Consider the following 57,671-nt stretch of genomic DNA (forward strand, 5'->3'; position numbering starts at 1 on the left):
TGTAGGAAATGGAATGATTGTGAAACACTGGCGGCAAGATTGGTTGTTTGAAAATACCAATTGGTACGAATACAATGGATTTAACGACTGGAAATTAAAAGTGGTATCTAAAGATGAAGTACAAGGACAGTGGACACAACGAGTTTTTGAGGTGGACGATAAACCGCGATACGGGGGAAGTGCTACATGGATTCATGCCGATGACCGCCACTACTGGCAAAATACAACCAATGCCCCGTTGCCAAGGCGGGAATACACTCAACGAAACGACTATAATATTACCCGAAGAACAAATTTACATGAAATTGTAAAAGATGGATGGATACATGACCAAGATAACGACAAAATAATCAGAGATGAAAAAGGTAATAACTATGTTTTGGCACAAGAAAAAGGGTATAATACATATACGAGAGTTGATGACTCGAAGTGTAAACCTGCTCGAGATTGGTGGAAAAAAAACAAAGATTTTTGGAAAAAAGTACGCACAAAATGGGAAGCTGAATATGCGAAAAACAAAGACTTGAAACTTAAGGCAGATATAGACGGACAACCACTTTACATGGTTTTACAAGCATTGAAAACTAATGCCAGCCAAGAAGAAATTAATAGAGTTATTGACAGTTTTATAATTTCCGGACAATGACATTAATAAAAAATGTAACAAGGCTATACTTTTTTGGTTTAATTGTTTGTTATGCTCAGTTTTTAAATGCTCAATTTGCCCCCACTGATTCGATTAAAGAATATCAACTTCGTGAGATAGTTGTTACTGGAACAAGAACGGAAAGAAGCATTACAACCCTACCTCTATCAACACAAATAATAACAAAAGAAAGTATTCAAAAATCAGGTGTAAGTCGTTTAAATGAAATTATTAGGGAACAAACTGGTTTGATAGTAGTTCCAGATTTTAGCGGCGACGAGGGTATTCAACTGCAAGGCTTAGATGCTGACTATGTTATAATATTGATAGACGGCGCACCTTTGTTTGGCCGAAGTGCTGGAACTATAGACCTGACAAGGATTTCGGTTAACAATATTGATAGAATTGAGATTGTAAAGGGTGCGTCCTCGAGTTTATATGGCTCGGAGGCATTAGCAGGCGTTGTAAATATTATAACAAAAAAAACCGAAATAAGCGCAAAACCAAAGATAAACCTCAATTATAAATTTGCATCGTTTAATACACACGACCTGTCAACAACGCTTGAATATGGCAAAAAAAAGGTAGGCGTTGACCTATCCGGAAATTATTATAAAACCAACGGCTATAACCTATCTGAAAGCACTTTTTGGCAAACAGTAGAACCGTATTATAATTTCACAATTCAGCCTAAAATAAAAATTAATATTTCGGAAAAAATTAACTTAGGTATCAACGCGAGGGTTTTCAGCCAAACCCAAGATTACAAATTAGAAATTGCCCCGGACAGATATATTGGTGAGACGACCATTAAAGAATGGAATAATTCGATTTTGTTAAATCAAACTGTTTCAGACAAGGTGAAGTTAATTTACGACTTATACGCAACAAATTATAAAGCAAACGAATACTTAAATGACAAAGATAAAATACTATTTTCAGAGAGTAATTACGACCAAGTGTTTTATCGCCCCGAAATTCGCTCGCACTATAAATTCGGAAGAAATATAATAACAGCTGCCGTTGGCTTAAATTATGAGTCTTTAGATAGAACCTATTTTGAAAAAAAAGCAACCCTAAACTCGGAGTACACTTTTGGCCAGTTTGAATGGTTTATAAAAGAAAAATGGAATATTTTAGCTGGTTTCCGATACGACAATCACCATCAATATCAATCGCAACTTAGCCCCAAAATTGCTGTCAACTATAAATGGAATAGTAATTTCTCTTTAAAAATGAGCATTGGGTATGGCTACAAAGCCCCCGATTTGAGGCAGCTATATTTCGATTTTACTAACCTGGCAGTTGGTTATACTGTTTTGGGCTATAATGTGGCACTAGAAAAATTAGCTTTGTTACAAAGCCAAGGGCAAATTTTATTTACAAACGATGTTGACCTTTCAAACCCATTAAAACCCGAGAGTTCGGCCAATTTTAATTTTGGTGGGTACTATAAAAAAAATAAACTCCTGATTGACTATAATATATTTTACAACCGAATTAATAATTTAATTGATACAAAAGCCATTGCACAAAAAACAAATGGACAAAACGTTTTCTCGTATATTAATGTAAACAAAATATATACTACCGGCTTAGAAACAAATGCAACCTATGAACTAAGCTCAGACTTTTCAATTTCGATGGGCTACCAGTACCTTGTTGCCAAAGACCAAGCTGTTATTGATAAAATAAAGAAGGATGAGCTATTTGCCCGCGACCCAGTTACCTTAGTCTCTTTTAAACTAAAACGAAGCGACTATTTTGGCTTGTACAACCGTTCAAAACACATTGCAAATATTAAAATTAACTATTTAATTCCTCTAATTAAAACATCGCTAAGTGCCAGGTTTTTTTACCGCAGCCAATACGGCTTGTTTGATTCAAATAATAATGCGGCATTTGATAGGTACGACAATTTTGTTAAAGGATATTTTTTAACCAATATTACCTTAAATAAAGATTTTAAAGGTCAAATTTCCGGACAAATTGGCGTGAACAACCTCTTAGATTATAAAGATGAAAATAATATTTCTAATCTGCCCGGAAGGCAATTTTTTGCTAAAATTCAATATTATTATTAGAACTAAAATAATTCAATATGTTTAATTTGCCATAAAATGAAACAATGTTTTAGAAATCCTAAATATTGTTTTGCCCTTAGTTTTTAATTGCTCATTTGTATAGCATGGCCTCAATAAGCTTAAAGGAGATTCTAAGTCGAACAAGCCAAAATCAGACCTTAAAAAAGTTGCCCTAACATTAATAATATAGCCCCCCTGAATATTAAGAGCCTGTCTAAATTTTATTTTCTAATTCTATTAAGCATCAATTTTATCATGGCAAGTTGGATCATTGTCTGGCTCGTTTCGGTTTGGAACTCAAAGTCTTTACTCAATCTTCGATAGCTTTCGAGCCATGCAAAAGTTCTTTCAACAATCCATCTTTTTGGCAATACTTCGAATTTCGAGGCTGTATTCGATCTACTTACAACCTCAACCACCCACCCAAACGTTTTGCGGGTATTTTCAATTAACTCGCCTCTATACCCGCCATCAGCTACTATCTTTACCAATCTGCAAAACCTGCCTCTGAGGTCAGCTATAACCATTGGGGCTGATTTACTGTCATGCTCATTTGCCGCATGAACCACAACCGCTAAAAGTAGTCCCATTGTATCTACAATAATATGCCGCTTTCTGCCTTTAACTTTTTACCCCCGTCAATCCCTCTGCACAAGCCTCCGACGCTTGTTGTCTTTACGCTCTGGCTATCAATTATACCAACACTTGGCGATGAAGCCCTGCCTGCTTGCTTTCGAGTCTTATCCCTGAGTATTTCATGGATGAGTTCTATCGTCCCATCCTTCTTCCACTTGGTAAAATAGTAGTAAACAAGCTTCCATGACGGAAAATGGAACGGCAGCATGCGCCATTGACAGCCAGTTTTAAGCAAATAGAACAGCGCATTAAAAATTTCTCTTAAACTGTGTTTTCGTTTCCGTTTGTCGTCTAAAATGCCTAATATTGCACTCCATTGACTATCGGTGAGACTGCTTGGGTAGGTTTTCATTTTACTTTATGTGTTTGATTTTCATAAAGCTATGAATTATTATTTAAACGTCAAACTGATAGTCTTTTATTCACATCTCTTTTAATAACTTTTTTCCTATCAATTTTTAGGACTGGCATGCCAATTTTTAATTTTTAGACAGTCTCTAAAAATTACATTTTTGGCATCAATCAAACAAAGTATTTTTGACCGTTTTGAGTGAGGCATAAACAGTATTTGAACTTCTAATGCTAAACCAAATATTTTGGTTTGCAAATAGACCTATTCAGTAGTTCATAATTTTTTTCGCTCTTAATCTTTTTGACCCAATCATTTTTTGCTTTTGCTTGTAAATGTTTGGTTATTTATAGAATCCAAAATCGAAATCCACAAATAAATATATCAATTTTATAAGTTAATAAATTTTACAATTATGTTAAAATCAACACTAACCAAATCGGTTTTCTTATTTTTAGTAATTTGCCTGGCTGCTGCGTGCAAAAAAGAAGAAACGCTTGTGCCAGTATTAGAAACAAAAACATTTTCAAACTTATATGCTCCACAAACAGGTGGTCAGGGGCAACCAGTAGGAGGTGACTTTATAAAGTTTAGCTTTTTGCATGGAACAACCGTAACAGACGACTCATGGGATGTTGCCTTTCGTGGCGCTACGATTTTAGTAAACGGAGGCACTCTAATCGGCATTGCCGATGAGCCAATCCGTACCGGAATCGGTGCTATAAGTATTGTAACAAACTCTTTGGATGCTGTTAAAGAGGTACCCGAATCATCTACTTTTAAACAAGATGGCGCAAATACATACGCAATTCCAACCGGAAGCGACAACGGCTGGTATAATTATAATAGTACCACTAATTTAATTACACCTCTCGCCGGAAAAGTATTTGTAGTAAAAACGCACGATGGCAAATATGCTAAATTTGAAATTATTAGCTACTATAAAGATGCCCCAACAAGCCCCGATGCAACCTCATTATCAAGATATTATACATTCAGATATGTATATCAGCCCGATGGCACTGCATTTTAGTAGCTAACTATTATTGTCTTAAAATCTTAAGGCTCAAAAACGTAGTGACAAGAAAATTAAAAAAGAAAAACTTAATTGGAATTGTTCAGGTGGGTTATCTAGAAAAGCTAATTTAAGTACTTGTCAAATTGTACTTATGTCAATTGACACTTAACGATTGAATTCGCCAAAACTTAAATTTCTCACCTGTGCAAAACCATAAATTCTAAAAAGCCATGCTGCCCCGCCTCCTATAAGCAGGCTAAAAATACTAAAAAAAGAAAACAAAAAATATACTACCAATTAGTAAAAAGCGTACCTTTGCCCTCTAAATCTATTTATTAGCTAATTTTATCCGGAATCATACCATCGTTATGAGTAAGCGTTATTTGAGCACCGAACAAAAAAAAGAATATTTTAAAACTTATGGCGGCAGCGAAACCAATACCGGTTCATCGCATGCCCAGGTGGCTTTGTTAACTGCCCGTGTCAATCATTTATCAGGGCATTTAAAAAGTAATCCAAAAGACCATTCAACCCGCGCCTCCTTGTTAAAAATGGTAGGTCAGCGCAAAAGGTTACTTCAGTTTATTGCTGCACACGATATTTTAGAGTATCGTAAACTTATTGAAAAACTTGGAATTCGCAAATAAAGCTGCTAAGATTGTATTACTGAACAACAATTAGCTGCTGATTAGTTTTGCTTTAACTTGTACTTCAATTTGGTTTAGCCTACTATTAAAATAAGTCAGTTTAAAGTTTTATCCTAAACGAAAAGTTAGATTTGTTTATTTTGTGGTTTTTGCCACATTTTAAGCAGATCTAATTTTTTTTATATACGCCTTGCACCATGCTCATTTTTTCGATTTTGCCTTGGTTTATTAAAGCGGATTACATCATTTATATAGGCTGTAGTAATTTGAATTTTTAAACTGTGCAGAGAAATCAAACTTAGTTATTTAACTACTTTTGTCGGGTACAACCATTAATTGGGCAAATTTAAGCATCATGCGTTTTTCGCCGTGGTGTTGAAAATCGATATGGGCAATACGTTTGTCAAACTCGCCTTCAAGGGCTGTAACTTTGCCGTAGCCAAATCGTTGATGCGCAACCTTTACGCCCAAAATAATAGCATTCGCTGGGCTGGGTTTAAAGTTTTCAATTTGCGGTAGGTTAGTTAAATTTCCCTTGTTTACATTAGTGCCGGCTACACTATTTTTTTGCTGCTGTTGCTTTTGCGCCAACCGTATATTGCTCGATATACTATTTTGAAAGCCATCGTAAGCCGGATTGGTCGTTACAAACGAAGGCTTTCTTATTCCACCACCTATTATATCTAAGCTTTCGGGTGGTATTTCGCTTAAAAATCGGCTTGGCTGGCAATCCTGTAGTTGACCAAATCTATAACGGTTAGCCGCATTACACAAATACAATTTTTTTTGGGCGCGGGTAACGGCAACATAAAACAAGCGGCGTTCCTCTTCGAGTTGGCTGGGCTGCTCGCTCGATTGCCTCGAAGGAAATAACTGCTCTTCTAATCCGGCTATAAAAACACATTCAAATTCTAAGCCCTTTGCCGTATGCACTGTCATTAATTTTACTTTGTCCTGTTCGTCGTTCTCATTGTCTAAATCTGTATATAAGCTTACCTCTTGTAAATAAGCCCCTAACGAGCTGTCAACGGTTTCGCTGGCTTCGTTTATAACGCCTGCTTTTCGGTTGTCAACAAATTCTTTGATGGAGTTAAACAGTTCTTGCAGGTTTTCGTATCGGCTAAGACCCTCAACGGTTTTGTCTTGATGCAGTTCGCGTATTAACCCCGATTTTTCTCCGGCCTTTACTGCTAATTCATACGCATCTACCGTAGGGCTAAGTAACTGTAAATAACGCACCATATCAATAAATTGAGCAATGGCGTTTTGGGCTTTAGCGGTAATGCTTGTAATGCGGGTAATTTGGGTGGCGGCATCCCAAACCGATATTTTAAGTTGCGCCGCAGTTTCCCAAAGTTTATCTAAAGTGGTGGTGCCAATGCCGCGAAGTGGGTAGTTAATTACGCGGCGCAGTGCTTCTTCATCGTGTTGGTTGGCCACAAGGCGCAAATAGGCCATCATGTCTTTTATTTCTTTGCGCTGAAAAAACGATAATCCACCGTAAATACGGTAAGGAATGCCTTTTCGGCGCAGTGCTTCTTCAAGCGTGCGCGATTGGGCGTTGGTGCGGTATAAAATTGCAATTTGCTCGTTTTTATAATGGTTGCGCAGTCGTTCTTCTGCAATAGAGTCGGCAATTAGGCGACCTTCGTCGTTGTCGCTGGCGGCATTAATTACACGGGGTTTGCTGCCAATGTCGTTGTCTGTCCAAACGGTTTTGGCTAATTGGTTGGCGTTGCGTGCTATTATATCGTTCGAAATTTGAACAATATGTTTTGTTGAGCGGTAGTTTTGCTCTAATTTAAACAGTTTTCTTTCCGGATAATCTTTTTCAAAGTGCAAAATATTATCAATTGTTGCTCCTCTAAAGGCATAAATACTTTGTGCATCGTCTCCTACAATACATAAATTGCGGTGCTGGGCTGCCAACATGCGTAAAATTGTATATTGCACATAATTTGTATCCTGAAATTCATCAACCATGATATGGGAAAATTTTTGCTGATACTTGGCTAAAATTTCCGGATTTGTTTGAAACAGCACGAACATATTCACCAAAAGATCGTCAAAATCCATGGCACCAGCTTGTTTGCATCTTTTTACATAGAGGTCGTAAACCAAGCCTAAATGAGGGCGTTTGGTAGCATTATCGTACTGTTGTAGCTGGGTGTTTTTGTTGTAATCGGTGGGTAATATTAGTTTGTTTTTGGCAAACGAAATTCGGTGATAAATGCTGTTTGCGTTATATTGTTCCTTGTCGTCAAGTTTTAGCTCTTTTACAATGGCTGTAATTAGGCTTTTGGCATCTTCGGGGTCATAAATTGTAAAATTTGCAGGATAGCCTAAAGCTTCGGCCTCTATGCGTAGTAGTCGGGCAAAAATACTATGGAAAGTACCCATATTTAGCTGTCGGCTGGCCTCGTTATTGGTTAGGCTGGCTATTCGGCGTTTCATTTCGCGGGCAGCCTTATTGGTAAAGGTCAGCGATAAAATATTCCAGGGTGCTATTTGGCTGTTAATTAAGTGCACCATTCGATAGGTTAGTACGCGAGTTTTGCCCGAGCCTGGCCCGGCAATAATCATTACCGGACCTTTTAGGGTGGTAACTGCAGCCCGTTGTACTTCGTTTAGTTCGGCTAAGTAATTGGTGTTTTGAATGGGGGCAAAAAGAGGTTTTTGCGTAGTGGGTTGCTTTGCAGCAGGCGGCGATAGTTGTTCTGCTTCCGGATTATTGGCTTTTTTAGCGGGTGCTCTTTTGTGGGTTGTTGACTGTTTGTTTTTAGCTAAAATATCGGGCTCTTGTTGCTCGTTATTCTCGTTGTTACTATCGTTTAAAGGGGGTTGGTTGAAGAGGTCGTGAAACATAATACTGCAAAGTTACAATCTTATGCGAAAAGTGGAAGTGTAAATGGGTTTTCCGGATAAAAAAATACCCAACTGTTTTGTCTATAACTGCTTACCAATTCCATCTTTCAAAAAAAAATAAAAAACAGGTAAAGCAAAACTCACTTTACCTGTTTTTTTTAGGATTAGCTAAAACAAACAAATATTTATTTGTTCTTTGTTTCAACTTGTTGTTTCTGGGGTAAAACACTTTTACCCTGCATAGCAGTAATTAAACGTTTACAATATTCTTCTTCTTTGTACGAGCGTTTGGCCATGGCAATTTTTTTAGCTTGGGTAAGTATTTTTATTGCTTTTTTGGGTGATTTGTACTTTTTGTACAATAAAATTCCGTAGGTTATTTTGTAATCTGCTACATCGGGGTTAAGCTTAACAACATTTTTTGTCCATTCTAATATGCCGTCAAAAATGTCGGGGCTTTGGGTATATTTTAAGTTAATTCCAACATTATAAGCAATATCCATCAATTTGGCAGGTTTGGTTATTCGATTTTGTTGCACGTAATTAAACATGGCATTTGCGTAGCCAACCCAGTTGCCGGTATATGAATAAAATTCCGAGTTCATGCTTGCCGTAAATTCACGTTCGTTGGCAAGATGGCATTTCTCTATAAGCTTAATGTGTTTGTTGAAGGTTTCTTCGTCAGATTGGGCTGTTGCGGTTACTATTTTATTTTCAATAGCATCCCTCAATTTGGCATCAACGGTAGCGCGGGTATAAAGGTCAATAAACAGTTGTTTGTTTTCAATTAGTTGCTTAAAGGCTTCAGAGTCGGTATTTGTTGCAAAATCAAATACAAAATTAATATGGTCGTGGTTGTTAACTAAAAACTGCTTTTTAGTAGAAGCAAAATATTCATCTACTATCAAGTCAGTTGTATAACCATAATTAAAAGTTTTAAGGTTGCGGGCGTATGCCATCAAAAGATCGGGGTCACGATTGCCCAAGTCGTATTGGGTTTCGGTATCAAAGAGGTCGTTATACCCTTTGCGTTCTTGATTATCGTCATTTGTAGATTTAAATATGCTTAACGATTGTTCGCAAAGTTCAAGCAAATCAGTTTTGGTAAACTCACCCTTTAAAATTGCACGCTTGTCTAATGGCTCACCATTAGAATTAAGAATAGCAAAAGTAGGATATACTGAACTACCGAGTTTTTCCATCATAGTAAAACCTATTTTGTTGTCGGTGCTGTACATGTTTACCGGATGAAAGATAATGTTCTCCGAAGTAAGCACTGCTTTAATGTCAGGGTCTGATAAAACCTCGCGGGCAGTAAGCTGGCATTGCTTGTCGTTTCTGTATATATAAATAGCAATTGGGTTCGTGCTTATATTGGCATAGTCCAACACCACATCAAAAGATGCGTCAAAATAGTCTATACCGCCTTCTAAGTTGACTGCATCGGCCGCTTCGGTATTGCGTGGGCCTTGTGCAAAAGCAACAAAAGTATTTACAGATACAAAAAAAGCCGCAAAAAATGTAAGTAATGAGTACAATTTTTTTAGCATAGATTGGGGTAGTTATGTTTGGGGTAATTATCGAAAATAGCTAAATGATTATCAGACGTAGGATTTTATTTTAGTAACAAAAAATTAATGAACGTAGGGCAAAAAACATACCAAAAAGTTAATTTTTTCTTATGTGTTGAAAAGGTTAACTCAATTTTAAAAAAGGAAAAAACTTTCTCTACTATGCAGGTTACAATTAACGCAACTAAACTTAGTGCAATGATAAGTATAAAATTATTTATCTCAAAATTTTTTTACCTCAAGTTTTTTAATCTTGAATAAATCAAATTTCATCACAAATAAAAATCACCAAGTAAAAACACCTATTGTTATTGCCTTAAAAAGCAAAAAGCCCATCACTTTTTATAAGTAATGGGCTTTGCGGTCTGGACGGGACTCGAACCCGCGACCCCATGCGTGACAGGCATGTATTCTAACCAACTGAACTACCAAACCATAAAAATAAAGAACTGCCTATTGCTTAGGCGGTGCAAAGATACAGTATATTTTTTCAATTATACAAATATTATAGCTATTTTTTGGGTCTAAATTTTAAAGTTTTTCATTTTTAGGGTATAAAACTATACTTAGAGACTGTCTAAAAATTAAAAATTGGCATGCCAGTCCTAAAAATTGATAGGAAAAAAGTTATTAAAAGAGATGTGAATAAAAGACTATCAGTTTGACGTTTAAATAATAATTCATAGCTTTATGAAAATCAAACACATAAAGTAAAATGAAAACCTACCCAAGCAGTCTCACCGATAGTCAATGGAGTGCAATATTAGGCATTTTAGACGACAAACGGAAACGAAAACACAGTTTAAGAGAAATTTTTAATGCGCTGTTCTATTTGCTTAAAACTGGCTGTCAATGGCGCATGCTGCCGTTCCATTTTCCGTCATGGAAGCTTGTTTACTACTATTTTACCAAGTGGAAGAAGGATGGGACGATAGAACTCATCCATGAAATACTCAGGGATAAGACTCGAAAGCAAGCAGGCAGGGCTTCATCGCCAAGTGTTGGTATAATTGATAGCCAGAGCGTAAAGACAACAAGCGTCGGAGGCTTGTGCAGAGGGATTGACGGGGGTAAAAAGTTAAAGGCAGAAAGCGGCATATTATTGTAGATACAATGGGACTACTTTTAGCGGTTGTGGTTCATGCGGCAAATGAGCATGACAGTAAATCAGCCCCAATGGTTATAGCTGACCTCAGAGGCAGGTTTTGCAGATTGGTAAAGATAGTAGCTGATGGCGGGTATAGAGGCGAGTTAATTGAAAATACCCGCAAAACGTTTGGGTGGGTGGTTGAGGTTGTAAGTAGATCGAATACAGCCTCGAAATTCGAAGTATTGCCAAAAAGATGGATTGTTGAAAGAACTTTTGCATGGCTCGAAAGCTATCGAAGATTGAGTAAAGACTTTGAGTTCCAAACCGAAACGAGCCAGACAATGATCCAACTTGCCATGATAAAATTGATGCTTAATAGAATTAGAAAATAAAATTTAGACAGGCTCTAAGTGATTAAAGCCTTTTACGTCTGTATCAAGTAAAGCGCACAGTTTTTGGGCTTGGGTAAAGGCGGTGTTGATTTTTTTTGATACAATTTGAGCGACTTTGTCTTGATGTTTTCCAAAATCAATATCTTTTGAAAATAAAATTACTTGATCAATATTTTGATTAGATAAAACTTTTGTAATGACATCTTCGCTCCAAATATTTTTTCTGAAAGGAAAAATTGACTGAATGTTTTTCTTCGTTGAAATATATCCTTCACGGTCTTCGTCTCCACGAATACCTACATAGGATACAACATCATCTGTTCCCACATATTTTTCAAATGGTTCAAGTTTTAATTTTTTTGTACACCACCGAACACTAGAGGACGGCAAATAACCTCCGTACATTTTTAAAAAATGATCAAACGGAACTTCCGAACTATTTTCTGCTGCTCTCAAAAGATTTATTTTTATACCAAGATAAACTTCAAGATTTTGGATAAGCTGATAGGTTTCGTCTAACTCTTTACCTGTATCACAAGAATAAAATTCCAAATCCAATGACGGGTATCTGGTTTTGATATAAATAGCTAAAGCAGCACTATCTTTGCCGCCTGAAATGCCTAAAACATGTCTTATTTTACTCATTGCAATAATTCTTTTAAAAGATTCAACACTGCTGCTATGTTTAATGTTTTATCGCTTCCCAATTTGTTCTTCAAAGTTGATTTTAATTGTTCAACTTCTACCGATTTGCTTTTCGGAAAACGCACAACTTTCGGATTGATTGCACTAAAAAAAGTGTCAATTTTTACTCCTATTACTTCTTCGTTTATTTCATCTATATTGACTTTAGAAATGTTTGTCAGGCTATCCAATTCTAATATCAACGCTTTGAATTTTTCGTACAACAAGATTTCATCTTCATCACTGAAATTTTCAAGCGTTTTGCCGACTACGGCTTGTGCAATAGAATTTAACCAAGCCTTTTTATCATCTAAGCTCGAATCAATTCGTTGTAAAAACGTTTTTTGATTTGCCAAAAGCAAATGTTTTTTTAACATAGAAAAACGCTCACGCAAATGTTCTTTATAATCTTCAAATTCGACTGTTTGTCCAACATATTCGTTGCAGATAAACTCTTCGAAGCGTTTGATAAGTTCGTAGTAAGAAGTACGCAACTCGCGAACTGCATTTTGCAAGTTTGTTGTAAAGGCTTGTAGTTTTGATTTGTCTTTTTGCAAGTCACTAAGCGAAATCCCTAACGCATTTGGAAATGAATCAAAGAAAGTGTCTTCTGGGTTTATGCTCTTTGCTATAGCAGTACGAATTTTTAAAGCCGAAGTCGAAAGACGTTTCGTTTGCTTAGAATATTCAGGCAACTGCTTGTAAAAAACAATGAATGGTTTTATCGTTTCAATGAATGAATTGTTGTCAAACTTTGATTCGGTTGAAATATTTAAGAAAGTACGATAGCTGTTGAAGATGTCCAACTTCACTCCTTCAATGTCAAAAGTTTTGATTGAATAATCTTCGGGATTTTTCGCAATCAATTCAAGGTTGTCGTCCGTCAGACTTGGTAAATAGCCGTCATTGTTGAACATTGCGAAATCATCTCTACGCAAAAACAGAAAAGTAGAAATCCAAAAATCAATAAACCCTTGTTTTAGTTTCAATGGTCGTTTGCTCAAAACAGAAACAAACTCGTCAATGCTTCTTTGTTCAGATTTCGCACTTTCAATGAATTTTTCTGATGCCTTCCAAAGTTCATTGAAACTTGATTTTTTGTCAATGGTTGGAACAGAAAACGAATTTTCACGAATTGGCGAAATACCGTTTTCTTTCAGAAGCGATAAGAAAATTGTTTTTTCAGGCGGAAATTTCGCATCTTCAAAACCTAAGTTTTCTTTATCCCAATTATTCGCAAGTGCTTTAAAGTAGTTACGTTTAGCGGTGTGAATTGAAGGCGAAATTTTGTGTTTGTTTACTAATTCGTTTTTGAAAACAGGCGTTGCTTTGTAAACAAGACTGCAAACTTGCGAAAGCAATTTTTGAAAATCTTTTTTGTCTTCAATTTTCTTTTCTTCGCCTTTGAAGTACCATTTCACGTCTTTACTTCCTGAATAAATGCTGTCTGTGATATAGTGATTTAGTAAGCGTTTTTGAGAGTCTGAAATGTTTTCTAGTTCTCGTTTTGCAACTTTATCGTCTTTGTTCTCCTCAATTACTTGTTGGATTTTTTCAATCTCAAACAATAAGTTTTTTATCTCGGTTGAGTTTTTGAAAAAGCAATAAATAATTGCTTCTTTTTGAGTTCTTGATGTTTCTTGAATTTCAGCAATTTTAATTTTGCTATTGAATATAAGATTGATGAAGCCGTCAATTTCTCCTGCTGGAATGTCTTTGAGAATTGGATATTCAGAAATTTTAAACTCAAAGAAACGTTGTGTTCCTGTTTCGTAAGAATACAGTTTTGCAAAGACAGGTGAGAATTGGAAATACTTATTCAGTAAAGCCGTGACATCGTTTACTTCCGAAATTTTATTTCCTGCTTCAATTAAGGCAGTTTGAATGTCTAAATCTGTTCCTTCAAAAAGAATATAGCGTTTGCTGTGGGCACGGAAATGAATTATTTTTTTACTTTCAAGATTTTTGATGATTGTTCTTGCATTAGCAACGCCACAAGCAGTTTCAAGGTAACTGCTCAAAAAATTTTCATCTAAAATAGCTCCGCTTGCCAAAAAAATATTCAGCAAACCAATTGTTTTGATTGCTTTAGAGTAATCGTTTATTCTTTCGTCAAATGCACGTTCAACTTCTTCCAACGAAGAACGGATTGAACTCCAAGCCGAAAAATCGGGATTGTATTTTGAAGTGAGAAACGAATAAAAATTGAAATTGAGATAATCATAAACACAACTCAAATTGTAAAACGGATTCTCTCGTTTATTGAATTTCGTTAGCCCTGTATGATCGGTTGATTCAAGAAATGAAAACAAAGAACGTTCGTTTTGTCCATAGCGTTGCAACGAAAGCGTAAGAATGTTTGCTGAAAGAATATCAAGCGGAAAAAGTTTCGTAGAAATTTCGTTCAAGAAATCTTTGTTGAAATTGAACGCTTTTGAAGCTGCAGACAATTTCAAACATTTATCAATTTGTTCTTTTGGTGCTTTGCCTTCAACATTTATAGCAATATGTTCCGAAGCCAAATACAAAAGTTGTTCAACAGGTTGTTGAATGTAATTTCACGGAAACGTCCTTTAACCTTTGTCCACTCTTGTTTTTGTGTGCTTGTTAATGCGTAGGCATACGATTCAAAACTTTGGTGAACCGTAGAAATCAAAACAATGTTGTATTTCGGATTGTTGCAAAATTCCGCTAATTGCTGAATGAAATACAATTCGTTTTCGGGATTGTGTTTGCTTGCGTATTCCAAAAATTTCCCGAACTCATCTAACAACAAAAACAAAATGCCGTTGTTTTTGCTAACCGAATGGTAGCGGTTGAAAATTTCGGATAAAATATTTTCGTGTTTGTTTTTGTTTGTTGTTACTTCAAATGTGTCTGCGAACTGTTCTACGATTGAAGTATAAGAACCAACAATTTTCACAAAATCAACTTTGGGATTTGTAAGAAAGTTTGTTTCAAAGTAACATTCCTTACCTTTTACACTTTGTTCAAGAGCCAAAAGGAACGAAGATTTCCCTGTGCCATAAGTTCCAATTATGTTGAATGAACGAATCCCTTTTTTGAAGTCGTTCACAATTTGACCTACTGTCTGTTTGGCATTTGGTGTCGGGATATAGTGAAAATCCCTTTCCGTATCACGAAGGATATTGACCGACGTTGTGAAATTAGTTGCCATAGTATGAATCTAAAATTGAGTATACGTTTGGTTTGCTACCTTTAAATTGCAGCTCTTTAATTCCTGCATGGTCGGTAAATGTGATACTTTTGTTGTTATTAACGATTTCAGAAATTTTGTTTGTTAAGCCTGAGCGGTTCAATGCAAAAATTGAACACGGACTGTTATAATCGTATTCCAACGAATTTAAGCTAATTGATTGTCCGTAGTTTGGATTGTCCAAAATGGAAAAAAGCAAAACAGCATCTTCCAAATTATCTCTGTCGCTGTTTTCAATCTGATACTGCGTGTCTTTGCCTTTGCCGATTGTTTTAAGCAAATCTATTTCGGAAAGAATACCCGAAAAACTGTCTTCAATATCTTTTGCAGATTCACTACTTTGGTACATTTTTACAAACACGTCAAAGTCGTCTGCAACTGTGTTGTCATTGAATTGAAGTGAAGGTTCTGCTTCGCGTTTACGCTTTAAATAGTTTACAAAAACTTCCTTATTGAAGAAAATCTTTTCCTTTCTAAACTCGTTGAAAATGATGCTGTATGTTGAAGCCAAGCCTGTTTTTACAAGTTGGTAGTGCAGCAGCCACAAACTCGCGTCGTCTTCCAAAAACGGGTCGTAGCCGTTTTCTGTGTCAAAAAGTTTTGTGCCAAATTCCGTTGTTTTGTCTTTATTGTCAATGATGTTAAATGCTTTCATCCAATAACGGATTGCCGAAACCATATTTTTACCAACGCCAAGTTTTACAACAGCATCTTCGCTGTTGAATGACTGCCCTTCCTGAACAAAGTCAAATCCTTTTTTGAGCCAAAGTTGTCGGCAATGAAAGGAATAGTGTCCTGAAAATGTATATTTTATTGTCAATAGTTCATTCATTATTTTCTGTTTGGGTTAGCCCCATTTTACCACTTACAAAATAAGATAATTTTCGTTTTAGATATAAGCTAGATGACCTGCTTTTATTGCCATAGTTATTAACGACTTCTAAAAATCTACTATATTTCAAATGACCGTCATTTGTGCGTTGGCAAAAAACGGCTCTTTTGGTTTTGCGAAGCGTTGGCTTGTGTGTAGGGCAAAACCAAATGTGCCATTTGTGGGCTGGCTAAAATTATTTTTAAAATTTGATTACAGGTTTTGATAACTGTTCAAGCAATAGTTTTACCTTTGCCGTCAACGAAACTACCTCCTGACGAGGTTGCACATTCTCGGCGCGTAACCTTTTTGCTTCTTGCTTTGTCATAGCCGACAAGTTAGGTACTTTTGTCCAATTATTTCTTTTTTTTCACCACCGGAATAGTTTATTTCTTTTTATCATCATCTTCCGTATCTTCAAAATAGTTTGATGATGTATCTTCGTTAGAGCGAATCTTTCTGCTATAATTTGCTCTTGAGTTTTGTTCTTTCATGAACATTTTTCTAATGCCAGCTTCATTCTTTTCAAAAAGCATAGTATTGTTGATTGAAAGTGAAATGGCAATTTTTTCAACATCGTGGTCTGTACCAATGTAGGTAAATGTCCAACGATTTTGTTTTAACTCTTCAACGAGTTTTTTGATGTCATTGCCTGAAAATTCTTTTGAAGCATTTTCTTCTCCGTCTGTCAAAATTGTGACAAGAACATTAAAGTCAGTTTGCCCTTGTAAGGATTGTTTCAGTTTGTTTATACTAAAACCCATTGCATCAAATAAAGGGGTAGAAGCATTAGGTTTATAGGTTTTGTCGTCAATTTGTTTAAGTTTGCTTGCTGGGTCAATAAAGTGAAGCAATTTTTGCCCTAAGCCGTTGAATGATACAAATGAAATAAAGTGTTCTTGTTCAGGAAATTGCTTTTCAATGCCTTGAATTGTTTGCACTAATTCATTAAAACCTTGAATAATTGCGGTTTTTATAGATTCCATAGAACCACTTTCATCCAAAATTATTAGGTTGTGAACCTGATGTTTCTTTTCCATGTTTTATATTTTTAAATTGTTTTTAATGTTTACTATGAGTTGTAGTTCATTAAAATGACATACAACGGATTACGTATTGGCGATGGTGGGGCATTTGAAAAACGTCAGACCAACATTTGCATTAATGCCCAATAGAATTACAAATGTTGAGTTTACAACTGTCAACCCCACTATTGCCAAACCGATGTGCCTGTTGCACAACTCAAAGGTAGTGAAAAATTAATATACAAAAAAAATTTGGTGAAATATTTTTAAAAAGAATAGGAAAATTCAATAATTTGTAGTATATTTGCCTGCATTATGCAAGGACGAAAACAACTGACCCCGCAACTATTTTACCAACTAAGTTTAGACCAATTAGTTCCGGAAGATAATTTTTACCGCCGAATAAACAACCACCTCAATCTCGATTTTCTGTACCCAGCTACCAAGCAGTATTACGGCTCCGAAGGGCAGCAAAGTATAGACCCGTGGTGTTTTTCAAAATTTTGTTGGTGGGCTACCTCAACAATATCAACAGCGACCGCGCTTTGCTTGCCTACTGCAACAACTGCCTTGAGGGTCGCCTGTTTTTGGGCTACGACCTCAACGAATCGCTGCCTTGGCACTCGACCATTAGCCGCACACGGCAACTGTTTGGCGAGGAAGTATTTTTGGGTTTATTCAGAAAAATTCTGTCGCTTTGCGTAAAATCCGGAATGGTGCGCGGCAAACGCCAGGCGGTCGATAGCGCCTTCATCAAAGCCAATGCCAGCATGGATAGTTTGGTCGAAAAAGAGGTTTTAGAAGATGCCTCGGCCTTTGTGTCGGAATTAGAAGAAAACAGCGAATTTAAAGTAACTACCGAGCGCAAAAATTGGTAAAGCGGCACCACAAATGGAAAGAAGAGGCCTACAAAGATATGCCCGCCGGCAACAATAAATCCGGACGTTTAGATGAAGATGGCCATGAAATTCGGCCTAAATTTTTAAGCAATCACACGCATTATTCGCCTACCGATCCGGATGCTAAAATAAGCGTAAAGCCCGGAAAAGCCCGCCAGCTAAACTATTCGGGGCAGTTGGCCGTTGACGATGCGCACCATGTCATAACGGGAGCTTGCGCCAGCACATCGGGCAGCAAAGACAGTGCCATTTTTGGCGAAATCATGAACCAAACCATCGCAAATTTCAAAGAAAACGGCTTGGAAATGGAAGAGGTTTTGGCCGATGCGGGTTACAGCAGTGGCGAGAGTTTGCAGTATTGCGAGGCGCATCATATCAACGCATACATTCCAAATTTTGGGCAGTACAAACCCCAACGCGAGGGCTTTGTTTTCAACAAAAAACTCAACCGCTACCGATGTGTAAAAAAGGGCGGCAACAAGGCTATTTTGACCTTCAAAGGCACAAAAACCGACAGCAAAGGCTACACCAAAAACGTTTATCGCAGCAGCGAAAGCGATTGTGGCAAATGCCCCCTCAGAGCCTTGTGTTGCGGTGCGGTAAGCAAATTCAAAAAATTAGACGACAGCATTCACAAACCCCTGTACGACAAGATGCACCGCAAACTCAACAAAGACAAAAACTACACCCGATTTTTAACCAAACGCCGAAGCTCAACCGTTGAGCCGGTGCTGGGAACGCTTATCAATCATCACAACATGAAACGAGTGAATGCACGAGGAATAGCCCAAGCCAATAAACACGTTTTAATGGCGGCTTTGAGCTATAATTTGAAGAAACTGTTAAAATTTATCCGGAAAATGCCCAAAATGTACGCTCAAATGCCCAGTACCTGCCAAATTGGGCAGCAGGTATTGGTTTCTTCAAAATTCACTTTATTGGGCTTAATTAGGTTCATTTTAAGGCATTCAAAAAAAGGAACTTCCATTTATTTGTCCCGAAATTAAGACTTGCCTAAAACGCGGCAAATGTAGCTACGGCGGGCATTTTAGCCCAAAAACCCGCTTTGTAAAGGGAGGGTTGTGCAACGGTTACCCGTGTTGGCGGTAGTTCTTCTTCTTATTCGTTCCAATGTATTGCTAATTGTTCGGGTCGTGTTTGCACTTTCAATCCGTGATTATGTGTTTCAAAGTTGTCCGTATCGAAGTTGCAAACCAATGCTTCAACTACTGTCCGCCTATTTTCAATGTTGCCGCCATTATGATAAAAATGGTCTTTGGTTACAATGTTGAACTTGCCCCAAAATTTATTTATCATTTCGTTTTCTCTCCAGTCGTTATGATGCCAAGTTGAAAGAATAAACTTTGCTTTTGTCTCTGAAAGCAAATTGAATAAAAGTTCTTCGTCTTGCTCTGTCCAGCCATTATAGTAGTCAACGTGTCTGCCATAGTATGGTGGGTCGCAATAGATAATATCGTTCTCTGTCGCAAGCGGAATAATTTCTGCAAACGATTTGTTGTGAAAAGTCCACTTTGGTTCTGGTTGTATGATTTGCGAAACTGTCGAAACCTGATTTGTTATTTTAGTAATGTATGCTTGTGCAAAACGGTCTGGTTTTTTGCAAAATGGAATGTTCCAATTACCCTTGCTACCAAATCGCATCATTCCGTTGAATCCTGCTCTTGAAAGAAAAATAAAATCATAGGGAGAAAACTCTCCACTATTAAAACGTGTCCGAACTTTCAAGTAATGTTCATAGCCGTTATTCTCGGCTTTGCTCAATAACTCGCCTTCTCTTTCTAGATATTGTTTCATTAAAGGTGCAGTAATAGTCTTGTCCTGAATGCCCTTGTAAAAATTGATTATGTGCGGATTAGTATCATTGAGAATAGCTTTTTTGTAACCCGAATTAAAAGCAACAACACCAGTTCCAAGAAACGGCTCAATCCACTTGCCCGAAACTTTTGGAGCAAGTTCCATTATCCAAGGAACTAACTTGGTTTTTATGCCCTGACTTTTTATTGGTGGAACGATTACTCTCATTTCGTTTTCTTGTTAGAAGTTTTAGAAACGATTTTATCCCAAAGGTCTGTTCTGCCTTTGAACTCCAAGAAATCTTTAAGGGTGGTAATTTTGGTCGGCTTTCCATCCTTTACCATTGTAGCCGAACCGTGATTTATCCAGTATTCGTCAAACCATTCTTCACCTAACTTGCTAAAAATTCCATTTTCATTTTTCAGGTCTTCAATGTCGAAGATTGAACCAATATTTGCTGTATTGCCCGAACCTTGTTTGTCGCTTGCAATTTTCCATTTCTCTGCTGCGAAAAAGTCAAAGTCCTTGATTACCGAAGTAATGGATTTTAAGTTCTTAACTGTCGTAACCGAACGCTCACCAACCTTTTTGTTTGGCGTTTCATACTCTTCTTGAAGTTCCTGAACTTGATAAATCTCTGTTTCGGCAAGGTCGTCTAAAACATCTGTCCGGGTGTAAATAACGCCCAAGCAATAATGTCCCGTGTATTGATTATAGGGAAACTGAATATTCTTGTCCTTATCTCTTTCTTTGAAATATCCACCGTGACTGCCAAGCGTAAAACCTGCCGTTTTATCGTTTCGTCTGAAAGTGGTTTTTATGTCAAGTGCAAATTTTACTTCTTCATTGTCCTTTTTAACGAAAGTCAAGTCAGGATACCAATTTTGTTTTTCGGCAAGAATGATTTTGTAACCGATGCTGTCTGCAAACTGCAAGATTTGCGGAAAGATGTGTATTTCAAGAATTTTTGAAACGATTTTGGTGTCAGAAGAAATCGTATAGATGTTTTTGTAAACGTCAATAAAACCCTTTACAGTCCAGTCACCATTGTCGGTGGAAACGTATTTTTCGAGCTTATCCGCAAACTTGTCAAGCTCCTTTTTGAAGTCCGATTTATACTTGTTTTTATCCTTTAAATTCATCTCTCAAATGTAATTAAAATTGTCGTCCGTTTTGCAGTCCTTTCAATGAAGCACTGTCATTTTAGAATTACCGCCAACGTTTTTGCGCTTGGCGTTCGTGCGGGATTTCGGAGCACAAAACTGTCAACCCAGCACTAAAGCCCAATTGAAAAACTGAACTTGAATTTAACCACTTCACCCCGCATGACGCCAAACGTGTGTTGGCGGTTAGGCGTTTATATTGCATATTGTCTTTCATCCAAATATTTCTTTATATTTCTAAGTATGTTCCTTAAATAAAGAATTACTTCTTTTTTGGTGTCCCTTAATTGTCCAATGCCATAGTTTCGCCCACACTCAGCGAATGAAATATTTCCATGAGCTAAGTTATTCCTTTGGGTCTTAACTTGGTGAAGCTTATTTCCATTATTTGCGTTTTTATGAGTCCTGTCAGAAAAGCCATGCTTAGTTGAGAACTCTTTAATTTTTCTGCCGTCTATGTTTCCTGATATGACTTTTGTTGAATCAAATTTTATGTCAATTATTTCATTTGCTAATTGATTTATAGCAATAAAAATATTCTCTGTCCCCTTGTTTCGAAAATTGTCGTGTTTTTGAGCAATCCAGATTTTCTTTATTTCATCAATTACGTCTTGATATGTGAGATTCTCAGAGGTAATTGTGTCATAAACTTCAGTTAAAGATTGTTTAATTGAAGATTCGGCTAGGTTGTATAGTAACAAAAAAACATTTGCCTTGAATACTTTAATTAATTCATTGTTATGCGGCTGTGTTTTACGTCTCGCTCTATTGGGAAAATACAACAAGGCTCCGTCCACTTCTAGATTTTCTAGGTGCTTAAAAAATAATTCAATTTCTGTGACTCTCTTTTCAAAGTCAGCCAAAACTGTAACCATTATCCGTTTATTAGCTTGTTATATACGTATTCAATTCTATCTTTAATTGCTGTTGGTGCATTTTGCCCACCCTTAGTAATAAGGTCATTAAATGTTTTACTATTTAACCAGCTTAAATCTGTTGGTTTTAATTTAGGGTTTTCTCTCAAAGCTAGATTTACACCAACAGAAATTGCATCAAATCTAACTCTAGGTGTTTTGTTTGAATTTTTAGATTTTATAAAACCATCAGGAAAATACTTGTCTACAAACTTTAGCATATTGTCAAACTCTTGGTTGTACCTAACCTTGTCGAAAGATTTGTTTTTTGAGTCGACAAATTCGTTTAAAAAATCATTCACACCAGTTTTAACTAATTTATAGTTGTCAGAGTATGCAAAAAATCTGATTATTAATTCCTGTGGTTCTCCACGTTTCTCTAATCTTTCTGTGAATTTTGTGTTTCGAATAAACAGTGGGTGTTTCGAACAATCATTGTAAACGAAATCCATAAACTTACCACCAAAAATACCCTTTCTCTTTTCCATGTCTTTAAGAATAGCACTACCGGTGTTTATTCTTTCAAACATCATGAACCTCACATCTTCATCACTTTTATCTGATAAAGCAATCATTCTTATGGTGGAATTTAAAAATTTTCTTTGTCTAGATTTTATTAAATCACCATACCTGAAACCATTAAGACTTGTTAGTATTTCTAGGTTTTTTAGGATTAAGTTGTTAGAAAAAAATGCAACTAATGTTCTCAATCTCTGCGAACCATCAACTATTTCAAGTCGTCCTTCTGTGTCAGCAGAAAAGATATAGGGTATAGGTAAACCCAATAGAACTGATTCTATAAATTTAGATTGTCGGTCTATATCCCAAACAAAATTCCTTTGATATGTCGGAATGAAAATATCATTGTCATCGGATTCAATTCCTGTGAGATACTTGTTTATAAGTAGTTCGATTGTAAACTCTTTTATGTCAAAGTCTACAATTTTTTGTTTCTCAACAATTTGCTCTTCAGCTTTTTGATATATGTCCATATTAATTATGTTTAAAGTCTGTGTTTATGTGTCATTACGCTTACCGCCAACGGAAAAGGCTTTGCGTTGGGCGGCCTACGAAGGACAAATTTACAATACATTTTTAAGTTTTATTAGAAAATTCTTCCCTTGAAATAACACTTCCGCCCGCCTAATCGTAAAGCCATTGTTATATAAATGTTATTTTATCTGCCTGCAAGTTTATACTTTCCAGATACTTTAGCACAACAGTCGGCAAACGACTAACCGTGCTGGCCGAGTTAATAGTTCCGGAAAACTACTAAGTTTTCAAGCGACCTACAAAATTGCAAATTTTCACCGTGTTTTCCTATAAATTTTTCTGATAATTTTATATAACGTTTTGCGGCTTTGCGAAGAAGCGGATTTCGGAGCTCAAAACTTTCAACATAGCACAAAAGTTGATGCGAGGTAGAATGTTCAATGATCACTTCACCCGCTTTTTTGCAAAACCGCTGTTAGCGGGTCGTTGTTCTTGTTTATTTGTTTTTCGCAATTCTAAATCCAAGGTCCTCAATTTTAAATTTTAATGGGTGACTTCTTCTGCGTGTCGTTGCCATTACGCTTCTTTCTACGTCACAAAATCCGCCACCACGAAAAATACGGTAAGAACCATAAACTTCTGTGTCGTATAGGTCTGAGCACCATTCCCAAACATTACCCAACATATCATAAAGTCCCCAAGCGTTTGGTGTCTTTTGTCCAACATTATGAGTTTTATTATCCGAGTTGTCCTTATACCAAGCAATATCACTTAGTTGTCCATATCTTATGTCTGTCGAGCCTGCTTTACAAGCATATTCCCACTCTGCTTCTGTGGGCAAGCGATAACCGTTCGCTGCTTTTTCAAAGAAAATCTCTTCGCTTTCATCTTGAATTAGATAGCAGGGTGTCAAGCCGTTTTGAACCGAAATTTTATTACAAAAAATCACTGCGTCTTTAAAAGTAACAGTTTCGACAGGACGTAAATCTCCTTTGAAAGTACTTGGATTTTCATTTGTTATTTCAAAATAAAAGTCTTGTGTCACAGGGAACTTGAAAAGCAAAAAGGATTCAATTTCTACAGTCCATTTTTCTTTTGTTCTGTCATCACGTAATTCAATCCTTCCTTTCGGTATTTCAACCATTTGGACGAGAATATTTGAAGTCATCTTTATGCTGTTCAAATTCATTAGGCTGAAAGTATTTTTAATGCTTCTGTTGTTGAATTAATAAAGTTGATATGTCTGCCTTTGTTGCTTTCATATATGAAGTCAGTTAAACTTTTGCTTGTGTATTTAGAGAAGTCGCCAACTATAGCCAAGCGAACTCGATATGTCGAGAATTTTTGAAGAATTTCTCCTGCAATTCCGGTTTTAAGGTCAAAAAAGTTTGGTGTAATATTTTTTTCATTTAGAACAATTCTGTCAAAGCCTTGATAGTATAAGTTTCCTAATAAGTCCAACCCATCTTGAGATGTGGTAATGATTGTCTCGTCCGAAGTTATTTCGGCTATTTTTATGTCGTTTATATTGTGAGTTTCAATCTTCATTTTTCGTTTTACTTTTCCTTGTCGGTGTCCTTTACAATGACCGCTGTTAGCGGGTCGTTGTTCTTTTTTCTCGTCATTCTCTTCAATTTATCTTGTAGTGTCCAAGTTGAATTAGTCCATTTAAGTTGTCATACTCAACCCAACTTTCTTTAATTTTTCCTTCTGTCACACGAAAGAAGCAATTGAAGTCTGCTGTTAGTTTTTTACCAGTTGGTGGAAAGTTTATGAGTTGTCCTAATTGTGTTCCCGAAAAATTTATTCTGGCAGCAACAAAGTCGCCTTCTTCAATTGCAAAAATTATTGTTTCTTGTAAATCGGGGAATGTTTCTAACTCTGCCTGATGAAATTTAACTAACTCAATATTTGTTTTTATCTCCTTTGGTTCAGATGAACTATGTCTTACGAAATCATTATCAACTAAAGTCAGAACCTTATCCCAATCTTTTTGATTTGTTGCATTGATAAAGTCCGAAACTATTTCTTTGTTACTTTTCATTTGCAGAATACTATTAATCTTTTCTATTCGTCATTGAGTGAATTAATGCCTTGTTCTTTTAGCTTTTTAAGGTGTTCTTTCATTGTCTTTACTTGTTCGGCTGGGTGTCCTTGCCAAACGGTTACTTCTCCAATAACTCTGAATGGCTTAGTTGAACGGTACGATTGTGTTGGATTTCCGGGAAATTTCTTGTCGGTCAAGTCCGGGTCATTTTCAATTTCTCCTGTTGGTTCTACTAAATAAATTCTTTCTCGTCCGTCACCAAATGCAAGTTCAGCTCCCCAAATTGCAGCGTCTAATGTCCCTGTCAAGAAGATGTATTTGACATTTTTCTGTTGTCCGTAGTTAGAGTTGAAACCAACTTCAATTAAGTCGCCAACTTTTAGGTCTGCCTTTGTTCCGTGAAAGTATGTCTGAGCGAAAGGTGTTGCTCCTTGTCCGCTTGTTGAAATTGATTTATTATCGTTATTCTCCATTGTCAAAAGTTTATTTGTTCGGACTGGTCGGTCTTTACAATGCCCGCTAACGTTTTGCGGCTTGGCGTAGTGGCGGATTTTTAGCACAAAAGTTCAATCGAAGAACTGCACTTGAACCTACCACAAAACTGTCATACGAAGCACTGAACCCGCCATTACGCCAAACCGCTGTTGTAGGCAGTTCTTTTTTTCTGTCGTCAGTGGAATAGTTCATATTTTTTTCTGTCTGCACCTATTCTTTCTCCAATTAGATTTGATATGTCCACAACTGCTCCATGCTCAATAAAAACTTCGTAAAATTTACTTTGATTGTTACCCCAATAAATCATAGCACAAGCCATTGGTGCTCCTTTACCTGTGTCTTGTCCGTTCTCTAAAAAACGTAGTCTTGTGTCGTATAAAAAACATATAGACTTAGCTTTTGTAAAAACATACTTTTTCCAATGGGCTGTGTTAGCTGCAATTGGAACAAGTGCCAAAACTTCTGAGTTGTATTCTTCGTTTGCATGAGCACATTTTGCAAGCCAATTTTTTATTGTTGTCCCACGTTCTTTGTCAATTCCATAAGGTGGATTAACGTATATGGTCGGAAAATTCCAACTTTCTTTTAATCCGTCTTGCTTAGGTAAACGATACTCTGTTTGAGCATTTACAACTGAATATTCGTTTGAACATGGGTCTAAGTCAATGTGTCCGCCAAATACTTCTTTGACAGCATTAACGTATTTATGGGGCGTTCCCCAACTTTGACTTAGTGTATTTATATTTCTTCCTGCACTCATAATAGTATGTTTTGCCAATTCTTATTTTTCAGTTCTTCCAATTCGTCTTTCAGTATTGAAAGACTTTTTTGACTTGGTGAGATTACGTTGAACCAACTTTCAACTGTTGCAAGGTTATCGCTAAAATATTTCAGCAATATTCTATCAGCTTCAATGTTCATTTGAACTTTGGTAAACTGATTTTTCTTTTTGCCTTCGGTATAACTTGATAGGAATGTATCTCTTAAAAATTGAAGTTCTGGAATTGGATGAAGTAAAAGTTTGTCAATGAAATCGGAAAGCCCTTTATCTGTCAAGAAAAGTAGCCAATCGTAAGATTGAGCTAAAACCATGAGTTCTTTTTGAAAGTTCTCTTCACTAAAACTTAAATCTCCGTTTGCGGTCTTTTTAATCCAATTTCCGTGATTACTTACAACTCCGATTGTCAAAATGAATTTTCTCAATAGCTCTTTGTCAGATGAAAAAATTACTTCTTCCATCAGATTAACATACGGCTTAATGATATAAGAACCGTCACTTTTGTAGATGATGCCTTGCATTTCTCCACTTTCAGAACGGATTTTTTGCAAAGATGATGCTGTCCTTGCTACATAAGCACCTTGTTTTGCTTTTTCAATCGTCTGCGGACCTTTTGTCATTCCTTCTTCAACGCCAACCCGCTTACACTCAAACATAGCGTAAGGCTTCTTGTTTTGCTCGTAGATGTGCAATTCAAGTTGTTCTCCAAGGTCTGATTTGATGCTACAAAGAAGAAATGAATTGTCAGACGTTGCGATTGTGCAAGCGTTCCGAAGTACGTTATTGCTTAATAGTTGATTGTTTTTTCGCTCAAAGCCCGTCAAATCAAAACCGCTTGCTGTGAGTGCTTTTAAAATTACATTTGACGTAATTGATTTATCGGACTTGTCAACTGTAACGAAGGAACTCCGAACAATAGGATGTAAAGAGTATTCAACATTGTGGGTTATGTCAGGATTACCATATTCAGCAAGTCCACGCTCAATTGAGATTTGATTATTTAGTCCCCAAGTCTTTAAAAGATAATAGGTAATGATTTCTACAAGAGTCCCTAATGCCCTGCCTGAAGCCTTTTTAGGGTCTTTGGTGTGGTTAAAAACTTCTTCTGCTAACACTTTTTGCAGTTTATCTACTGATTCGTATGCCATAATTTTCTATTGCTCAAATTTACGTTTTTTATTGTTTGTCTGTTCGTTTTTTGTCGAGTTACTGTCGCTCGGTTGTGTCGTCATAGAATTGCCTACAACGGCAGTCCGTCTAAAAACTCATAAGTTTCGGCAAATTTACATTATAAGTTTTAAATAGAGGCGATTTGAGGGCTTGTTTTTTTGCGTTAATAAATCTTGGATGAAATATATTTTGAGGAGAGAGAGGGGCGCATATCTCCTTAAAACGAGCTATAAAAGACGAAAAACAAAAAACAGGGTTTTTAACCACGTTTTGAACAGCTCACGAGGCAAAATATTGAATAATCGGCGCAAATTATAGGCAGTCATTATAAGCCCCACATCGGCGGCGGCGCGCTCAATGCCCCGCTTGGTGATGATGTAGGAGTAACCCCATTGCCGTTTAATTGTGCCGTAGGGGTGTTCTACTATTTGCTGCCGAAGCTTATACAAGTTTTTATTTTTTTCTATGTTTTTTTTGTTAATATCTACATATTGTTGGTACTCGCTCCGCTCTATGAGTCTGCCTTTTGCATTTTTGGTGCATAACAATTTGACGGGACAATGCTGACATTTAGTGGTTTTATAATGTTTAACATAATAGGTCGAGTTCTCTTTGGTTTTGAGGTAGTTATTGCCGTTTGTACGGAGTGTTTCTCCCTGCGGACAGTTGTAGGTATCGGTAAGATTGTTGTAGTCAAAGCGGTCAAAATTGTAATCCGGATTAGGTGCGCAAGCGGCAACTGAGGGTATGGCTGTCATAATTTCTACCCCCATTTCGACTGCCGTTTTTATTTCACTTCCGGTGTGATATCCTTTGTCGTAAAGTGCTGTAAAGCCCGTTGTTCCCAATATTGTTTGCGCGCTTTGCAGCATTTCGCCCATAGCTTTGCTGTCGTTGGTATTGGTAAGTTTGTAATCAATAATGAGTTTGTGTTTATCATCTACGGTGGTTTGAACGTTGTACCCTACTTCGGTAATATTGTTGCGGGTAATGAGTTGGCGGCTGTCGGGGTCGGTTGTAGAAATTTGTTTTTCGCCCGTATCCTCAAGTTGTTGTTGAAGGGCTTGGTAGTTTAGTTGCCGTTGTGTTTGTTTGTCTATTTCTGCTTGTATAATTTGTTTGTTCTCTTCATCGGCGGCGGCAAGTTCGGCGTTGTACTCGTCTAACTTTTTGTCAATATAGGCAAGATGTTGTGCTATTTTCTTTTCATTAAAATTGTTTTTCTTGCTGTTTTGAGCCCGAAGTTTGGTCGAGTCGCCGGGCAATGAGTTTGCCCCCTATTAATTGAAATTGTTTTGCTATGCGCACGGTGTGCCGAAATACTTCCCGGATGGCTTTTTGATTATCTTTCCGGAAATTGGCTATGGTATTGTGGTCGGGTGCTAATTGTTGCAACAGCCACATCACCTCGGTATTGCGCCTGCACTCTTTTTCTAACACTCTCGAAGAACGAATGCAGTTTAAATACCCGTAAATAAACAATTTGAGCAAATCTTTCGGGTTGTATGCTGGCCGACCTTCAGCATTTAGTTTGCTGGCAAAACCAAATTTTTCCATCTCAATACTTTCAACAAACATATCAATTAACCGAACTTCATTGTCCGAAGCGATAATATTGTCTAAGCAATCGGTAAATAAAACGGCTTGTTCTCTTGGTATTCCTTTAATATATTCCATGCCACTAAATTACGAAATAAATTAAATATTACCCAATTATTTGAAAGAAAAAATAAAATTATTTGAAGGTTTTTAGACAGTCTGACGGTTCTCGGCTTTGCGAAGTGGCGGACTTAGATGCACTTCACTGTCAGCCTACCAAAATGCTAATTAGATGCACAAAATTACAATTTTGCGCTGAACCCGCCATTACGCAAAACCGATGTTGTGCCTTCGTTGTTCTTTTTTGTCCGTTATATAGTCGGTCAATTCTGTTACTGTTGGGAAGCCATACTCTTTGCCAAGTTTTGGTTTGCGTATCGGCTCGTGCGACTTGGCAATGTGTATGGCTTGTGGGTTGGTTTTAATAATTAAATGTCAGTCCTACTCCAAAACCCATATCACTGTCGTAATGCGTTCTGAAACCTAAGTTTTTACTTGCGATATAATTCAGTCCAAGCATATATTCTCTGTCTGTATTTACCATAAATGCAGCTCTAAACCTTTTTGAAAGTGGAATGTCTTCACGTCTTAATTGTACTCTTACGTTTCCATCGTGATAGACTTCTGTTTGTAAAATTATAAGCATTGGCAGAGTATATGCAACCCCTAAACTAAACTGTGTCCGATTGTCTTTGGTATTAGTCTGCCCAAAAAGATTTTTTTCTGGTGTTTCGTGCTTTCTGTATCGCCAATCAAAGCCAATAAAGGGCATTAGCCATTGGTTTCTGCCTATGTATCGCCCTATGTGTGTTTCTGTTTCGTATCCGTGTTTGTCGCTATATCCCAAACGCCATTCAGTGCCAAAACTCCATCGGGTATTTTGCAACATTGTCATACCATCATTTCCATTTGTTGCAAAGTCGTTTTGAAACATAAAATGTAGTTCGTTGCTTTCTCTTTGTAGTTTTTTGTAAGCCCATTTTTTGTCAGGCAACAATGGATTGGGTGCTTGGTTTTCTGTACTAAAAACTCGGTTCATCCCTGCCATCATATGGTAGAGAATATGACAATGAAAAAACCAATCGCCTTCTAAATTGGCTTCAAACTCAATCACATTGGTTTCCATAGGCATTATGTCCAAAACATTTTTAAGCGGTGCATAATCGCCTTGCCCGTTTATAACCCTAAAATCGTGTCCGTGCAAGTGCATCGGGTGTCGCATCATCGAGTTGTTGTAGAGTGTTATTCTTACAATTTCTCCTTTTTTGATTAGAATTTTATCAGTTTCAGCAAGCACTCGGTTATCCATACTCCACACATAGCGGTTCATATTGCCTGTTAATTCAAACCTTAATTCTCTGATAGGTGCATCTTTTGTTAAAGTGGTTTTAGTGGGTGATTTCAACATTGTGTAGTTTAAGGTAACAATGTCACTGCTTGGCATTGTATGGTTACTATGGTCTGAATGTTCGGATTTTTTGGGTTTATTTTCTCCTGTTATTTCAGGGTACATTACCGTATTCATATCCATTTGTTGCAAGGACATATCCATACCCATATCGTTCATTGTGCCGTCCATTTTCATCATATCGTTCATCATTTTCATCCCTTCAAAATATTTGAGTTTGGGCAGTGGACTTACCAACTGCTTAATACCTGAACCTATGTAAATTGATGCTGATTTAGTACGGTCTTCGGGTGTTGCTAAAAATTCGTAAGACGTATTTTCAGTGGGAATGGTAACAATTACATCATAGGTTTCTGAAACACCAATAATCAGTCTATCTACTTGCACAGGCTCCACGTCATTGCCATCATTGGCAACTACTGTAATTTTTCCACCTGCATACGTGAGCCAGAAATAGGAAGATGCACCACCATTTGAAATCCGCAATCGTACTTTGTCGCCACGGTTAAAACCGTGGGCTACTGACTCGCTTTTGCCGTTAATCAGGAATTTGTCATAATAAACATCACTCACATCCATTGCCAGCATTCGTTTCCATTCGTTGGTCAGTTTTGTTTTTAAATGACCTGCTTTTAGGGCTTCGCCGTAACTCTGAACCGTGTTTTTCTTTATCGCAAACCAATCATTGGCATTGTGCAACATACGGTGAACATTGTTGGGATTAAGGTCTGTCCATTCACTTAAAATAATGGGAACAGTTGGTAAATCATCAATCCCATTTCTGAAATTAGGGTCGTCTTCTCGTTTGAGCAACACCATTGAACCGTACATTCCTATTTGCTCCTGCAAACCGCTGTGGCTGTGATACCAATGCGTGCCGTTTTGAATAATAGGAAAGCGGTAAATGTGTTTGGTGTTTGGCTCAATGGGCATTTGTGTTAAGTATGGTACGCCATCTTCTTTATTGGGTAAATACAAACCGTGCCAATGCAAAGATGTACTTTCTTTAAGCCTGTTGTGTACGTGGATTTCTGCCGTATCACCTTCGGTAAAGGTCAAAGTTGGCATCGGAATTTGTCCGTTGACGGCAATGGCTCTTTTTTGTTTGCCTGTAAAATTGACGATAGTATCTTTTACGTAAAGGTCGTATCGCACCACTTTTTGGGCGAAAATGGTTGTAGTTGCCAATTGAATAAGAATAATTGGCAACAATTTTATATACATATTTTTTTGATTATACATTTAAGAAATTTCATTTTTTATTGCTTTAAAATAGGAAAATGTGCCAATAGCGGTATTGATTGACTTTGAAATGACTACATTTTCAAAATCTGCCTTTGAAATAAAATCGGGCATCAATCCTTTCACATTATCATTGGTTGTTTTGAAGCCATCTAACAACTGAACTAAACCAAAAGTTAATCGCATCAATTTGTTTTGTGCTTTACCCCAATCGGCAATAATGAGTTTTCCGTTGGGTTTCATAACACGATGCAATTCTTTAAGGCAATTCAGTTTCGTTTCAGCATCTAATTGATGAAATACTAAACAACTGTAAACTTTATTAAAGCTGTTATCTGCAAAGGGCAAAACACTGCCATTGTATAAATGCAATGGAATTTCAATGTTGTTTTTTGCCAATTTATGTTCGGCAATGGCTTTTACTTTGGGGTCTATATCTAATCCTTCCAATTTTGTCTTTGGATTTTCCTTGTGTACTAAAAGCAAGTTTTGTCCTGTACCAAAACCAAATTCTAAAATATGTTCATTTTCTTGTGGGTTAATTTCTTCCACCAAAAGCCTTCTGAACTTCTTTTCGGGCATAGTGATTTTTATTGCCATATCGTAGTAGGCTGTCAAAAAATCGTAACCCAATGCAGGAATATATTTTTTTTGTTCCATAGGTTTAAGGATTATTGATTTTCAAAATCAAATGAAACTGTCAGGTATTCCCAAGACACACTGACTTTGCCTTTTTTATCATCAAATACCTTTACTTCATAAGTGAGTGTTTCGGTAATGGATTTCGTTTTCTTTGGCTTTACTTTTAGCCTAATAACATCATTTTTAGCATTGTAATCATCAGCCAAGTGCATATCCCAATCTTTATTCAAGATGATTGTCCACTCCTTTTTGTTGGGAATAGTAAAGAAACCATATTTTCCTTTTGGGATAAGTTTTGAATTGATTATTACGTCTTCCGAAAACTCTATCCAAGTGGCTTTGTGTGCACCTGTTGCCCACACTTGACCATAGGCTACCAAGCCATTCCAAATATTTCGCCCCCTTACGCTTGGCGAGCCATAATCAATATGCACGTGATTGTTACCTACCATTGCCATAGCCGATGTACGTGGGCTTTTTGGTTTAGTGGCGGTGCTGTCGGGTTTAGTATTGTGGTGTTCGTGTTGTGCAAAACCTTGTAGCGACACAAACACGAGAAGAAAAAATATTATATTTTTCATATTTGATTATTTTTAAATTGTTTAGAGATGATAAAATAACATCAATCCACTCATTGCTATCATTAGTGCATCTTCAATAATGGTAACGGTACTCATTGGCAGATTGAACACGGCACCCAAACAAGCACATTGGATTTTCTTTTTGTTCAATACCGATTGCAATACCCCAATAATGCTAATACTCATTACAACAAATGTTACACTATTAGTAATAAGCGGATTGAAATTGATTAAAAACGCAATGCCCAAAGCCAATTCTGTGAAAGCATAGATATAAGCCCAAGCGGGTAAACGTTTGGCAACAACATCATACATTACATAACTTTCGGCAAAGCCTTTTAAATTGAGCATTTTGAAAAACGAAAACACCAAAAAGAACCCCGCCATAAAATGTCGCATCCACTGCATAGCATCAAACCTATCGTTGGAAAACTGAACCAATAGCGTTACCAAAGTGATATAGAAAAATATCAACAAAATGGGCTTGTAGGTGGCTAACCAACCTTTGCTTTGTTCTGCCAACTCGCTGTGATGTTGGGCAGAAATCTGATACTTTTCAGGCAAGGCTCTTTGCAACCTATCCAATGGAATGTGTTTATCCATTGTGATTGTGGCTGAATTTTCGTCTTTTGAAACTTCAACGTTTAATACATTTTCTATCATCAACAAAGATGATTTTACTTTTGCTTCGCAACTTGAACAGGTCATTCCTGTTACCTGATATGTATGTACCATAATTTTACATTTTAAAGGTTAAAAACTACGGCACAAAGTTCCGAAGCTATTTGCTCATCGTTGTTGTGGTATTTTGGGTTTGAATTGTAACATTTAAAAGTCTTCGATCTGCTTTCGCTTTTTGTCTTTCAATTGTTTGTAATAGGAAGGGGAAAACCCAGTCACTTTTTTAAACTGATTACTTAAATAGGCCACACTGCTATAATTCATCTGAAAAGCAATTTCATTCAGTGTCAATTCATCATACAGAAGCAATTCTTTCACCTTTTCAATTTTTTGGTTAATAAAGTATTTCTCAATGGTCGTATCTTCTACTTCCGAGAACAAATTGCTAAGAGATGAATAATCTTGTGTTAACTGTTTTGATAAATAATCAGAAAGATTGGTGTTGAGTTGGGCATTTTGTTGATGCACCAATTCAATTATTAAAGTTTTAATTTTATCAATTAATCGGCTTTTCTTGTCATCAATCAGTTCAAAACCAAAACCTTTCAGGTGTTCTGCAATTTCACTTTTTTGCCTTTCTGAAATGGGTGTTACTTCTACTTCGCCTAAATCAACTGCGAGTAGTTGAAGTCCGAGTTTTTCCAACTCAGACTTCACTACCATTTTGCAGCGACTACACACCATATTTTTGATGTATAGCTTCATTACTGTTTAATCGCTATGCCATTCGGTTTGGAACCAACCATAATGGTATTTGAAACGGAATGTGTTGCAACATCAATTACTGAAACAGTGCCTGCTCCCTGATTGGTAACATAGGCATTTGTGCCATCTGCATTAAATGCAATAGCGTGAGCATCTGCACCTGTGGTAATATTGCCCTGCAATGTCCAATCTCCCCCCAACCAAAGTATAATAAGCCACTTTTCCATTGGTGGCATCTGAAACCCACAATTCTCCACTTGTAGAATGAAAGGCAACATAACCGGGTTTGAATCCCAAATTTATGGTGCTTTCTACTTTTAGCTCTGAAACAGAAATCTCAGAAATGGTTTGGCTCGTTTCATTGTCCACATACATTTTTCCATTGCTTGCACTCCAGGCTCCAACAGGGTCTGTACCTACCGTAAGTGTTGAGAGAACCATTTTTGAGTTTGCATCCATCAGGGTAACGGTGCCATCCATTGTATTACAAGCAAACGCCAATGTGCCATCATTTGAAAACGTAACTTCGGAAAGTCCTTTACCTACGTTGATGGTATTTTGAAGTGTCCAATCCGAAGTTTTGAAAACCAATACTTTGCTTTGAATTGTGTCCGTTTGACCAATCCATAGTTCACTTCCTGCACTATTGAAAATGGCATTATGTGGCATTTTGCTGAGTGGAATTTCTTTGTCAATCTTTCCCGTAACAGCGTCAATAATCTGAATCTTTAAACCTGCTATCGCTCCGCCGTGATCAGCGTGCCCACCACTTAAATCTGTCGCTGTGATGGCTAATGCCAATTTGGTTTTTGCAGGGTTCAGGTATATGTGGTGAGGAAAAGTTGCACCGTTCAAACCAATAGTTTCGGTAACTCTGTTTTCAGAAAGCCTGATTACTGAAATATTGTTCGATGTCCCATTTACGACATAAGCTGCCGGATAATTAATATTCAGCATAATATGATCAGATGGGTGCGTTTCATCTTTATGGCAAGAAGTAATTGTAAAGGCTGAAGTTACTGCAGCTGTAATCGCTACTATTGAAAGTAAATTTTTCATTTTAAATGTTAGTGAATTATTTAATAGTTTCAATTGTTTTGCCACAAGCGAGCATTTTAGAACCGTAGTAGGGATTCATTACCGTATTTTCTTTACTCAACCAATTGGCACCTTTTCCGTTATTTGCCATTGGGCAATGTTGGTAAAAGGTGGGGCTTTCATGTTTGGAAACCTTCAAGACTTGGTACAGGTTATTTGATAAAGTGTTGAAATGGACCCGTTGATGCTCAACATCTTTTGTTTCTTCTATATGTTTGGCAGCAAACTTTAAGTCCTTCAATACACTCATCCAAACCCTATGTTCTTCTTCAGAAAGTTTGTCCATTTGCACATCATTAAGACTGATGAGCAAATCTTTTGTTTTGGCAGAAGCCAAGTTTCCATCAGATTTTACCAAAGCATCTTTAAGTGCGAAATAGTTTTCAAAAACTGATTTGAGTTGATTTACTTCTTGCTTTGTTTCTGTTGACTTGTCAGTTGCCCCACCGTGATTGTGATTAGAATGGTTGTCTATCGTTTCTACTTTTACCGTTTCCGATTTTTTCACACGGTCGTATTGACAGCATTCAGGAAGTTTCGCATAGACATCATCAGGTGCAAGAAATTTTTCGCTATCATAACCCGCCAATGCAATGCGTTTCAAAACTTCATCTTGATTGGTCTTGCTTGGGTCGTAAGTAAGAGTAGCCATTTTGGTATCTTTGTTCCAATCTACCTGAGCTACTTTCTTGACATTACCTGCTTTTTCAATGGTCGTTTTACACATACCACAGTTACCGTAAATTTTTACGCTTTCGGTTTTAGCGTTTTTGATTTGAGCGTTACACGCTGTAAACGATAGCAATAGTGTTATTGCCATCAATATTTTTATTGATTTCATTTTTTTAAAATTAAATGTTGAATGAAAAATTGTGATTGAAAGCTAATAATTGCGTTCAACTGGACAGACCTTTGGCTGTCAAGGCAAGAAATCAGCCTATTTTTGGCGGTAGCCAAATAGAAATGAAACCTGATGAATAAAAGCTTTCTTGGTAATAAAAATTTGGCTTGTTGGGGTTTAACTTAATTCCTGAAAATTGGACAAAAAATGGAACAGTAAAATTGGCGTAATATGTAGGGCAATGACAATTTGGGTTACCGCATTTTCCATCACAATCTTTTCCGTGGTTATTGCATTGTCCCTTTTCAGTGTCGCAAAACGCTTTATTTTCTTTTTCAGTGTCGGATTTTTTGCTATAAGTATTTTCTGTGTTTTCAGATTTTGACCCACAAGCATAAGTTTCTGATGGTGTCAAACAGAAACCAATCAGGGATAATAATGCTATGTAAATAAATCTCGACATACTGATTCAAATCGCAAATTTACAAATTTTTTCGGTCAAGCGTTGGCAAAAAACAGCTCTTTTGGTTTTTAGGGTTGGCTTGCGTATCGGCAAAAACCAAATGTGCTGTTTGTGCGGTCGGCTTTTTACAATGAGGCACAACGTTTTGCAGCTACCCGAAGGGCGGGACTTTTACCACAAAACTTGATTTGAAAAACTAATGTTTGATTAACCACAAAACTATCTTTGGAACACGAAACCCCGCCTTTTGGGTAGGTGCTGTTAGCAGTAGTTTTATTCAAATAATTCATTCGTAAATAGACTTTGATTTAAAATCGCTTTGTCTTCTAAGCCTTTGTCCACAAGCCACTTTGTAAAACTTGATACTCTTTCTTGTTCCATTATACCACAATTAGATTCGTCACCAAAATGAGGTATTGAAAAGGATATTGCTTTTTCTAAATCCATATTTTTAAAATCATACTCGGTTACGTAACGACTTAAAATCTCTGTTGCTTCAGTCAGGTGATTTTTTGCGTATAAAAAACCGCTTTTTGTGGCTATTATAAACTTAGAATAAAGCTCCTTTTGCTTTGTTACATTTTCTTTTTTTGTCAAAACAATAGGCGAATAGCTATAAGGAATATTAAACTCAGCTAAATTAAACTTATTTAGTTCGATACTCTTACCGCTTGCCTCAATTCCCTCCCAGTTGTCAAAAATCCAAGTAGAATCTGCTTTACCACTTAAAAGAGTATTCCAAATACCAAGCTTTTCTGGATATATTATATTCAAATCACCTTTGCCTCCATCATTTTTAATCATCTCTTTTACTATATGGTCTTCATAACGTGCCTTATATGAGGCATATGTCTTGCCATCAAGCAATTTTGGTGATGTAATATTTGAAGAATTTAGAGTAGCAATACAACTTAAATCTCTTTGTAAAATTGCGTAAATAGCCACTGCTTGAACTTGATTCGCTTTATTATTCAAACTTATAACAGTCTCAAAAGGTGCAATAGCAAAGTCTGCTATGTCAAGTTCTAGTTTTTTTCCTGGTGTCATTGAGTAATTATCATCTTTCGGACTAAGAATTTCAAGGTCTATCCCTTTTTGGTTATAAAACCCTAATTCTTTCGCAATTATGAATCCGATATGATTGACATTTGGAGTCCAGTCAAGTGCTAATTTTAATTTTATCATTATGATGTCTGTGTTTTGTTTAAAAATTATGACTAACGTTTTTGCAATGTTTTGTAAATGAATAGTTTGTAAAGTTTGATTTTTCTCATTTTCTTATGGCTTTTTTATTTAATTTCTATTCAATTTCCCGTTAGCTTGTGAAGTCAGTCCAGCTTCGGGGGCACAGGGGGAATTACTGCTAACGGAAAAGGCTTTGCGTTGGGCGGCCTACGAAGGACAAATTTACAATACATTTTTAAGTTTTATTAGAAAATTCTTCCCTTGAAATAACACTTCCGCCCGCCTAATCGTAAAGCCATTGTTATATAAATGTTATTTTATCTGCCTGCAAGTTTATACTTTCCAGATACTTTAGCACAACAGTCGGCAAACGACTAACCGTGCTGGCCGAGTTAATAGTTCCGGAAAACTACTAAGTTTTCAAGCGACCTACAAAATTGCAAATTTTCACCGTGTTTTCCTATAAATTTTTCTGATAATTTTATATAACGGTTGTATAAACGCAAGTTTGCGTTTATTTAGTTCAAAACTTGCGTTTATTTCCGCAATAAATGCAAAAATTAGCTGCATATACGCCACTTGTTTTAAAAAAACTAAGTTTTATAAACCATAGTTCGGTAAAAAAGGCAAAATATTATTTTTGGATTGCCAACAAAAAACACAATTTTACCTTATGAAAGTAGAAACCTTCACGGCTGCAATATTACAAAATGATTGGAACAGGCAAATGCCAAACAAAATTTATAATACCTAATAGATAGTTTATAGTTAAGCGTGCTCTGATTTTTTTAAACTTTTTATTTCAAAGTCAAATACGCTACAAACTTAGTCGTTTTATTGAAAAGTCAATACCCATCAGTTTGCCTTGCTTCAATGGCATACACATGTGCAGCTGGCATTAAAAAAATATCCGGATAAATAAATTTGGATGTAACTATTTTATCAAGCCATCTATCTATTTTCAAAAAAACTTATTGTAGCTTTGCCAATGCTTATAAACCGAATTTTACGGTAGTCCGGCCTGCTTTATCTCTTGAAATTAATTAACAAATAAACATAATGTCATGCAAAACAAAATGAAACCCGAAAGTCTAATGATGTCTTACGGCTACAAACCCGAACTTTCTGAGGGGGCAGTTAAATGTCCAATTTTTCAAACTTCAACTTTTGTTTTTAAGAGTGCCGAAGAAGGCAAAGCCTTTTTTGAAATCGCTTATGGCCACAGACCACAACAAGACAATGAAGAGCTTGGGCTGATATATAGCCGCATAAATAACCCCGACCTCGAAATTTTAGAGAACAGACTAACTCTATGGGATGAGGCCGAAGAGTGCGCCGTTTTTGAAAGTGGAATGGCGGCCATTTCAACGGTATTATTAGAGTTTTTAAAACCGGGCGATTTATTGCTAATTAGCAGCCCGCTTTATGGTGGCAGCGACCATTTTATAAAAAAGATATTGCCAAAATTTGGAATTCATGTTGCCGAGTTTGGGGTTGGCCAAAGCAAAGAGACGATAATTAACTTGGTTAAAAATACCGGATTAGCAGAAAAATTAGCACTAATTTATATTGAAACTCCTGCAAACCCAACAAACGACCTTATTGATATTGGTTGTAGCAGCGAAATTGCTAAGTTTTTTTCAACTCCGGACAAAAAAGTATTACTTGCCGTTGACAATACTTACATGGGGCCTGTTTGGCAGCATCCTTTAAAACATGGTGCAGATTTAGTTTTATATTCGGCTACAAAATATATCGGTGGGCATAGCGATGTTATTGCCGGGGCCTGTTTAGGTGGTAAAGATTTATTAACAAGGGTAAAAGGGCTTAGAACTTTTTTAGGAAACTTGGCAAGCCCAAATACCGGTTGGCTTTTACTGCGAAGTTTAGAAACATTAAAAGCAAGAATGGACATTCAGGCAAATAATGCCAATAAAGTAGCAGCATTTTTAAGCACCCATCCTTTAGTTGAAAAAGTATATTTTATAGGCAATATTACAGCCGAAAATGCCGAACAATATGCCATTAAACAAAAACAATGTTTAACAAACGGAGGCATGATTTCTTTTGATGTTAAAGGCGGGCAACAAGAAGCATTCAAATTTTTAAATGCCTTAAAATTGATAAAATTAGCTGTAAGCTTGGGCAGCACAGAAAGTTTAGCCGAACATCCGGCAACAATGACCCATGTAGATGTGGACAAAGAATTGCGAACAAAACTATCTATTACCGATAAAATGATTAGGTTATCTATCGGCGTTGAATATTATGAAGATATCATTTTTGACCTCAACCAAGCCTTAAATGAAATAGAAAAATAATAACAGCGCTTAAAAATTGCAATTTTAAACTAAAAAACCATGAAAAAGTTTTTCCTTATTCTGGCAGTGGTTTTCGTCTTTAAAACAGCCCACGGGCAAATATTAAACGGAAGTTTTGAAAATATTTCCGGAGCTGATTTATCAAATTGGGGTTGGATTTGCAGCGCACAATCATACAAAAGCGCGCCGGCAAGCGCCGGTAATTGGTGTATAGAAGTAGAAGGTGGCAACTACCAAGGGTGTTTTCCCGGATGCGCCTTTCAAAAAATTCCTTCCATTACAAATGGGCAGCAGTTTTATTTAAGCGGCTGGGCTTTTTCGCAGGCAGCTGCCCCAATTGGAATTTATTTTGGAAAAATAAAAAACGGTATTATTTCTAAACAATTGGGCGACACTACTACGGCTGCCTCGTGGACTTACCTAAGCATTCAAAGCAGTTTTTCGCTTGAAGAAGGCGATACCGCCTTAGTAATCTTATCTGCCGGAAACACATCGGGGCCAATTTTTGGTGGCTACGGTTACTTCGATTTAATTAACCTCGAACAAGTTACGGCAATAAATACTACCATAGAACAAAACCAAACGATTGAAATTTACCCAAATCCTTGTACAAATCAAGCAGTTTTGCAAGCAACCAAACAAATGCACAATGCAACGCTAACAATAAGTAACTGTTTGGGCCAGATTGTTGCACAAATAAACAACATCGAGGGGCTGTCAGTTACTTTTAATTGCAACAATAAAGCAACCGGCTTGTATTTACTACGGCTTACAGAAAATAATCGAATTATAGCAACAAAAAAAATACTTATAACCGACTGAAATGAAGGATAACAGCAACTAAACCCTTCGTTTAATGTCCGGATAAAAATTAGGTTCCGGAAATTACATGCTGGCAGTTGTCATTTTAAGGAAGCCGTTTAAGAATTAAACCATATAATTAACCACATAGATACATAGAAATTGTTTAAACTTTAAAAGGTGTGGTAGTTTTAAACACTTGATACTAAGAAACTATGGAGGCAAAAAAATGCTACAAAAATATAAAACAAATTTATTGGCGACTTAGTCTTGCAATTACTTAAAAAGTACATAGTTACAAATTAGTTCAAGAAACTAATTTTTAAACAACTGCTATATTTTACTTGGGCAATAAAAAAAACTATTTGTCAGATAATAAAAAATACCCTAACTTTGCAGTCAGGTTTTTTAACGTTTATATTTAAACTACAAGCAGTTTTTGTATTTGCATTAAAAATTCAGGGCCCATAGCTCAGTTGGTTAGAGCATCTGACTCATAATCAGAGGGTCACAGGTTCGAGACCTGTTGGGCCCACTTTTTTACAAATCTTATTTGTTTTTTAGTTTAGTTAATTCGCTAATTATTAGTTTATCCGTTTTTCTTGGTCGGTGGTTGCTTCTTTAAAATAAGTAAGTAACCACCGATGTTTTTTTATATTTATCATAGCATCTGTTATTTTGTCCGTTCAGCTTAATAATAACAAAGCGGTTATTAAATTACATCGCAACTTAGTGCTGGCTGTAGCCACTACTTTACAGCAAATTTTTGTAGGCAATACCCCCGCCGACAAAGCTATTGAGCAAGTGCTAAAAAGCAACTCGCGCTGGGGCGCACGCGACCGGGCATTTATTGCCGAAACTACTTACGAAACCGTTAGGTGGTATAGGCTTTTATGCCATCTTGGGCAAAAACAGCCGCCAACAACCCCAGAACAATGGTTGCCTATTATTGGCATTGTATTATTGCTAAAGTACGAAACCGAAACAAGCGCCGCCGCCTTTAGGCTTCCGGATGATTGGCCCGAGTTTGCCGGTTTACATCCGGAAAAAATTTATGCAGCCAAACATATCTTGCTAAACACAACAACAGAACGCGCCCTTGCCGCCTCTATACCCGACTGGTTAGACGAAATTGGCTACAACGAATTAGGCGACCAATGGCAACCTGTGTTAAATGCCCTAAACCAGCCTGCGCCCGTAGTGTTGCGCACAAATACCCTGCGTATTACAAGAGAAAATTTAAGGCAAGCCCTACACACCGAAGGCGTTGAAACACAAATATTTGGCAACGATGCCGCCTTAATTGTAACACAAAGACAAAACTTGTTTAAAACAAATGCTTTTTTGCAAGGCTGGTTTGAGGTGCAAGATGCCGCCTCGCAATTAGTAGCCCCCGCCTTGCAGGTAAAACCCCATTTGCGCGTGGTTGATGCCTGCGCAGGTGCCGGCGGAAAAACCCTTCATTTAGCCGCCTTAATGCAAAACAAAGGTCAAATTATTGCCTTAGATACCGATGCACACAAACTGCAAACCTTGCAACAACGCGCCCGCAGGGCTGGCGCCTTTTGTATTGAAACGCGACCAATTGCACACTCAAAAATTATAAAACGCCTATATGCCACCGCCGACCGCCTGCTGTTAGACGTGCCCTGCTCGGGGCTGGGCGTGCTGCGCCGTAACCCCGACACAAAATGGAAACTTAACCCCGCTCGACTAACTGAATTAAAGCAAATACAACAACAAATTTTACGGCAATACAGCCCAATATGCAAACCCGGCGGCTTATTGGTATATGCTACCTGCAGCATACTACCCAGCGAAAACGAAGCTCAAATTGAACAGTTTTTATCCGAGCAAACTACAACCCCATTTACTTTGTTGAGCAGCCAACACCTTTGGCCCCAAACTTACGGCTTCGATGGCTTTTATATAGCTGTGTTGCAACGCACTGCCTAACTGAGCGAAAGAAAAAAGTTAGCGATACAACAAGCTTATTTCGTTTAAAAAATTAGCTATTTTTTGCTTGTTGGTTAAAATAAAAATATGTTTATTTGAGTTGTTTAATTTTTGGTTCTGCTGCGTACCTATTAAGTGAATAGTTTGCAAATAATGCGGCTCGCGACGGGTTTTGTATTGCCAAACATATTGTAAAAATGCCCAATCGAATCGTTCGGGGCAATTTTTTGCCATATCTGGTCGAATGTGGCCATAGTTACCGAGTATCCGCTTTACTACGCGCCACAAACAAAGCAATCGCGGCAACTTCAAAAAAACAACAGCATCGGCGCGTTGCAGGCGGTAGTTAAATAGGCAATTGCCATAGTTGCCATCCATAACCCATTGTTGGGTATTAGCAAGCTCAAGCACTTTGTGTTGCCATGTTTCGCGGTTTGGCTCGATCCAGTTTGGCAACCAATAGTATTGGTCTAAATGAATTAGGGGCAATAGGGTAATATTTGCTACTTGCTGTGCTAAGGTTGATTTTCCGGAGCCGGGACACCCCAATATCAAAATACGTTGCATGGTGTTTTTAGAGGTAAAATTAGCAATTCCGGAGCCAATTATAGCTTTATCTTACACTGTTATCGTTTATATTGTGTTTAAAACCCATTAACCTTGTGTATCTTTGCACACCCATCAAACAAATATCTAAAAAAAACCTATGCCTCATTTGCCCCCCAACGCCCCCCAACTATCGGTAGTAATACCTTTATTAGATGAGGCCGAGTCGTTGCCCGAACTTGTTGCATGGATAGAGGCCGTTATGCAAAAACACCAGTTTACCTACGAAATTGTGTTGGTTGACGATGGCAGTACCGATACCTCGTGGCAAGTAATTACCGGTTTGGCCCAAAAAAACACAGCGGTTCGGGGTATCAAATTTAGACGCAATTACGGCAAATCGGCAGCATTAAACGAAGCATTTGCAACCGTTACCGGCCAAGTAGTTATTACAATGGATGCCGATTTACAAGACAGCCCCGACGAAATTCCCGAATTATTCCGGATGATAGTTGAAGAAAACTACGATATTGTATCGGGATGGAAAAAAACGCGCTACGACCCACTGAGCAAAACCATTCCAACAAAAATTTACAACTGGACAACAAGGCTAATAACCGGCGTTAAACTGCACGATATGAACTGTGGCTTAAAAGCATACAAAAACGAGGTAGTAAAAAATATTGAAGTATTTGGCGAAATGCACCGCTATATTCCCGCTATGGCAAAATGGCAGGGCTTTAACCGCATAACCGAAAAAATTGTTCAACACCGGGCGCGCAAATATGGCCGCAGTAAATTTGGTTTAGACCGTTTTATAAAAGGCTTTCTCGATTTGCTGACCATTAGTTTTATAGGAAAATTTGGAAAACGCCCTATGCACCTGTTTGGCACCTTAGGTTTAGTAGTGTTTTTTATTGGGTTTTTATTGGCCGGATATTTGTCGTTCGAAAAATTAATACTGTCGCAATATGGCATAGCTGGGCGACCTATGTTTTTTTTAGCTATTTTATGTATGATTATTGGAACCCAACTTTTTTTAACCGGATTTATAGGCGAATTAATTGTCCGGAGCTCGCCACACCGCAACAGTTACCAAATTGAAGCCTTAACCGAGCCGCACCAAACTATTAACTAAATTCAAGCTAAATATATTAGAAAACAACAGTTATTAAATTTAACAATTTTTGGTCTTGATTTTGTATTTTTAAATAAAATACAAACAAATATTTTGCTTAGGCAACTTAATAGGAACTAAATTTGTTTTAATTGTGTTGGTGCAGCCGAATACCAGCAAAATAGGTATATTAACTAAACAACACTAAAACTTAACCAAAAAAAGGACTGCATTATGTTACGTCAAATTAAAATTAGTCATCAAATTACCAGCCGCGACAGCCTGGCACTTGAAAAATACCTGCAAGAAATTAGCCGGATATCGGTATTAACCCCCGAAGAAGAAGTTGAGCTTAGTGTGAAAATTCACGAGGGAGACGAAGACGCACTTGCCAGCTTAGTGCGAGCTAATTTGCGTTTTGTTGTATCGGTAGCCAAACAGTACGCAAACTCTGGCGTTTCGCTAATTGACCTTATTAACGAAGGGAACGTTGGCCTTATAAAAGCTGCCAAACGTTTTGACCACACCAAAGGATTCAAATTTATATCGTATGCTGTATGGTGGATTCGCCAGCAAATTATGTTAGCCATGACCGACTCGCGCCTTATCCGCTTGCCGCAAAATAAATCTGAAGCATCGTCAAGGCTAAATAAAGTGCAAAATGTATTTATGCAGCGCGAAGAACGCGAACCAAACATGTCTGAACTGGCCGAGATGGCCGAGATGAAGTTAGAAGACGTGGAGAACATTTTGCGCCACAGTATAAAAATGGTATCGTTAGATGCACCCGACAACCATAACGACGAAGAATCGAGTGCCTTAATAAACCGGATAGGAGACGATGCAAACACTACGGATGATGAACTGATAACCGACTCGTTGCGTACTGAAATTCAAGATGTTTTGCGCGTACTTTCGCACCGCGAAGTAGAAATTATTGAGCGATATTACGGCCTAAATGGCATTACCCAAATGTCGCTCGAAGATATTGCCGACGATTTAGACCTTACTCGCGAGCGCGTACGCCAAATTAAAGAAAAAGCACTGCGCCGCTTGCGTAAATCGGCAAAAAGTACCATACTTAAAAATTATTTATAATTTTTGAAACTGTTACTTGTTGTTGTTTCTATATTTTAAATAACCTACGGCTTATATTGAAAAATATAGGCCGTAAGTGTTTTTGGGCGCCACAAAAAGCCAACTAAACCATACTTTGGCGTATTTGAATTTATTTTGGTAGTAAAAAACAAGCAATCTAAGTATTACAACAGTTTAGTAACCTAATTATGAGCCAAATTGCGTAATTTTGTGGTCTATTATGCTTAACCGCCGTATTTTGCGCGTTAAAGTGCTACAAGCCCTTTACGCATTTGACCAAAATGAAAAACTAACACCCAAAGGGTTGGCTGCTAATTTAGACCGCAGTATAAATGCCATAGGATTCTATTATGCCTATCATTTGTATATCATTCAGGAAATAGCAAACTACATTATTAAATATAACACAATGCAAGAGGGTAAATTTTTAACTAAAAATTTACACCCTGTTTTGTTGCTCGAAAACCCGATAATTGTAGCTATTAAAAACGATACCAAATTACAAGAAAAATTTGCCAAAGAAAAATTCGAACTTTATGCCGACGATGAGTTTATTAGGCAATTATTTTACCATCTTCTAAAAAACCAAACTTACAAGTCCTACATTACTGCACCCGAGCGCAATTTAAACCTCGAAACCGAGGTTATTAAAGTATTGTTTCTTGAAATATTATGCCAAAGCGAGGTTTTTGAAGCACATCTCGAAGAAATTGGCACTACCTGGCATGACGACGATGAAATTGTTCTGACTGCCATAGGCAATAAACTAACCTCTTTTGCTAAAACAAAGGTCAAAAGCTCAAATGAAAACAGTGGCAACAATGCCTTTTTTTCAGACATGCTTCAAAATTGGGACGAAAAAACCACATTTGCCCACGAACTATTGCAAAAAACCATTACCCACCGCAATAACTTTATTGAGCTAATAAAACCGCGCTTAGAAAACTGGGAACTGGACCGCATAGCCCAACTCGACTTGCTAATACTGCAATTAGCACTTTGCGAATTGGTGCATTTTTCGGCGATTCCGGTAAATGTAACCCTTAACGAATATATTGAAATTACCAAGTTTTACAGCACTCCCAAAAGTAAAGACTTTGTAAATGGCATACTCGATGTCTTATTAAAACAACTACAGACATCCGGAATAATTAAAAAATTAGGACGAGGTCTTGACCAGTAAATAGTACGAACAAGCGTGTTTTTCCGGAAAAAATACACCGCTCCACTATAATTTAAACTACTAAGTGGCGTTATAATAACTAACGCAGGTGCGGCAATCATCTGCACGTCTGTTCATTAATTAATTAATAAAAAAAAATGTATTTGCGCTGGTAATGATGATGGTTCTATCTGTAAAAGTTTGCCGTTTTATTTTAATCCGGACTTTATTTTTCTTTAGTTTTGCCTTGTTTTTTTCCGGATCAGGGCTAATCAACCAAATTTGTGCCCAAAAACCTCAAACGCCTAAAAACCTCAAATGGCCTTTGGGCAATACAGCAACACACCACAAAATTGCAACCGATACCGTTATAACAACCGCCTCAGCAACCCAAAGCCCGCCTCAGGTAACGCCGACTGTTTATACCGCCGCCAACGACTCGCTGCTTATTGACAATACTTATTGGGGCACCGATAGTTTACAAATCAGAACCCAATTTTTACAATACCGCGACTATTTTAAACACGACGACTACGAGCGCGCCCTCCCCTACTGGCGACAAGTGTTTACCCACGCACCCACTGCCCGAAAAATAACCTTAATTAACGGCGAAAAACTATATCTATACCTTCTTACGGCACAAATTGAGGCCGCCGTTTGTGCAAACGGTACTGCCCCCAGCATTTTACCAACCGACTGCGCTAACGATAACAGCTATTTTGCCCGATGGAAATACCGAAATATGCCCTTAACTAAAGGATATTTAGATACTTTGTTGCGAATTTACGACTATAGAGCGGTATATTTTGGCGAATGGGGGCTGGCATCGGCACAGAAAGCCAGGTTAATGCAGCAATATTTTCCGGATAGTATTAAAAGCATAAATGCCTACTTAAATGATGCCGTAAACTTTTATGCCGAAGATGCCCCGCCCGATATTTTATATCATCATTTATTATATCTGTTAAGTGCATACACCAAGGGGCAAATAAAAAAGCAGCAAATACTAAATCAATATTGTTATAGCATAGATGTGCTGCAATACCAGTTAGCTACCGACCAAATAAACAACACTGCTAACCACGCCACAGCCCTGCGAAAACTTTACAACCTAATACAACAATACTCGGTAATTAAGCAACAACCTGCCGATACGCTGCAAAACTGCCAAAAAACTGCCCAATATATTGCTCACCTTTGCCAAACAAACGCCAATAACCTCGACTCGCTGCAAACCGCCTTTAACACCATGATGCTTACCCAGTGCAAAAACGATACCCTTTATTTAATGGTACTTAATGCCATGTTAAAGGTTAAACCTACGGCTATGCAACACAGGTTAGCTGCCCGCACCTATGCACAGCGCGGCGACATGGTAAGCGAAATTTTACACCTGCGCGACGCCGTTCGACTCGAAATATCGCCGGTATTTAAAGCACGCACCTTGCTTGAGTTGGCTAAAACCGAACAACTGAACGATAATTTTGAAATTGCGCGGGGTTATGCTAAACAAGCCATAATTGCCCAGCCCGGATGGGGCGACCCCTACCTTTTTATTGGTGACCTTTACCTTAAAAGTCGCGATTTTTGTACTACCGATAGCTTGTCGGGTTGGTCAGTGGCGTGGGCTGCCGCCGATATGTATGCACGTGCTTTTGATTTAGACCCCTCGCAAAAAGCAGCCGACAAAATAAATGCCGTCCATACCTTGTTTCCGAGTTTGGCCATGCTGCGCAATGCCCGCAAAAAAATAGGCGACAAAATTGTAGTTCCTTGTTGGGTAACACAAACGACTACCGCTCGATAAAATTAAGTAATTACTATTGCGAGTTTAGGCATGTTAATTCATCCGGAAAATTGTATTTTTGCCACTTCAATCCATTCATCATCCTGCTATTAATAATTAAATCAACTTGTTAAATTGAATTTATGTCAGTCGAGTACCGGCAAAGCGGCTGGATAGAGGTTGTTTGTGGCTCTATGTTTTCGGGCAAAACCGAAGAGCTAATTCGGCGAATTAAACGGGCGCAAATTGCTAATTTGCCTGTTGCTGTATTTAAACCACTTATTGACCAACGTTATGATGCTAATGATGTTGTTTCGCACGATGCCAAAACAATTAATGCCATACCCGTTACAAGCGCACAAACCGTGCTAAACGCAAGCGAACACGTAAAAGTGGTGGGCATTGATGAAGCACAGTTTTTTGATATGGGCATTGTTTCGGTTGCCGAACAGTTAGCCCTAAATGGCAAAAGGGTTATTATTGCCGGATTAGACTTGGACTACTTAGCCCAGCCCTTTGGCCCCATGCCAATATTAATGGCCAAAAGCGAGTATGTTACCAAATTACATGCTATTTGTATGTTATGTGGCAATTTAGCCAGCCACTCGTTCCGCAAAACCAACAGCGAAAGCCTAATTGTAATTGGCGAAAAAGACCTTTACGAGCCTCGCTGCCGAATATGCTACCATAAAGGAATGAACGCCTAAATTGCACCCAACAAAGTTAAATAAAAAGCAAAATCGGCACAACTAAACCTGTAAATTGGTTAATTATGCCGATTATTTATTGTGCTTCCAAACAAATAAAGTAGCCCCGAAGGGAATCGAACCCCCATCAAAGGAACCGGAATCCTCCGTTTTATCCATTAAACTACGGGGCCATCTTGTTTTTGACCCACAAAATTACAACTTATTGCGCATAATGGCAAATTATAGGCGTTTTATTAATACACTACCGCCATTTATGCCCTTGCTTTTTTTGCCAAATTACCGACGGGGCTAATAACAGATAATAAATGGTAAGCAACCAATCGTACACCATAAATCCCCAACTAACTAATTGAGTGTCCATATTATTATTGCGCTTAATGCCCGCATGAATGATGCCCTGCACTACCCAACGCATAAAAAACAAACCCAAATACAAAAAAAGGTAATTAGTATTTTGCCCTAAAATTGCCAAATAAATGCCAACCAACCCAAGCAAACTCACCAAAACCTGCGAGGTCCAAAATGCACCTAAAAAAATTTTGTGTTTAGCTGTATATTGATGGCTGGTACTTAAATGCCGCGTTTTTTGCCGCCACCATGCCGCAAAGTTTGTTGGCGCATAGGTGTAACAAGTTGCCTTTTTATTAATACAAATGGATACAGCATATTGGCCTTTTGCTACGGCTTGTACCAACAAATCGTCGTCGCCAGATGTTAGGTGGCCATGCCCTGCAAACCCGCCCACTTGTGCATAAAGCGTGCGTGTATAACACAAATTGCGTCCAACGCCCATATACGGTTTTTTTGCTAAGGCCCACGACAAATATTGCACCCCTGCTATATATGTTTCGATGCGAACCAAGCGGTTTAACCATCCGGATTGTTTAAGGTATGGCGACCAACCAAGTACTAATTCTGCTGGTTTGTTTAAGGCTTGTGTCATTAAGGTTATCCATTCGTTTGAGGCCGGATAGCAATCGGCATCGGTAAACAGCAATATAGGGTGCTTAGCAGCGGCAATACCTTGGGCTAAGGCCTGTTTTTTTCCGGATGCTGCCGCCTCGCCACCGTCCTTTCGCTGTTCAGTTATATTTACTACGGTTAAGTGCAAATATTGCTGCGCAAATTCCTGCAAAACTGCCGCCGTTTGGTCGCTCGATTGGTCGTTTACCACCACAACTTCGAAGCCCGCCGCATAATTTTGTTGCAAAACCGCAGGTAAAAACTTAGCTAAATTGGCTGCTTCGTTGCGTGCGCATATTATTACCGATACCGGTTGTGGTTGAGTTAAATTTGTAGTATTTCCGGATAAAAAAGGGTTAAATTTCCACGCCATCCGGATAAATAGACCCACCCAATATCCCATTTGTACTAACCAAACAAATATAAAAATGCCAATCAATACATTGCTACCATTTATCAACATCATTTTATTTGCTCAAAACAATAGTCAAAAAAGGTTAGCAAATGGGTCAATAATGCCTCGGGTGCTTCGAGCATAGATACATGACCGGCATTGGGCAGCAAACCTGCATAAACGGACGATTTTGCTTGTGCAATTTCGGTTAAGTTTTGGGCATAAGGCACAAAAGCATCGAGTTTACCCATAATAAAGCCCACTTTAAGTTGCGGGTTGTTTAATATATTTTGCCGGTTTTGGCGTTCGCGTATGGCGTTTAATGACCCAACAATGGCCTGCCAATTAAAATTAGCGGCATTATTTGTTAATTCGGTTAGTTTGGCGGGGTTTGCTTGAGCGTATTGCGGGGTTAAAAATTGCTTAAAAAATGGCTGCAAATAGGGCAATAATCCATGCGATTCAATAAGAGCCATTGATTTTAGCCTTAGCTTGCGCCGTTCGGCAGTATCGGGCAAGGTAGTGCTATGCACAAACAATAGGCCTGTTAGGTGCTGTGCATGTTTATAGGCAAAATTGGCAGCAATATATCCTCCCATGGAATGGCCTGCCAATACTGGCTTTTTTGTTGCTGGGGGCAAAGCCTGAAACAATGCCTTAATCCAATTTGCCAACCATTGCATTGACCATGTTTTACGGGGTAAAAATGGTGTATTGCCGTATCCGGGCAGTTGCGGGGTTAAAACGTAGTATTTTTGTGCTACAGTGGGCAAAATGGTGTTCCATATTTGTGCATCTTCGTTTAGGCCATGTAATAACACTACGCAAGGGTTGTGGGCTTGGCCGTAGGTTGGGCAAAGCAGGGTTGTGCGCTCAAACTCGAAGGGTAGTAAAACGGGTGGAGCTAAAAGCATGGCTGAATTGAACTAAACTAAACTTAGGTTATTTGTTAGGCAAACACCTGCCCTTCTAAAAATGAAGACGATAATACTTGCTCGGCAATTTGTGGGTTTACTAACACTACCTCGTTGGTGTTGGGTATGGTTTGATAAGCCTGGGTAATTGCATGTAGAATATCTAAAATTTGGCTTAGGTGGTTTGTAGTAACTAATAAATTGCGCCATGCTTTAATTTCCGGAAAGCCTTTAAAATAGTTGGTATAATGTCGGCGCATTTCTAAAATACCAAGCTTTTCGCCTTTCCACTCTACTGATCGCAAAAGGTGTTGTTTGGCTACGGCTACCCGTTCGGGCACAGTAGGTGGCGGCAAATAGTTTTTTGTTTGTAAATAATGTTTTATTTCGCGAAAAATCCAGGGATACCCAATAGATGCCCTGCCAATCATAAGGCCATCAACGCCGTAGCGGTTTTTATAATCGAGGGCTTTTTCGGGACTGTCAATATCGCCGTTACCAAAAACCGGAATGTGCATACGTGGGTTGTTTTTTACCTCGCCAATAAGCGACCAGTCGGCTTCGCCTTTGTACAGTTGTTTGCGGGTTCGGCCATGAATGGATAGTGCTTTAATGCCAATATCTTGCAGGCGTTCGGCTACTTCAACAATGTTTTTGGTGTTTTCGTCCCAGCCCAAACGTGTTTTTACCGTAACAGGCAACGAAGTACTTTTTACCACGCGCTGGGTAAGTGCTACCATACGTTGAACATCTTGTAAAATACCGGCTCCGGCCATTTTACATACCACTTTCATAACGGGGCAACCGTAGTTAATATCTAATAAATCTGGATTTGCTGCCTCGACCATTTGCGCTGATACGCTCATCGCGTCTAAGTCCGAGCCAAAAATTTGAATTCCAATAGGCCGTTCATCCTCGTATATATCTAATTTTTTAAGGCTTTTTTGGGCATCGCGTACCAACCCTTCCGAAGATATAAACTCGGTGTACATTAAATCGGCGCCATTTTGTTTGCAAACTGCCCTAAAAGGTGGGTCGCTTACATCTTCCATGGGTGCTAACAGCAACGGAAATTCGCCAAGTTCAATATTTTCTATTTTAACCATTGAATAATTAAAGTCAAACAACAAGGTAAGGGCAAGTGGCAAAAAAACAAGGCATAGCTATATAATTAACCACATAGACACATAGAAATTGTTTAAGCATTAAAAGGTTTGGCAGTTTTAAACACTTATACTAAGAAACTATTGAGATAAAAAAGGCTACAAGAAGGTAAATCAGATTTATTTACGACATGGTTTCGCGATTACTTCAATAGTATCCTAGTTCCAAATTAGTTCAATAAACTAATTTTAAACAACTTCGTTGTTCTAAAAGAAAGCAAACCAAAACAAGAAAAAATAAATAATAGCAGTTTGTGCTATTTATTAATATATTTTTCCAACTCAATTATCTCTTCAACTTCGGGGTCAACTAAAATGCGGCCACAGTGTTCGCATAAAATAATTTTTTTGCGCTGTTTGAGTTCTAATTGGCGTTGAGGTGGAATTTTGCCAAAGCATCCACCACACGAGTCGCGCTCTACGGTTACAACGGCCAAACCATTTTTATAGTTGCCACGTATGCGTTCGTATGCTGTTAACATACGGTCTTCAATATCTAAAACTGCGCGGTCGGCAGCTTTTTGTAGTTTTTTTTCTTCAATTTCGGTTTCGGCGGTAATGGTTTTAAGTTCTTCGCGTTTGTGTTCAAGGTCAACTTGTTTACTGTTTAGGCGTAGTTGGGTTTCGGCTAACAGGCGGCTTTTTTCGGCAATATCGGCCTGGGCTTCGCGGGTGCGGCGGTTAGCCAATTCAATTTCGAGGCGTTGCATTTCTATCTCTTTGGTTAGGGCGTTAAACTCACGACTATTTTTTACATTGTCGGTTTGCTCGGTATATTTAGAGATATAGGTTTCGGCTTCCTTTATTGTATTGGCATAGTCATCGGCTTTTGTATTAAGTTCGTCCATATCGTGCTCTAATTTTTGAATTCGCACATTTAAGCCGCTAATTTCGTCTTCAAGGTCTTGTACTTCAATAGGCAGTTCGCCCCTTAAAGTACGAAGTTCGTCAATTTTTGAATGTATGCGCTGAAGCCGGTACATTGCTATTAGTTTTTCTTCGGGGGTTTGTAGCTCTTGTATTTTAGTCATAAACAATCTAATGCAGATTTGTTATTAAATTAATAAAGTTTTAAAATGTAAATTCGGGCAAAAAAATACAGATAGATTATTAATTAGTTGCTAATTAATTAATAATAATGTATTGGATTGGTTTGTACGCTTGTTAAAAAACATGCAAAGTTAGCAAATTTTTGGGTAAGCTGTTCTAAAATTAAATTTCCGGTAAATTGCTCGCTTTCGTAATGGCCAATATCAGCTATCATAATACGATTATCGGCATCAAAAAACTCGTGGTATTTAAAATCGGCACTTACAAAAACCTGTGCTTTTTGGGCTATGGCCTGCGGGCAACAAAAAATGGCCGGCTCCGCCACAAACGGCTACGGTTTCAATTAGCTGATGCGTGGGGGCTGTATAGCGCACACAACTTGCTTTTAGGGTTTGTTTTAAATGGCTTAAAAATTGTTGGGGGTTTAGTGCGGTTGGCAGTTGCCCTATCATACCCGACCCTACTAATGGGTGTGCGTTTTGTAATGGCACCAAGCTATAGGCTATGCCGTATCCGGGTTGTGTAGGTTCAAAAAAACGTGTTATTGTGTTTTGCTGGTATTGAGGCACTACCGTTTCTATTTTCGTAATTGGTACGCTCTCGCCTAAGTTAGTGGTGGTTTTGGCCTCGCTAAAAATGGGTTCGGTTGTGCCAAACATTTGTGCCATTGCCTTGCTAAGGTCTAAAACTTGCGGTGTAGGGCAGTAGGCAGTTAGTTGTAGCAATATTTGGTTTTTAGGCTCTAAAATTTGACAATTTTTTAAGCCAATAAGCTGGCAAATTTTGGCATTGACGCCGGTATGAATATTGTCTAAATTCGTATGGATGGCATATATAGCCACTTCGTTTTTTATGGCTTTAAGCACGGTACGTTCAACATAATTTTTACCTGTTAAACTTTTAAGTCCCTTAAACACTATTGGGTGGTGTGCAATAACCAAATTACAATTTTTAGCAATCGCTTCGTCAATAACGGCTTCGGTAGCATCGAGGGCAATCATTGCGCCCGTTACAGTTGCCATTCTGTTGCCTACAATAAGGCCGGCATTATCGTAGTTTTCTTGCCAGGCCATAGGCGCCCATTGCTCTAAAAAGTGTAAAACCTCATTAATTGTTGTTGTCATCTTTGGTAAAAAAGCATTATTATTCAAATATAAAGTATATGTTTTTTAAGCACTGCCTAATTTGCCCTACAAATATACGGCTTTTAATGGCCATAACACTAAACTGAACGTGCAACAGATACAGATGGTTTTGTGTTGGTGCAAAAGTTTGATTTTATATTTGAATTTTTTATCCGGATTGATTTAAGTGCCAACAACAGTTGCAGTTAAAAAATAATCCGGATTTTTATGCTACCTTTGTTTTACTAATCTATTTTCACTTCCCAAATTTATATTAATTAACTTTTACTGAACGCAATTCTATTGCCCTTGTAATAGTATTGCTATTTTAAAAAACAATGAACCAGCAACGCAATTTTAGTTTCTTTATTAAGTTTTTATTCGCCTTTGTTTTGGGTTTTTGTGCCAATTTGCATAATCAAAATATTGTTGTAGCACAAACGACTAATTTTGACCAAGTAGTTGACATTTTAAAAACCAACGGCTGCACCTCGGCGGGTTGCCACGTTAAAAGCTCGACCAACAGCCTGAAATTAGATGGTACCGTTGACGAAGTGTATAAAGCACTTATAGACATAACGCCCAATAACACTACTGCCGCAAACAAGGGCGATAAATTAATTAAACCCGGCCATCCGTACAATAGTTTTTTACTGCGCAAAATAAATAATGGTCTTATCCACGCTTTAGATGCCAGCCTTGATGATACCGAAGGAAGTATGATGCCTCCTAAAGATATACTGCCAAATGCTATTGACAATATTGAACTTGAATTTATAAGGCAATGGATTATTGCCGGCGCGCCCAAAACAGGTTCTCCCGTAAATTTAAACCTTATTGAAACCTATTACACCGAAGGTGGCGTAACCCCCGTTGAGCGCCCCGAGCCCCCAAGGCAGGGCAAGGTTTTCAGCTGCATTTTGCCTATTTTTATTGCCCCCGACAGCGAAGCCGAATATTTAATTAAAAACGAAATACAATTAAACGCCACTACCGAAGTAAAACGGCTAAATGTAGCCATGAACGATTTTTCGCACCATTTTATCTTGTATAAATTTGCCGATGGTAAAGCCAGTAAATACAAACAAGGCCTGCGCGAAGTAACACTGGGTAGTAATGCCTTTGGCAATGAACATGAATTAGTTGCCGTTTGGCAATACAACGACGATATAAACCTGCCGGCTGGTACTGCTTTTTCGTGGCCTCAAAATACCGTGCTCGACTTAAATTCGCATATTCGGAATTATAGCACCACCCAAGTGCTTCCGGTAGATGTATATGTTAATATTCATACCCAACCATCCGGAACAGCCCTGCGGCAAATGAAATCAGATTTGTTAATTTATGACCCATTTTCATTAATTATTCCTCCCGGAGAAACAAGTTTTTCGGGCAATATTAATAATGCGCAAGATTGGAATATTTGGCTACTTAGCTCGCATACCCATAAATATGGCACCGACTTTGACATTTTCCGGAACAAGAACAGCAAAAAAGGGGAGCAGCTATACGAAGGGTTTTATGATTGCAAAAATGACCTAAATTTTGGTTCGTATAACTGGGACGAGCCCCCAACCTGCTACAACGAGCCTTATATTAACCTTAAAAAGAACGAGGGACTTATACAAGAAGCAAAATTTGATAATACCAGTAGCAAGATAGTAACTTTTGGCCTCACCACTAACGACGAAATGATGATTTCGATAATACAATATTATGAAGGCGAACCGTTGCCCTTTGTAGGCATACCTAAACTGCGAAAAACTTACTGCGTAACCGAAGGTGAAATAGCTTTAAACTTGCAGCCCGCAGGCGGTATTTTAGCCATCAATGGTGCCGAAATTACTAATTTTAACCCTTCAAAAATTGGCGAAGGCATACACAACCTCACATACACTGCCGAAGGTTTAACTGCCGAGTACGAAATTTTAATAACCTCTGCACCTGACTTGCAAATTGCCATAAGCCATACAGGCCAAACCCTTGAATGTGCCACCGGCTTCGACAATTATCAATGGTACAAAAATGGCATTGCTCTTAAGGATTACAATAGCCCCATATTTACACCAACCGAAAATGGCGTTTACACCGTTGCCGCTTGGATGGGCTACTGCCAATACACCTCCGAGCCATTTGAGGTAAACTTTGTAGGCATTAATCCGGTTTTACCCAGCAACACGGCAACAGCTGTATCGGTACAGCCCAACCCGTTTAATAATACGTTTACCATTTTTGTAAACAACGCAATAAGTAATAACGAAAACAATATTACCCAAATTAACCTATACAATGCCGTTGGCCAATTAGTGCAAGTACCCTTTGTGTTAAATAACCAATTCAACGACAAAATTATAACAGCAACAGTTAACACAACCGCACAGCCTTTGCCTGCCGGTTTGTATTATGTGCAGGTTATTAGCGGTCAACATATTACTACGCAAAAAATAATAAAAGCATTTTAATTGTCATGTAATTGTTCTTTCAAAGTGGTAACAATAGCATGAGCATGAAATCTTTTACCTTTTTGATCGTTTATAGAGAAAGTTTTATGGAGATAATTTAATGATATTTTAAATAATTCCTGTTACTGGTTTTCTCATTGCGTCAAGATTTTCAGCCACCTCCTCCAGCATTTTCCATTGCACGGGAGCGCCTTGCAATAATTTTTATATGTAATTTATTTTGTATTTTTAATTTTTTTGAACTATCAACATCTTCGGGGCGAATTGCAATTCGTCTGTTTTTTTACCAT

General features: G+C 37.8%; 45 protein-coding genes, 3 tRNA genes and 5 pseudogenes. 16 read left to right on the forward strand and 37 right to left on the reverse strand.

Annotated features, from left to right (window positions below; all coding sequences use genetic code 11):
* Nucleotides 1-646 (forward strand): hypothetical protein (locus IPI59_00005; GenBank protein ID MBK7525963.1); only part of this gene is annotated, 646 nt, incomplete at its 5' end.
* Nucleotides 643-2,730: a TonB-dependent receptor gene (locus IPI59_00010; protein MBK7525964.1), complete on the forward strand. Its 2,088-nt coding sequence runs from the start codon at nt 643-645 to the stop codon at nt 2,728-2,730. The genes IPI59_00005 and IPI59_00010, both read left to right, overlap by 4 nt.
* A 221-nt stretch (nt 2,731-2,951) precedes the next feature.
* Here the strand turns inward: IPI59_00010 and IPI59_00015 are convergent.
* Nucleotides 2,952-3,718, reverse strand: a pseudogene (locus IPI59_00015) (IS5 family transposase).
* A gap of 412 nt (nt 3,719-4,130) precedes the next feature.
* Here IPI59_00015 and IPI59_00020 point away from each other — a divergent pair.
* Both IPI59_00020 and rpsO read left to right on the forward strand, forming a co-directional pair.
* The gene (locus tag IPI59_00020; protein ID MBK7525965.1) at nt 4,131-4,748 is read left to right on the forward strand and encodes an HmuY family protein; all 618 of its coding nucleotides are present in this window, start codon (nt 4,131-4,133) and stop codon (nt 4,746-4,748) included.
* A 353-nt stretch (nt 4,749-5,101) separates the two neighbouring features.
* Nucleotides 5,102-5,380 carry a 30S ribosomal protein S15 gene (gene rpsO, locus IPI59_00025; protein ID MBK7525966.1) on the forward strand — a complete coding sequence of 93 codons (279 nt, stop codon included), beginning with the start codon at nt 5,102-5,104 and terminating at the stop codon, nt 5,378-5,380.
* Between the two features lie 306 nt (nt 5,381-5,686).
* Here the strand turns inward: rpsO and IPI59_00030 are convergent, their stop codons facing one another.
* From IPI59_00030 to IPI59_00040, 3 genes are all read right to left on the reverse strand, one after another.
* Nucleotides 5,687-8,245 (reverse strand): UvrD-helicase domain-containing protein, encoded by a 2,559-nt coding sequence (locus IPI59_00030; protein MBK7525967.1) that lies wholly within the window; start codon nt 8,243-8,245, stop codon nt 5,687-5,689.
* A 185-nt stretch (nt 8,246-8,430) separates the two neighbouring features.
* Nucleotides 8,431-9,795 carry a hypothetical protein gene (locus tag IPI59_00035; protein ID MBK7525968.1) on the reverse strand — a complete coding sequence of 455 codons (1,365 nt, stop codon included), beginning with the start codon at nt 9,793-9,795 and terminating at the stop codon, nt 8,431-8,433.
* A gap of 382 nt (nt 9,796-10,177) precedes the next feature.
* Nucleotides 10,178-10,251, reverse strand: a tRNA-Asp gene (locus tag IPI59_00040).
* 280 nt (nt 10,252-10,531) lie between these two features.
* Here IPI59_00040 and IPI59_00045 point away from each other — a divergent pair.
* Nucleotides 10,532-11,298, forward strand: a pseudogene (locus IPI59_00045) (IS5 family transposase).
* Between the two features lie 3 nt (nt 11,299-11,301).
* Here the strand turns inward: IPI59_00045 and IPI59_00050 are convergent.
* The 4 genes and pseudogenes from IPI59_00050 to IPI59_00065 form a co-directional block, all read right to left on the reverse strand.
* On the reverse strand, nt 11,302-11,943 hold the full coding sequence (locus tag IPI59_00050; GenBank protein MBK7525969.1) for a phosphoadenosine phosphosulfate reductase family protein: 642 nt from the start codon (nt 11,941-11,943) through the stop codon (nt 11,302-11,304).
* Nucleotides 11,940-15,160, reverse strand: a pseudogene (locus IPI59_00055) (hypothetical protein). The gene IPI59_00050 and the pseudogene IPI59_00055 overlap by 4 nt, the downstream one beginning before the upstream one ends.
* Complete coding sequence (locus tag IPI59_00060) at nt 15,150-16,031, reverse strand: DUF4007 family protein (protein ID MBK7525970.1); 882 nt, start codon at nt 16,029-16,031, stop codon at nt 15,150-15,152. The pseudogene IPI59_00055 and the gene IPI59_00060 overlap by 11 nt, the downstream one beginning before the upstream one ends.
* Before the next feature lie 425 nt (nt 16,032-16,456).
* Entirely contained in the window at nt 16,457-17,110 is a 654-nt protein-coding gene (locus tag IPI59_00065; GenBank protein ID MBK7525971.1) for a VWA domain-containing protein, read from the reverse strand.
* A 300-nt stretch (nt 17,111-17,410) separates the two neighbouring features.
* Here IPI59_00065 and IPI59_00070 point away from each other — a divergent pair.
* Nucleotides 17,411-19,001: pseudogene (locus IPI59_00070) on the forward strand (IS1182 family transposase).
* Nucleotides 19,002-19,113: 112 nt separating this feature from the next.
* Here the strand turns inward: IPI59_00070 and IPI59_00075 are convergent.
* From IPI59_00075 to IPI59_00180, 22 genes are all read right to left on the reverse strand, one after another.
* Entirely contained in the window at nt 19,114-20,037 is a 924-nt protein-coding gene (locus IPI59_00075; GenBank protein ID MBK7525972.1) for a Dam family site-specific DNA-(adenine-N6)-methyltransferase, read from the reverse strand.
* Nucleotides 20,034-20,951 carry an EcoRV family type II restriction endonuclease gene (locus IPI59_00080; protein ID MBK7525973.1) on the reverse strand — a complete coding sequence of 306 codons (918 nt, stop codon included), beginning with the start codon at nt 20,949-20,951 and terminating at the stop codon, nt 20,034-20,036. Before IPI59_00080 ends, IPI59_00075 begins: the two co-directional genes overlap by 4 nt.
* A 215-nt stretch (nt 20,952-21,166) precedes the next feature.
* On the reverse strand, nt 21,167-21,847 hold the full coding sequence (locus IPI59_00085) for a hypothetical protein (protein MBK7525974.1): 681 nt from the start codon (nt 21,845-21,847) through the stop codon (nt 21,167-21,169).
* Nucleotides 21,847-22,878, reverse strand: coding sequence for a DUF262 domain-containing protein (locus IPI59_00090; protein ID MBK7525975.1), 1,032 nt, complete (start codon nt 22,876-22,878; stop codon nt 21,847-21,849). The genes IPI59_00085 and IPI59_00090 overlap by 1 nt, the downstream gene beginning before the upstream one ends.
* A 497-nt stretch (nt 22,879-23,375) precedes the next feature.
* A complete protein-coding gene (locus tag IPI59_00095) occupies nt 23,376-24,068 on the reverse strand; it encodes an SUMF1/EgtB/PvdO family nonheme iron enzyme (protein ID MBK7525976.1) in 693 nt (230 codons plus the stop codon).
* A complete protein-coding gene (locus IPI59_00100) occupies nt 24,068-24,427 on the reverse strand; it encodes a DUF4180 domain-containing protein (protein MBK7525977.1) in 360 nt (119 codons plus the stop codon). Before IPI59_00100 ends, IPI59_00095 begins: the two co-directional genes overlap by 1 nt.
* A gap of 82 nt (nt 24,428-24,509) precedes the next feature.
* Nucleotides 24,510-24,923, reverse strand: coding sequence for an ester cyclase (locus tag IPI59_00105; GenBank protein ID MBK7525978.1), 414 nt, complete (start codon nt 24,921-24,923; stop codon nt 24,510-24,512).
* A 23-nt stretch (nt 24,924-24,946) separates the two neighbouring features.
* A complete protein-coding gene (gene arr / locus IPI59_00110; protein ID MBK7525979.1) occupies nt 24,947-25,399 on the reverse strand; it encodes an NAD(+)--rifampin ADP-ribosyltransferase in 453 nt (150 codons plus the stop codon).
* Between the two features lie 46 nt (nt 25,400-25,445).
* Nucleotides 25,446-25,613 carry a hypothetical protein gene (locus IPI59_00115; GenBank protein MBK7525980.1) on the reverse strand — a complete coding sequence of 56 codons (168 nt, stop codon included), beginning with the start codon at nt 25,611-25,613 and terminating at the stop codon, nt 25,446-25,448.
* Complete coding sequence (locus IPI59_00120; GenBank protein MBK7525981.1) at nt 25,597-26,181, reverse strand: N-6 DNA methylase; 585 nt, start codon at nt 26,179-26,181, stop codon at nt 25,597-25,599. Before IPI59_00120 ends, IPI59_00115 begins: the two co-directional genes overlap by 17 nt.
* Entirely contained in the window at nt 26,178-27,347 is a 1,170-nt protein-coding gene (locus IPI59_00125) for a hypothetical protein (protein ID MBK7525982.1), read from the reverse strand. Before IPI59_00125 ends, IPI59_00120 begins: the two co-directional genes overlap by 4 nt.
* Before the next feature lie 249 nt (nt 27,348-27,596).
* Nucleotides 27,597-28,634, reverse strand: coding sequence for a transposase (locus tag IPI59_00130; protein ID MBK7525983.1), 1,038 nt, complete (start codon nt 28,632-28,634; stop codon nt 27,597-27,599).
* Nucleotides 28,579-29,046, reverse strand: a complete 468-nt coding sequence (locus IPI59_00135; protein ID MBK7525984.1) for a transposase — start codon at nt 29,044-29,046, stop codon at nt 28,579-28,581. The genes IPI59_00130 and IPI59_00135 overlap by 56 nt, the downstream gene beginning before the upstream one ends.
* Before the next feature lie 343 nt (nt 29,047-29,389).
* Nucleotides 29,390-31,618 carry a multicopper oxidase domain-containing protein gene (locus IPI59_00140; protein ID MBK7525985.1) on the reverse strand — a complete coding sequence of 743 codons (2,229 nt, stop codon included), beginning with the start codon at nt 31,616-31,618 and terminating at the stop codon, nt 29,390-29,392.
* On the reverse strand, nt 31,619-32,278 hold the full coding sequence (locus tag IPI59_00145; protein ID MBK7525986.1) for a class I SAM-dependent methyltransferase: 660 nt from the start codon (nt 32,276-32,278) through the stop codon (nt 31,619-31,621).
* Between the two features lie 11 nt (nt 32,279-32,289).
* A complete protein-coding gene (locus IPI59_00150) occupies nt 32,290-32,841 on the reverse strand; it encodes a DUF2911 domain-containing protein (protein ID MBK7525987.1) in 552 nt (183 codons plus the stop codon).
* Between the two features lie 21 nt (nt 32,842-32,862).
* Nucleotides 32,863-33,576 (reverse strand): heavy metal translocating P-type ATPase, encoded by a 714-nt coding sequence (locus IPI59_00155; GenBank protein MBK7525988.1) that lies wholly within the window; start codon nt 33,574-33,576, stop codon nt 32,863-32,865.
* A 93-nt stretch (nt 33,577-33,669) separates the two neighbouring features.
* The gene (locus IPI59_00160) at nt 33,670-34,227 is read right to left on the reverse strand and encodes a helix-turn-helix transcriptional regulator (GenBank protein MBK7525989.1); all 558 of its coding nucleotides are present in this window, start codon (nt 34,225-34,227) and stop codon (nt 33,670-33,672) included.
* Nucleotides 34,227-34,505, reverse strand: coding sequence for a hypothetical protein (locus IPI59_00165; GenBank protein MBK7525990.1), 279 nt, complete (start codon nt 34,503-34,505; stop codon nt 34,227-34,229). Before IPI59_00165 ends, IPI59_00160 begins: the two co-directional genes overlap by 1 nt.
* Nucleotides 34,506-35,302: 797 nt before the next feature.
* The gene (locus IPI59_00170) at nt 35,303-36,166 is read right to left on the reverse strand and encodes a DUF3347 domain-containing protein (protein ID MBK7525991.1); all 864 of its coding nucleotides are present in this window, start codon (nt 36,164-36,166) and stop codon (nt 35,303-35,305) included.
* Between the two features lie 91 nt (nt 36,167-36,257).
* On the reverse strand, nt 36,258-36,629 hold the full coding sequence (locus IPI59_00175) for a hypothetical protein (protein MBK7525992.1): 372 nt from the start codon (nt 36,627-36,629) through the stop codon (nt 36,258-36,260).
* Nucleotides 36,630-36,902: 273 nt separating this feature from the next.
* The gene (locus IPI59_00180; protein MBK7525993.1) at nt 36,903-37,814 is read right to left on the reverse strand and encodes an ABC transporter substrate-binding protein; all 912 of its coding nucleotides are present in this window, start codon (nt 37,812-37,814) and stop codon (nt 36,903-36,905) included.
* A gap of 1,064 nt (nt 37,815-38,878) precedes the next feature.
* Here IPI59_00180 and IPI59_00185 point away from each other — a divergent pair.
* The 4 genes from IPI59_00185 (at nt 38,879) to IPI59_00200 (ending at nt 42,892) form a co-directional block, all read left to right on the forward strand.
* On the forward strand, nt 38,879-40,135 hold the full coding sequence (locus IPI59_00185; protein MBK7525994.1) for a cystathionine gamma-synthase family protein: 1,257 nt from the start codon (nt 38,879-38,881) through the stop codon (nt 40,133-40,135).
* A 39-nt stretch (nt 40,136-40,174) separates the two neighbouring features.
* Nucleotides 40,175-40,957 (forward strand): T9SS type A sorting domain-containing protein, encoded by a 783-nt coding sequence (locus tag IPI59_00190; GenBank protein ID MBK7525995.1) that lies wholly within the window; start codon nt 40,175-40,177, stop codon nt 40,955-40,957.
* Nucleotides 40,958-41,397: 440 nt separating this feature from the next.
* A tRNA-Ile gene (locus tag IPI59_00195) sits at nt 41,398-41,471 on the forward strand.
* A gap of 176 nt (nt 41,472-41,647) precedes the next feature.
* Entirely contained in the window at nt 41,648-42,892 is a 1,245-nt protein-coding gene (locus IPI59_00200) for an RsmB/NOP family class I SAM-dependent RNA methyltransferase (GenBank protein MBK7525996.1), read from the forward strand.
* An 18-nt stretch (nt 42,893-42,910) separates the two neighbouring features.
* Here IPI59_00200 and IPI59_00205 read toward each other — a convergent pair whose 3' ends face one another.
* A complete protein-coding gene (locus IPI59_00205) occupies nt 42,911-43,459 on the reverse strand; it encodes an AAA family ATPase (protein ID MBK7525997.1) in 549 nt (182 codons plus the stop codon).
* Between the two features lie 139 nt (nt 43,460-43,598).
* On the opposite strand from IPI59_00205, the gene IPI59_00210 reads away from it, so the two are divergent.
* From IPI59_00210 to IPI59_00230, 5 genes are all read left to right on the forward strand, one after another.
* Nucleotides 43,599-44,576 (forward strand): glycosyltransferase family 2 protein, encoded by a 978-nt coding sequence (locus tag IPI59_00210; GenBank protein MBK7525998.1) that lies wholly within the window; start codon nt 43,599-43,601, stop codon nt 44,574-44,576.
* A gap of 213 nt (nt 44,577-44,789) precedes the next feature.
* Complete coding sequence (locus tag IPI59_00215; protein MBK7525999.1) at nt 44,790-45,653, forward strand: sigma-70 family RNA polymerase sigma factor; 864 nt, start codon at nt 44,790-44,792, stop codon at nt 45,651-45,653.
* A 208-nt stretch (nt 45,654-45,861) separates the two neighbouring features.
* Complete coding sequence (nusB, locus tag IPI59_00220) at nt 45,862-46,836, forward strand: transcription antitermination factor NusB (GenBank protein ID MBK7526000.1); 975 nt, start codon at nt 45,862-45,864, stop codon at nt 46,834-46,836.
* 154 nt (nt 46,837-46,990) lie between these two features.
* The gene (locus IPI59_00225; protein MBK7526001.1) at nt 46,991-48,622 is read left to right on the forward strand and encodes a hypothetical protein; all 1,632 of its coding nucleotides are present in this window, start codon (nt 46,991-46,993) and stop codon (nt 48,620-48,622) included.
* Between the two features lie 122 nt (nt 48,623-48,744).
* Entirely contained in the window at nt 48,745-49,308 is a 564-nt protein-coding gene (locus IPI59_00230) for a thymidine kinase (GenBank protein ID MBK7526002.1), read from the forward strand.
* A 101-nt stretch (nt 49,309-49,409) separates the two neighbouring features.
* Here the strand turns inward: IPI59_00230 and IPI59_00235 are convergent.
* From IPI59_00235 to IPI59_00260, 6 genes and pseudogenes are all read right to left on the reverse strand, one after another.
* Nucleotides 49,410-49,481 (reverse strand) — tRNA-Arg (locus IPI59_00235).
* 71 nt (nt 49,482-49,552) lie between these two features.
* Nucleotides 49,553-50,740, reverse strand: coding sequence for a glycosyltransferase (locus IPI59_00240; protein MBK7526003.1), 1,188 nt, complete (start codon nt 50,738-50,740; stop codon nt 49,553-49,555).
* Nucleotides 50,737-51,582: an alpha/beta hydrolase gene (locus tag IPI59_00245; GenBank protein ID MBK7526004.1), complete on the reverse strand. Its 846-nt coding sequence runs from the start codon at nt 51,580-51,582 to the stop codon at nt 50,737-50,739. The genes IPI59_00240 and IPI59_00245 overlap by 4 nt, the downstream gene beginning before the upstream one ends.
* Nucleotides 51,583-51,617: 35 nt before the next feature.
* Nucleotides 51,618-52,688 (reverse strand): tRNA dihydrouridine synthase DusB, encoded by a 1,071-nt coding sequence (gene dusB, locus IPI59_00250; GenBank protein ID MBK7526005.1) that lies wholly within the window; start codon nt 52,686-52,688, stop codon nt 51,618-51,620.
* 314 nt (nt 52,689-53,002) lie between these two features.
* A complete protein-coding gene (locus tag IPI59_00255; GenBank protein ID MBK7526006.1) occupies nt 53,003-53,776 on the reverse strand; it encodes a hypothetical protein in 774 nt (257 codons plus the stop codon).
* 98 nt (nt 53,777-53,874) lie between these two features.
* Nucleotides 53,875-54,919 (reverse strand): annotated as a pseudogene (locus tag IPI59_00260) (Nif3-like dinuclear metal center hexameric protein).
* A gap of 338 nt (nt 54,920-55,257) precedes the next feature.
* Between IPI59_00260 and IPI59_00265 the strand changes: the two are divergent.
* Nucleotides 55,258-57,381: a T9SS type A sorting domain-containing protein gene (locus IPI59_00265; GenBank protein ID MBK7526007.1), complete on the forward strand. Its 2,124-nt coding sequence runs from the start codon at nt 55,258-55,260 to the stop codon at nt 57,379-57,381.
* The last annotated feature ends 290 nt before the right edge of the window (nt 57,382-57,671 follow it).

The organism is Sphingobacteriales bacterium (assembly GCA_016706405.1).
Classification (GTDB): Bacteria; Bacteroidota; Bacteroidia; order Chitinophagales; family UBA2359; genus BJ6.

Coding starts and splice junctions, on each gene's coding strand:
- IPI59_00010 (MBK7525964.1), top strand. CDS start 643: ATGACATTAATAAAAAATGTAACAAGGCTATACTTTTTTGGTTTAATT.
- IPI59_00020 (MBK7525965.1), top strand. CDS start 4,131: ATGTTAAAATCAACACTAACCAAATCGGTTTTCTTATTTTTAGTAATT.
- rpsO (MBK7525966.1), top strand. CDS start 5,102: ATGAGTAAGCGTTATTTGAGCACCGAACAAAAAAAAGAATATTTTAAA.
- IPI59_00030 (MBK7525967.1), bottom strand. CDS start 8,245: ATGTTTCACGACCTCTTCAACCAACCCCCTTTAAACGATAGTAACAAC.
- IPI59_00035 (MBK7525968.1), bottom strand. CDS start 9,795: ATGCTAAAAAAATTGTACTCATTACTTACATTTTTTGCGGCTTTTTTT.
- IPI59_00050 (MBK7525969.1), bottom strand. CDS start 11,943: ATGAGTAAAATAAGACATGTTTTAGGCATTTCAGGCGGCAAAGATAGT.
- IPI59_00060 (MBK7525970.1), bottom strand. CDS start 16,031: ATGAATGAACTATTGACAATAAAATATACATTTTCAGGACACTATTCC.
- IPI59_00065 (MBK7525971.1), bottom strand. CDS start 17,110: ATGGAAAAGAAACATCAGGTTCACAACCTAATAATTTTGGATGAAAGT.
- IPI59_00075 (MBK7525972.1), bottom strand. CDS start 20,037: ATGAGAGTAATCGTTCCACCAATAAAAAGTCAGGGCATAAAAACCAAG.
- IPI59_00080 (MBK7525973.1), bottom strand. CDS start 20,951: ATGAATTTAAAGGATAAAAACAAGTATAAATCGGACTTCAAAAAGGAG.
- IPI59_00085 (MBK7525974.1), bottom strand. CDS start 21,847: ATGGTTACAGTTTTGGCTGACTTTGAAAAGAGAGTCACAGAAATTGAA.
- IPI59_00090 (MBK7525975.1), bottom strand. CDS start 22,878: ATGGACATATATCAAAAAGCTGAAGAGCAAATTGTTGAGAAACAAAAA.
- IPI59_00095 (MBK7525976.1), bottom strand. CDS start 24,068: ATGAATTTGAACAGCATAAAGATGACTTCAAATATTCTCGTCCAAATG.
- IPI59_00100 (MBK7525977.1), bottom strand. CDS start 24,427: ATGAAGATTGAAACTCACAATATAAACGACATAAAAATAGCCGAAATA.
- IPI59_00105 (MBK7525978.1), bottom strand. CDS start 24,923: ATGAAAAGTAACAAAGAAATAGTTTCGGACTTTATCAATGCAACAAAT.
- arr (MBK7525979.1), bottom strand. CDS start 25,399: ATGGAGAATAACGATAATAAATCAATTTCAACAAGCGGACAAGGAGCA.
- IPI59_00115 (MBK7525980.1), bottom strand. CDS start 25,613: ATGAACTATTCCACTGACGACAGAAAAAAAGAACTGCCTACAACAGCG.
- IPI59_00120 (MBK7525981.1), bottom strand. CDS start 26,181: ATGAGTGCAGGAAGAAATATAAATACACTAAGTCAAAGTTGGGGAACG.
- IPI59_00125 (MBK7525982.1), bottom strand. CDS start 27,347: ATGGCATACGAATCAGTAGATAAACTGCAAAAAGTGTTAGCAGAAGAA.
- IPI59_00135 (MBK7525984.1), bottom strand. CDS start 29,046: ATGGAATATATTAAAGGAATACCAAGAGAACAAGCCGTTTTATTTACC.
- IPI59_00140 (MBK7525985.1), bottom strand. CDS start 31,618: ATGTATAATCAAAAAAATATGTATATAAAATTGTTGCCAATTATTCTT.
- IPI59_00145 (MBK7525986.1), bottom strand. CDS start 32,278: ATGGAACAAAAAAAATATATTCCTGCATTGGGTTACGATTTTTTGACA.
- IPI59_00150 (MBK7525987.1), bottom strand. CDS start 32,841: ATGAAAAATATAATATTTTTTCTTCTCGTGTTTGTGTCGCTACAAGGT.
- IPI59_00155 (MBK7525988.1), bottom strand. CDS start 33,576: ATGGTACATACATATCAGGTAACAGGAATGACCTGTTCAAGTTGCGAA.
- IPI59_00160 (MBK7525989.1), bottom strand. CDS start 34,227: ATGAAGCTATACATCAAAAATATGGTGTGTAGTCGCTGCAAAATGGTA.
- IPI59_00165 (MBK7525990.1), bottom strand. CDS start 34,505: ATGTTGCCTTTCATTCTACAAGTGGAGAATTGTGGGTTTCAGATGCCA.
- IPI59_00170 (MBK7525991.1), bottom strand. CDS start 36,166: ATGAAATCAATAAAAATATTGATGGCAATAACACTATTGCTATCGTTT.
- IPI59_00175 (MBK7525992.1), bottom strand. CDS start 36,629: ATGTCGAGATTTATTTACATAGCATTATTATCCCTGATTGGTTTCTGT.
- IPI59_00180 (MBK7525993.1), bottom strand. CDS start 37,814: ATGATAAAATTAAAATTAGCACTTGACTGGACTCCAAATGTCAATCAT.
- IPI59_00185 (MBK7525994.1), top strand. CDS start 38,879: ATGCAAAACAAAATGAAACCCGAAAGTCTAATGATGTCTTACGGCTAC.
- IPI59_00190 (MBK7525995.1), top strand. CDS start 40,175: ATGAAAAAGTTTTTCCTTATTCTGGCAGTGGTTTTCGTCTTTAAAACA.
- IPI59_00205 (MBK7525997.1), bottom strand. CDS start 43,459: ATGCAACGTATTTTGATATTGGGGTGTCCCGGCTCCGGAAAATCAACC.
- IPI59_00210 (MBK7525998.1), top strand. CDS start 43,599: ATGCCTCATTTGCCCCCCAACGCCCCCCAACTATCGGTAGTAATACCT.
- IPI59_00215 (MBK7525999.1), top strand. CDS start 44,790: ATGTTACGTCAAATTAAAATTAGTCATCAAATTACCAGCCGCGACAGC.
- IPI59_00225 (MBK7526001.1), top strand. CDS start 46,991: ATGATGATGGTTCTATCTGTAAAAGTTTGCCGTTTTATTTTAATCCGG.
- IPI59_00230 (MBK7526002.1), top strand. CDS start 48,745: ATGTCAGTCGAGTACCGGCAAAGCGGCTGGATAGAGGTTGTTTGTGGC.
- IPI59_00240 (MBK7526003.1), bottom strand. CDS start 50,740: ATGATGTTGATAAATGGTAGCAATGTATTGATTGGCATTTTTATATTT.
- IPI59_00245 (MBK7526004.1), bottom strand. CDS start 51,582: ATGCTTTTAGCTCCACCCGTTTTACTACCCTTCGAGTTTGAGCGCACA.
- dusB (MBK7526005.1), bottom strand. CDS start 52,688: ATGGTTAAAATAGAAAATATTGAACTTGGCGAATTTCCGTTGCTGTTA.
- IPI59_00255 (MBK7526006.1), bottom strand. CDS start 53,776: ATGACTAAAATACAAGAGCTACAAACCCCCGAAGAAAAACTAATAGCA.
- IPI59_00265 (MBK7526007.1), top strand. CDS start 55,258: ATGAACCAGCAACGCAATTTTAGTTTCTTTATTAAGTTTTTATTCGCC.